51 protein-coding genes and 3 pseudogenes (1 of these 54 running past the window's edge) are annotated in these 57465 nt (G+C 55.7%); 21 read left to right on the top strand and 33 right to left on the bottom strand.

What is annotated here, in order from left to right:
* A protein-coding gene (locus ABUK12_RS16075) for a CocE/NonD family hydrolase (protein WP_410012798.1) crosses the window boundary here: on the top strand, positions 1-817 show its 3' end. It extends 1181 nt beyond the left edge of the window; the window shows 817 of its 1998 coding nt (coding positions 1182-1998); the start codon falls outside the window, past its left edge; it ends in the stop codon at positions 815-817.
* A 56-nt stretch (positions 818-873) separates the two neighbouring features.
* On the top strand, positions 874-1842 hold the full coding sequence (locus ABUK12_RS16070) for a GlxA family transcriptional regulator (RefSeq protein WP_410012797.1): 969 nt from the start codon (positions 874-876) through the stop codon (positions 1840-1842).
* A gap of 108 nt (positions 1843-1950) precedes the next feature.
* Here ABUK12_RS16070 and ABUK12_RS16065 read toward each other — a convergent pair whose 3' ends face one another.
* Entirely contained in the window at positions 1951-2721 is a 771-nt protein-coding gene (locus ABUK12_RS16065; RefSeq protein WP_410012796.1) for a nitrilase-related carbon-nitrogen hydrolase, read from the bottom strand.
* Positions 2718-4721: a CocE/NonD family hydrolase gene (locus ABUK12_RS16060; RefSeq protein WP_410012795.1), complete on the bottom strand. Its 2004-nt coding sequence runs from the start codon at positions 4719-4721 to the stop codon at positions 2718-2720. The genes ABUK12_RS16065 and ABUK12_RS16060 overlap by 4 nt, the downstream gene beginning before the upstream one ends.
* Positions 4722-5058: 337 nt before the next feature.
* On the opposite strand from ABUK12_RS16060, the gene ABUK12_RS16055 reads away from it, so the two are divergent.
* The gene (locus ABUK12_RS16055) at positions 5059-5517 is read left to right on the top strand and encodes a GNAT family N-acetyltransferase (protein ID WP_410012794.1); all 459 of its coding nucleotides are present in this window, start codon (positions 5059-5061) and stop codon (positions 5515-5517) included.
* Between the two features lie 99 nt (positions 5518-5616).
* Here ABUK12_RS16055 and ABUK12_RS16050 read toward each other — a convergent pair whose 3' ends face one another.
* From ABUK12_RS16050 to ABUK12_RS16030, 5 genes are all read right to left on the bottom strand, one after another.
* On the bottom strand, positions 5617-6660 hold the full coding sequence (locus ABUK12_RS16050) for a type III polyketide synthase (protein ID WP_410012793.1): 1044 nt from the start codon (positions 6658-6660) through the stop codon (positions 5617-5619).
* Positions 6661-7255: 595 nt separating this feature from the next.
* On the bottom strand, positions 7256-8290 hold the full coding sequence (locus tag ABUK12_RS16045) for a hypothetical protein (protein WP_410012792.1): 1035 nt from the start codon (positions 8288-8290) through the stop codon (positions 7256-7258).
* Positions 8291-8454: 164 nt separating this feature from the next.
* Positions 8455-9447, bottom strand: coding sequence for an iron-containing redox enzyme family protein (locus tag ABUK12_RS16040; protein WP_410012791.1), 993 nt, complete (start codon positions 9445-9447; stop codon positions 8455-8457).
* Between the two features lie 23 nt (positions 9448-9470).
* Entirely contained in the window at positions 9471-10445 is a 975-nt protein-coding gene (locus ABUK12_RS16035) for a hypothetical protein (RefSeq protein WP_410012790.1), read from the bottom strand.
* A gap of 731 nt (positions 10446-11176) precedes the next feature.
* Complete coding sequence (locus tag ABUK12_RS16030) at positions 11177-12322, bottom strand: winged helix-turn-helix domain-containing protein (protein ID WP_410012789.1); 1146 nt, start codon at positions 12320-12322, stop codon at positions 11177-11179.
* A gap of 423 nt (positions 12323-12745) precedes the next feature.
* On the opposite strand from ABUK12_RS16030, the gene ABUK12_RS16025 reads away from it, so the two are divergent.
* The 4 genes from ABUK12_RS16025 (at position 12746) to ABUK12_RS16010 (ending at position 15767) form a co-directional block, all read left to right on the top strand.
* A complete protein-coding gene (locus ABUK12_RS16025) occupies positions 12746-13441 on the top strand; it encodes an IclR family transcriptional regulator (protein ID WP_410012788.1) in 696 nt (231 codons plus the stop codon).
* Positions 13442-13476: 35 nt separating this feature from the next.
* Positions 13477-14229, top strand: a complete 753-nt coding sequence (locus ABUK12_RS16020; RefSeq protein WP_410012787.1) for a transporter substrate-binding domain-containing protein — start codon at positions 13477-13479, stop codon at positions 14227-14229.
* A 90-nt stretch (positions 14230-14319) separates the two neighbouring features.
* Complete coding sequence (locus ABUK12_RS16015) at positions 14320-14994, top strand: amino acid ABC transporter permease (RefSeq protein ID WP_410012786.1); 675 nt, start codon at positions 14320-14322, stop codon at positions 14992-14994.
* A 26-nt stretch (positions 14995-15020) separates the two neighbouring features.
* Positions 15021-15767, top strand: a complete 747-nt coding sequence (locus ABUK12_RS16010; RefSeq protein ID WP_410016665.1) for an amino acid ABC transporter ATP-binding protein — start codon at positions 15021-15023, stop codon at positions 15765-15767.
* A gap of 96 nt (positions 15768-15863) precedes the next feature.
* Here the strand turns inward: ABUK12_RS16010 and ABUK12_RS16005 are convergent, their stop codons facing one another.
* Complete coding sequence (locus ABUK12_RS16005; protein ID WP_410012785.1) at positions 15864-16886, bottom strand: zinc-dependent alcohol dehydrogenase family protein; 1023 nt, start codon at positions 16884-16886, stop codon at positions 15864-15866.
* Positions 16887-16990: 104 nt separating this feature from the next.
* Here ABUK12_RS16005 and ABUK12_RS16000 point away from each other — a divergent pair, with 104 nt between their 5' ends.
* Positions 16991-17896 carry a LysR substrate-binding domain-containing protein gene (locus tag ABUK12_RS16000; RefSeq protein ID WP_410012784.1) on the top strand — a complete coding sequence of 302 codons (906 nt, stop codon included), beginning with the start codon at positions 16991-16993 and terminating at the stop codon, positions 17894-17896.
* Positions 17897-18061: 165 nt separating this feature from the next.
* On the opposite strand, the gene ABUK12_RS15995 is transcribed toward ABUK12_RS16000, so the two are convergent.
* Complete coding sequence (locus tag ABUK12_RS15995) at positions 18062-18970, bottom strand: LysR family transcriptional regulator (protein WP_410012783.1); 909 nt, start codon at positions 18968-18970, stop codon at positions 18062-18064.
* A gap of 108 nt (positions 18971-19078) precedes the next feature.
* On the opposite strand from ABUK12_RS15995, the gene ABUK12_RS15990 reads away from it, so the two are divergent.
* Both ABUK12_RS15990 and ABUK12_RS15985 read left to right on the top strand, forming a co-directional pair.
* Complete coding sequence (locus ABUK12_RS15990) at positions 19079-20452, top strand: DHA2 family efflux MFS transporter permease subunit (protein ID WP_410012782.1); 1374 nt, start codon at positions 19079-19081, stop codon at positions 20450-20452.
* Positions 20453-20490: 38 nt separating this feature from the next.
* On the top strand, positions 20491-21177 hold the full coding sequence (locus ABUK12_RS15985) for a DUF2268 domain-containing putative Zn-dependent protease (protein WP_410012781.1): 687 nt from the start codon (positions 20491-20493) through the stop codon (positions 21175-21177).
* On the opposite strand, the gene ABUK12_RS15980 is transcribed toward ABUK12_RS15985, so the two are convergent.
* The 10 genes from ABUK12_RS15980 to argH all read right to left on the bottom strand — a co-directional run bounded on the left by ABUK12_RS15980 (position 21174) and on the right by argH (position 31475).
* Positions 21174-22331, bottom strand: a complete 1158-nt coding sequence (locus tag ABUK12_RS15980) for an MFS transporter (RefSeq protein WP_410012780.1) — start codon at positions 22329-22331, stop codon at positions 21174-21176. The genes ABUK12_RS15985 and ABUK12_RS15980 overlap by 4 nt on opposite strands.
* Positions 22328-22867 (bottom strand): TetR/AcrR family transcriptional regulator, encoded by a 540-nt coding sequence (locus ABUK12_RS15975; protein WP_410012779.1) that lies wholly within the window; start codon positions 22865-22867, stop codon positions 22328-22330. Before ABUK12_RS15975 ends, ABUK12_RS15980 begins: the two co-directional genes overlap by 4 nt.
* A 91-nt stretch (positions 22868-22958) precedes the next feature.
* Positions 22959-24062, bottom strand: coding sequence for an iron-containing alcohol dehydrogenase family protein (locus tag ABUK12_RS15970; protein ID WP_410016664.1), 1104 nt, complete (start codon positions 24060-24062; stop codon positions 22959-22961).
* A gap of 174 nt (positions 24063-24236) precedes the next feature.
* Positions 24237-25649: an MmgE/PrpD family protein gene (locus ABUK12_RS15965; RefSeq protein ID WP_410012778.1), complete on the bottom strand. Its 1413-nt coding sequence runs from the start codon at positions 25647-25649 to the stop codon at positions 24237-24239.
* Complete coding sequence (locus ABUK12_RS15960; RefSeq protein ID WP_410012777.1) at positions 25642-26616, bottom strand: polysaccharide deacetylase family protein; 975 nt, start codon at positions 26614-26616, stop codon at positions 25642-25644. Before ABUK12_RS15960 ends, ABUK12_RS15965 begins: the two co-directional genes overlap by 8 nt.
* Entirely contained in the window at positions 26609-27454 is an 846-nt protein-coding gene (locus ABUK12_RS15955; protein ID WP_410012776.1) for a polysaccharide deacetylase family protein, read from the bottom strand. The genes ABUK12_RS15960 and ABUK12_RS15955 overlap by 8 nt, the downstream gene beginning before the upstream one ends.
* A 68-nt stretch (positions 27455-27522) precedes the next feature.
* Positions 27523-28350: an ABC transporter substrate-binding protein gene (locus ABUK12_RS15950; RefSeq protein ID WP_410012775.1), complete on the bottom strand. Its 828-nt coding sequence runs from the start codon at positions 28348-28350 to the stop codon at positions 27523-27525.
* A gap of 27 nt (positions 28351-28377) precedes the next feature.
* Entirely contained in the window at positions 28378-29142 is a 765-nt protein-coding gene (locus tag ABUK12_RS15945; protein ID WP_410012774.1) for an amino acid ABC transporter ATP-binding protein, read from the bottom strand.
* Positions 29143-29153: 11 nt separating this feature from the next.
* A complete protein-coding gene (locus tag ABUK12_RS15940) occupies positions 29154-30020 on the bottom strand; it encodes an amino acid ABC transporter permease (protein ID WP_410012773.1) in 867 nt (288 codons plus the stop codon).
* A gap of 15 nt (positions 30021-30035) precedes the next feature.
* A complete protein-coding gene (gene argH / locus ABUK12_RS15935; RefSeq protein ID WP_410012772.1) occupies positions 30036-31475 on the bottom strand; it encodes an argininosuccinate lyase in 1440 nt (479 codons plus the stop codon).
* 166 nt (positions 31476-31641) lie between these two features.
* On the opposite strand from argH, the gene ABUK12_RS15930 reads away from it, so the two are divergent.
* Both ABUK12_RS15930 and fhuE read left to right on the top strand, forming a co-directional pair.
* On the top strand, positions 31642-32625 hold the full coding sequence (locus ABUK12_RS15930; RefSeq protein WP_410012771.1) for a LysR family transcriptional regulator: 984 nt from the start codon (positions 31642-31644) through the stop codon (positions 32623-32625).
* A gap of 306 nt (positions 32626-32931) precedes the next feature.
* Entirely contained in the window at positions 32932-35097 is a 2166-nt protein-coding gene (gene fhuE / locus ABUK12_RS15925) for a ferric-rhodotorulic acid/ferric-coprogen receptor FhuE (protein ID WP_410012770.1), read from the top strand.
* A 76-nt stretch (positions 35098-35173) separates the two neighbouring features.
* Here fhuE and idnR read toward each other — a convergent pair whose 3' ends face one another.
* From idnR to ABUK12_RS15900, 5 genes are all read right to left on the bottom strand, one after another.
* Positions 35174-36166 carry a DNA-binding transcriptional regulator IdnR gene (gene idnR, locus ABUK12_RS15920; RefSeq protein WP_410012769.1) on the bottom strand — a complete coding sequence of 331 codons (993 nt, stop codon included), beginning with the start codon at positions 36164-36166 and terminating at the stop codon, positions 35174-35176.
* A gap of 145 nt (positions 36167-36311) precedes the next feature.
* Entirely contained in the window at positions 36312-37631 is a 1320-nt protein-coding gene (locus ABUK12_RS15915; protein ID WP_410012768.1) for a gluconate:H+ symporter, read from the bottom strand.
* An 81-nt stretch (positions 37632-37712) separates the two neighbouring features.
* A complete protein-coding gene (gene idnO / locus ABUK12_RS15910) occupies positions 37713-38477 on the bottom strand; it encodes a gluconate 5-dehydrogenase (RefSeq protein WP_410012767.1) in 765 nt (254 codons plus the stop codon).
* Between the two features lie 15 nt (positions 38478-38492).
* A complete protein-coding gene (gene idnD / locus ABUK12_RS15905; protein WP_410012766.1) occupies positions 38493-39524 on the bottom strand; it encodes an L-idonate 5-dehydrogenase in 1032 nt (343 codons plus the stop codon).
* Between the two features lie 407 nt (positions 39525-39931).
* On the bottom strand, positions 39932-40651 hold the full coding sequence (locus tag ABUK12_RS15900; RefSeq protein ID WP_410016663.1) for a sulfite exporter TauE/SafE family protein: 720 nt from the start codon (positions 40649-40651) through the stop codon (positions 39932-39934).
* A gap of 107 nt (positions 40652-40758) precedes the next feature.
* On the opposite strand from ABUK12_RS15900, the gene ABUK12_RS15895 reads away from it, so the two are divergent.
* Complete coding sequence (locus ABUK12_RS15895) at positions 40759-41676, top strand: LysR substrate-binding domain-containing protein (RefSeq protein ID WP_410012765.1); 918 nt, start codon at positions 40759-40761, stop codon at positions 41674-41676.
* On the opposite strand, the gene ABUK12_RS15890 is transcribed toward ABUK12_RS15895, so the two are convergent.
* Positions 41635-41793 (bottom strand): AAA family ATPase, encoded by a 159-nt coding sequence (locus tag ABUK12_RS15890; RefSeq protein ID WP_410012764.1) that lies wholly within the window; start codon positions 41791-41793, stop codon positions 41635-41637. The two genes, ABUK12_RS15895 and ABUK12_RS15890, sit on opposite strands and share 42 nt — an antisense overlap.
* A gap of 1323 nt (positions 41794-43116) precedes the next feature.
* On the opposite strand from ABUK12_RS15890, the gene ABUK12_RS15885 reads away from it, so the two are divergent.
* The 6 genes from ABUK12_RS15885 to ABUK12_RS15860 all read left to right on the top strand — a co-directional run bounded on the left by ABUK12_RS15885 (position 43117) and on the right by ABUK12_RS15860 (position 48567).
* Positions 43117-44586, top strand: coding sequence for an MFS transporter (locus ABUK12_RS15885; protein ID WP_410012763.1), 1470 nt, complete (start codon positions 43117-43119; stop codon positions 44584-44586).
* Between the two features lie 2 nt (positions 44587-44588).
* A complete protein-coding gene (locus ABUK12_RS15880; RefSeq protein ID WP_410012762.1) occupies positions 44589-45692 on the top strand; it encodes a mandelate racemase/muconate lactonizing enzyme family protein in 1104 nt (367 codons plus the stop codon).
* A gap of 28 nt (positions 45693-45720) precedes the next feature.
* Complete coding sequence (locus ABUK12_RS15875; protein WP_410012761.1) at positions 45721-46548, top strand: SDR family oxidoreductase; 828 nt, start codon at positions 45721-45723, stop codon at positions 46546-46548.
* A complete protein-coding gene (locus tag ABUK12_RS15870; protein WP_410012760.1) occupies positions 46542-47453 on the top strand; it encodes a dihydrodipicolinate synthase family protein in 912 nt (303 codons plus the stop codon). The genes ABUK12_RS15875 and ABUK12_RS15870 overlap by 7 nt, the downstream gene beginning before the upstream one ends.
* Positions 47443-47877, top strand: coding sequence for a GlcG/HbpS family heme-binding protein (locus tag ABUK12_RS15865; protein WP_410012759.1), 435 nt, complete (start codon positions 47443-47445; stop codon positions 47875-47877). Before ABUK12_RS15870 ends, ABUK12_RS15865 begins: the two co-directional genes overlap by 11 nt.
* 351 nt (positions 47878-48228) lie before the next feature.
* A complete protein-coding gene (locus ABUK12_RS15860; RefSeq protein ID WP_410012758.1) occupies positions 48229-48567 on the top strand; it encodes a YebG family protein in 339 nt (112 codons plus the stop codon).
* A 237-nt stretch (positions 48568-48804) separates the two neighbouring features.
* On the opposite strand, the gene ABUK12_RS15855 is transcribed toward ABUK12_RS15860, so the two are convergent.
* The 5 genes and pseudogenes from ABUK12_RS15855 to ABUK12_RS15835 form a co-directional block, all read right to left on the bottom strand.
* The gene (locus tag ABUK12_RS15855; RefSeq protein ID WP_410012757.1) at positions 48805-49422 is read right to left on the bottom strand and encodes a LysE family translocator; all 618 of its coding nucleotides are present in this window, start codon (positions 49420-49422) and stop codon (positions 48805-48807) included.
* Between the two features lie 430 nt (positions 49423-49852).
* Entirely contained in the window at positions 49853-50935 is a 1083-nt protein-coding gene (locus tag ABUK12_RS15850; protein WP_410012756.1) for a mechanosensitive ion channel family protein, read from the bottom strand.
* 424 nt (positions 50936-51359) lie between these two features.
* A pseudogene (locus ABUK12_RS15845) lies at positions 51360-51963 on the bottom strand (site-specific integrase).
* 129 nt (positions 51964-52092) lie between these two features.
* The gene (locus tag ABUK12_RS15840; RefSeq protein WP_410012755.1) at positions 52093-52482 is read right to left on the bottom strand and encodes a hypothetical protein; all 390 of its coding nucleotides are present in this window, start codon (positions 52480-52482) and stop codon (positions 52093-52095) included.
* A 128-nt stretch (positions 52483-52610) separates the two neighbouring features.
* Positions 52611-52802 carry a hypothetical protein gene (locus ABUK12_RS15835; protein WP_410012754.1) on the bottom strand — a complete coding sequence of 64 codons (192 nt, stop codon included), beginning with the start codon at positions 52800-52802 and terminating at the stop codon, positions 52611-52613.
* 67 nt (positions 52803-52869) lie between these two features.
* Between ABUK12_RS15835 and ABUK12_RS15830 the strand changes: the two are divergent.
* Positions 52870-54053, top strand: a pseudogene (locus ABUK12_RS15830) (IS3 family transposase); the annotation flags it as partial.
* A gap of 12 nt (positions 54054-54065) precedes the next feature.
* Here ABUK12_RS15830 and ABUK12_RS15825 read toward each other — a convergent pair.
* Positions 54066-54392 (bottom strand): hypothetical protein, encoded by a 327-nt coding sequence (locus ABUK12_RS15825; protein WP_410012753.1) that lies wholly within the window; start codon positions 54390-54392, stop codon positions 54066-54068.
* 398 nt (positions 54393-54790) lie between these two features.
* Here ABUK12_RS15825 and ABUK12_RS15820 point away from each other — a divergent pair.
* Positions 54791-56028, top strand: a pseudogene (locus ABUK12_RS15820) (IS110 family transposase).
* Positions 56029-56072: 44 nt separating this feature from the next.
* Here the strand turns inward: ABUK12_RS15820 and ABUK12_RS15815 are convergent.
* Together ABUK12_RS15815 and ABUK12_RS15810 are read right to left on the bottom strand one after the other, a co-directional pair.
* On the bottom strand, positions 56073-56282 hold the full coding sequence (locus tag ABUK12_RS15815) for a DUF6434 domain-containing protein (RefSeq protein ID WP_410012752.1): 210 nt from the start codon (positions 56280-56282) through the stop codon (positions 56073-56075).
* 221 nt (positions 56283-56503) lie between these two features.
* Positions 56504-57367 carry a YicC/YloC family endoribonuclease gene (locus ABUK12_RS15810; RefSeq protein ID WP_410012751.1) on the bottom strand — a complete coding sequence of 288 codons (864 nt, stop codon included), beginning with the start codon at positions 57365-57367 and terminating at the stop codon, positions 56504-56506.
* Positions 57368-57465: the final 98 nt, after the last annotated feature.

The following is a 57465-nucleotide window of genomic DNA, read 5'->3' as shown; positions in this document are numbered from 1 at the left end:
GCGCCAGGACGACGGCCTGTCGGTCTGTTTTGATACGCCGGTCCTCGGCGAACCGCTGACCCTGTGCGGCAAAGCCGGGCTGGAGGTGGATATCGCCTTTGACAGCCCCTCCGCCATGCTGATATTGCGCCTTAACGAGGTGGCGGCCGACGGCCGCTCAGCCCGCATAACCTTTGGCATTCACCGGCTGGTGCGTCCCGATGTGCCGGCGGGGCAGGCTTTCCGCGTGGTTTTGCCGTTGAAAGGCGTGGCCTACCGTTTCTCCGCCGGTTGCCGGATACGTCTGGCGCTCTCCACCACCTATTGGCCGATGGCCTGGGCGGAACCGGGGCAGGGGCCGGTTACGCTGTGGCCGCACGGCGCGGTGTTGCGCCTGCCGTCCCGGCCTGCCGGCGTAGTGGATCGCGCGCGGCCGTTTGGCCCCGCCCGCTCGGCACCCGCGCTTGCGCATGAAGTGCTGGCCCCGGAAATCACGTCGCGCCAGGCGCTGTGGGACGCGGCCAGCGGCACGCACCGCCTGACCATGGATGCCCAGCGACAGCAAACCCGCATCGGCGAGCTGAGTTTTGACGGCGAGGGCCATGAGTCTTACGTCATTGGCGCCACCCCTGAAAGCGCCCGCTGGGAGGCGGTGCGGATGCAGCGTTACACCCGGCCCGGCTGGCATATCGCGCTACGCAGTGAAACCTCCCTGGCCTGGAAGGACGGCGGCCTGATCCTGACCTCGGCTTATGAGGCGCAGGAAAACGGGCAGGTGGTGTTCGAGCGGCGGTGGGAACAACACTTCGCCGCCAGAATTAGCGGCAAACGCGGCTGATTACGTTACTATGGTGAACATGACGGGCTTATTGGTGCGTAACCGGATTCAGTAATATGCAGTCAAACGACCCCATCGTGTTCACTTTCCTGCTGGGTCATGATTTTTCCATGATGAGCCTGGCATCGGCTATCGAGCCGCTGCGCTCCTATAACCGGCTCTACGAGGCGAAAACCTTCGCCTGGCACCTGGCCAGCCTGGCCGGGGAGCCGGTCGAGGCGGCCAACGGCATTCCCTTTCCTACCGTGCCGGTTAACGATGTGCTGCCGGTGTCCCACTATCTGTTTATCTGCGGCGGCGAACGCGTGGTGGCGCCCAGGTTCGAGCGCGGCTACCTTAAGGCGGTGCGGCAGGCGGCCCGGGCCGGACTGTTTATCGGCTCGCTGTCCACCGGCACCTTTCTGTTGGCCAAATGCGGCCTGCTGAAGGGATATCGCTGTACTATTCATTGGGAAAGCCGCACGGCGTTCGGGGAAAGTTATCCGGAGATTAACTGTACCCGCAAAATCTTCGAGATCGATCGCAACCGGCTGACCTGCTCCGGCGGAACGGCGGCGATGGATATGATGCTGACCCTGATTGCCGAGCGTTATGGCGACGATCGCGCCACCGCCGTCGCCAATCAGTTCCATCATGAACGCATCCGCAGCGCCGCCGACGATCAGCGGGGCGGCCGCCCCACCCAGGGACCGATCCCGGCGACGCTCGCATCGGCCATCGCCATTATGCAGACCCATATCGAAGACCCCCTACCGCTGCCGGATATCTCGGCACGGGTGGGTATCGGCAGCCGCCAGCTGGAACGGCTCTTCGCCCGCTATTTCGCCAGGACGCCGCAGCGTTATTATCTGGAGCTGCGCCTGGAGCAGGCGCGGGAAATGCTGATCTATTCCGACCTGTCGATTATCGATATCGCGGTATCCGTCGGCTTCAGTTCCACATCGCACTTCGCCGGCGGCTTCAGGCGCGCGTTCGGCGTCCTGCCGTCGGATATGCGGCGCGCCAGGCATGCCCGAAACCGCTGATGCCGCTCAATACCGCGGCGGACCTGCCGCTGTGGCGCCAGCCCGCATCCCGCGGCAACGCTTGGCCGGCGCTCGGCCGGTCATATCGAAAGTCAAATCCGAACGGATTTAATAAAGATCGGCCCTGCGGTCCGCCAGATAAGGATGGTCGCGCCGCCACGCTTTTAACGTTTCCAGGCTGATTTGCGCCGTGATAAACGCCGCTGCGCCGGAGGACGCCGTCGCGATAATGGCGCCGTCCGGGCCGGCTACGCGGCTTTGCCCGACGCAGGGGAACGCGCCGCTGTCATCGCCGCGATTGGCAAAGGCGACAAAACAGCCGTTTTCATAAGCGCGGGCGGGCACCGTATGGCGCGGCACCACGTCATAACCGGCGCTGGTGGCGCTGACGCACAGCAGGCAATCCATGCCGTTTGCCGCCAGAAAACGCGCCGCTTCGGGGAAATCCAGGTCGTAGCAGATCAGCAAACCAAAGTTCACTCCCTCAAGCACCACGTTGACCAGGCGTCCGCCGGGACGGAACAGCGTGGTTTCATAACCGGACCACAGATGGACCTTACGGTAATTCGCCAGCACCCGGCCATGGCGATCGATCAGGCGCAGCGCATTGTACAGCCCGTCGGCGCCCTGCTCGGCATAACCGAAGGCCAATGCCTGCCGTTTTTCCCGCGCCAGCTCCGCCAGCGCCCGCAGTATGGCGTCGCCCTGCGCCAACGCCATACTGCGGATGCGTCCGGGTTCGTCATAACCGCACAGGGCCAGCTCCGGCAGCATCACCAGATCGGCCTGCGGCAGGGCCTCCATCGCCGCGCGTACCCAGGCCACGATCTCCTCCCGCCCGCCGGGCGCGCCGGCGACCTGGGCGATACCGATGTTCATGGCGTCTCTCCGTCAGGAAGGGCGGCGGGGAAAAAGGGGAAATACTCATCCCAGCGGCGCGAAAAGAAGGGGCGGTCATGATCAAACGCGTCCAGGCTGGATTCGAGCCGCCATCCGTCGTTATCCGCGCTCAGGCGGTGGGTCACCTCCAGCCTGGCATGCCAGTCGCCGCGCTGGAAACCGGCGCTGCGCACCGCCTGCGAGGTGGCGGATAACGGGTCGAGGGCATTCACTTTATAGGTTTCCCGGCCCAGGGCATCCAGGCGCAGGCCGGTTTCTTCCAGCAGCAGCGCCCCCAGGTTGCGCACCACTTCCAGGGTAGTGTCGCCGTCATCCATATCCCGGATCAGGCGCAGGCGCCCCCGCTGCGGCGGCACCAGAACCCGTGCGGGCACGGCCGGCGGCGACCAGGGCGCGCCCAAATCCGGCGCGGCGCAGGGGGCCGTGGCCTCGCTGCGCAGCGGCAGGTCAATAGCGCCGCCGTGCAGCGTCAGGACCGCGCGCGCCGGGAGAGGCGCGGCCAGCGGCCAGTAGGCGGTTGAAACGGCCACGCGCAGGCGAAAGCCGGCGGGCAGCTCAAACGCGACGGCCTTAAGCGGCAGCCGGACGGTATAACGCTCGCCGGGCACCAGCGGCTCGCAGCGATCGTGGCCGTTACGCTGGGTCAGGTTGAGCAGACCGTAGGTGATACGGATAGAGACGCCGTCCGGGCCCACCGCGTTCAGGCGTACCGCAATCATGGCCTGCCGTCGATCGGCGGCCAACTGAATATTGATGACCGGCCGGCCCACGATTTGCAGCGCCGCCACCGTTGCCGGGCCGTCAAAACAGGCGGAGCCGGCATCATCCCCGCGCTGGTCGCCGGGCATATCCGGGCCCCACCCATAGGGGCACCATTCGCCCGAGGCGATACCGGTGGTGGCCGGCGAGCAGACGCTGACGGCAAACGGCTCCGGCGCGTCCTCGCGCAACCCCCCGGGAGAGAGGTGCAAGCGCCGCGGGACTGTAGCGCCGGCGGGCCATTGACGCTCGGCGGCCCACCGGCCACGCCGCACGGTATAACGGGCGCGGGGAGGTTCCGCCTCCTGCAGCCAGTAGGTCAGCATCGGTTCGTCCATGATGCCGGTCGGTTTATTGCCGAGCCAGTGATCGAACCAGCGGGTGACATAACCGATAAAATCAATTTGCGGCCCCGGCGTGGCGATATGGGGGAAGGCGTGTCCCCAGGGGCCGATCAGCCCTTTACGCGGTCCGGACAGGTTTTCCAGCAGGCGCAGTACGGTATTGGTATAGCCGTCCGCCCAGCCGCCGATCGCCAGTACCGGTATCTGGATAGCGGAATAGTCCTCGCACACCGATCCGCTGCGCCAATAGTCATCACGCACCGCATGTCGCATCCAGCGCGCGGCGGGCGGCGGGTCCATGGCCTGGAGCCGTTCCAGCCACATCTCCCGCCAGCGTTCACCGACGATGGCGGGATCGGGCGGTGTCGGCGTCCAGGTAAACAGCGTGGCGCCGTATTGCAGGTTATCGTTAAGCAGCACGCCGCCCATATAATGCATATCGTCGGCATAGCGGTCATCGGTCGAGCAGGCGGTGACAATTGCCTTCAGCGCAGGCGGGCGCAGGGCGGCGATTTGCAGCGCGTTAAAGCCGCTCCAGGAAATGCCTATCATACCCACCGCGCCCGCGCACCAAGGCTGCGCGGCAATCCAGGCAATCACTTCACAGGCATCCGCCCATTCCTGCGCCGTATATTCGTCGTTCATCAGGCCGTCGGAATCGCCCGCGCCGCGCATATCGACCCTGATCGCGGCATAACCGGCGCCGGCCAGCGCCGGATGCAGGATGGCATCGTCGCCGCGATGGCGATCCCGCCGCCGGTAGGGCAGGTATTCCAGTATCGCCGGCACCGGTTCCGGGCTGTCCGGCAGCCAGAGGCGCGCCGCCAGCCGGCAGCCGTCCGCCAGGGTAATCCATACCGTTTCCTCTATCCGCATGGGCATTTTTCCGCGCTGGTCGTCATGGTTCTATCTTTACACAGCGGCAGGCGCGGGCCATGATGAATACGACAAGATTTGCCATAAATACGACACATTTTCCAGCCGGGGCCGGGCCGGGGGGGAGGTCGTCCCTGCCGCGTGCGCGGCCTGGTAAGCATACCCTATTGTCCCGCGGGAAATTGACGTACTATATTCGGCGGGACGCATCGCGCCTTAGGGACGGCATGCCCTGCCAAGCGAGTGCGCGCCGGATTTGCGGCCATCTCAAACAGCGCCGGCGTTAATGACACCGCGCCGGCATCTCTTCAAGCCCGACCCTTGCTGTAGGAATCCGATGAACCTGGACTGGTATGACTGGCACCAAAGCGAACTGACGCCACAGAGACTGTATGACATCCTGGCCTTGCGTAACGCGGTGTTTATTATCGAGCAAAATTGCATTTACCAAGATGTGGACGGCCGGGATCTGGTGGGCGACAACCGCCATGTGGCGGGTTATCTGGACGGTGAGCTTAGCGCGTATGCCCGTATTCTGGATGAGGGTGACCAATTGGCCATCGGCCGCGTCATCGTGGCGGCCAAGGCCCGCGGCATGAACCTGGGCCTGCAGTTGATGGCGCGTGCGCTGTCGGCATGCGCGGCGCATTGGCCTGAACGGACCGTTCATCTGTCCGCCCAGGCGCATTTGCAGCCGTTTTATGCCCGGTTAGGTTTCCGCGCGGTAACGGAGGTGTATGACGAAGACGGCATACCCCATATCGGCATGGATAATTACCGGCCGCCGTCAGCGTAAGCAGGGTCCCGCTAAACCAGCAGCCCGCGGTGCAGGCTTCTCGATGACAGCCTTATCATCGTCGGGCCGCGCCGCCGGCCCGGGATAAATATATCGGCATTATTCCCATTGCGATAAGCTCATTTCAGCGACGATGCCCGGCCCGAAACCCGCGATTATTGCTTTTCCCCCTGCGCTGAATACGCTGGATTCATGCATTCGCCGGTAGGCTTCGAATACCACGGAACTGGCGATATTGCCGCAATTCACCAACGTGTCGCGGCTAAATGAAAATTGCTCCCTTTGTACGCCCAGATATTTACACAAATCATCCAGTATTCTTGGTCCGCCCGCATGGATAATATAATAATCAAGCTTGTCGATCTCCCAGCCATGCTTCTGGGCAAACTCCGTCATCACCGGCGCCAGGGGTTTCATCGTACCCGGCACGCGTTTATCCAGCCGGAAATGGAAGCCGGTATCTTTTACGGCGTAGCGGATCCATTCATCGGTCTGCGCAATGAGATAACTGCAGTTGCGCTGTAGCTCCAGCCCGTGGCCGGAATGGGAGGTGACCGCCGCCGCGGTTATCGCATCGCCAAACAGGCCGTCGGAAAGAAGACTGCCGATATCATCGTCGGTAGGCTGGTAGCTTAGCGAACAGAATTCGCAGCTGACGATCAACACATTGCTGCCGGGATGCGCGCTGATAAAATCAAGCGCCCGGTTTATCGCAGCGCCGCCCGCGGCACAGCCCATTTGTGATATAGGGATTTGCACGGTATCAAGCGGCATGCCCATTTTATTGATAAGCCATGCGGTCAAGGACGGCATCAAAAAGCCCGAGCAGGAAACATAAATTATCGCTGAAACATCCCTGGCGGAAATATCCGCATGGCTCAGGGCTTCTTCAATCACACCCGGAACAAGCCGTTTTGATTGATATTCAAAAATCGCATTCCTGTAACCAAAGCCAGGATGAAGGGATGCAAGCTCAATGGGTTGAATGATATGTCTTTTTTTAACTCCGGTGTGGGTGATGAGTTCGATTGCCTTGTCCAGGTTGGGACTGTCCTTGAATTCCCTTTTCGCTAATTCAATCGTATCTTCCAAGGTAATAACATATTCCGGAAGGTAAATGGCTGGTTTGTGCAGTGTAGGCATTTTTTGTATGGCTCCATAATATCTTTATAATAAGTTAATGCGCTGAATGACATCTCTAATTAATAAAAATTAACCGCTTTAAGATTGGTTGTCCGCAATCAGTTTGTCAATCCTGATAATCCATTGCAGATGGAAAAAATGTTATTTTAAAAATGGCACAATTTTTATTAAATGAGTTGTGTTGACCTGTTTTTTCAGGAGAGGGCTGATTAAGGATCGGGAATAAATATCGGCTTAACTCGTCAGAAATAATTCTTTGCACATAATATTTTCTTATGGAATATGCCTTATTTTTATATATCGGCATTATGTGTTAAATAAACTCATTAGCAATGATATTGGCAATAATAACAGAGGTTAACCAGTCGAATATACCATTGCCGATATGAAAAATAGGGTAAAATATAGGCTCTGTTAAGCGAGAAATGGCGTGCATGGTGTGGCGATATTATAAAAAATATATATTGATATTTTCATGATAAGTTAATTAATTATTAATATGTCATGGTGTGAAACCCGCTACCGTTGCCTGAAAAAGGGTGAAAACCACCACCGCCAACACGCCAACACGCCAACAAAGGCGGATGGCGGTGGCTTAATCGTTACCCAGGCGAAGCAGCGCGATCAGGCCCATCAGGACGATGGTAAACGTAATGGCCAGGCTGGCGTCGGCATTGCGGGTCAGCCAAAAAATAGCCTGAGTGCCGCCTTCACCCAGCGCGCCGGAAAATGATAATAATCCGAGGTAAAATGTCTTGCGCTGGGTAAATCGGGTCCGCATGGCCAGACCGTACAACTGCCCGAAGGCGAGATAGCCGCCGAAGGCCAAGACCGACAGCGCAAACAGCAGAATATAAAAATTATGCTGACACAGTACGAATAACAGCAATGCCGCCAGAATCGCCATCAAGCCGATACCGGCATTAAACGTCGTGTTATGCTGGAATAGATTGATATGTTTGAGCAGGAAGAACAGCGCCACAACGACGACGGCATCAAACGATAGCCAGATATTTACACCGTCCCGCCCCAGGAAATGTGCATCAAGCGAGGGCAAAATGATATAAACAACAGAACAGGCCGCCCATACGGAAAGCACCGCGACCCAAATAAGGAAAAACCTTTTATCAAAACTTGGCAGCTTATCGCATCCCATGATGCGATGCTCCTGTGAGCCAACCTGGCCGAGACGGAAAAAATTACCAATAAACATCATTAAAATTAATAGAATAACCGTCATCATGCCCTGGTAGAACCGGGTGGGAAAAAAAGCGAAAAATGGACTAATAAATGCCGACGCATTTATCAGCATTAAGTGAATATTGAAAATATCATGATTGACGCTATTCCCCGCCAGCATTTTGGCATCCCGATCGGCTGATTCAATCAAGCTCACCATCATCGTGGCGGCGGCCCCGCCGCCAATGCCCGCCAGCAGCGCGAAGCCATATGACCAATGCGGAACCTGGACGTAGGCCATAAACAGTAAGGATGCCGATTCAATTATTATCCCAGTGATAAAGATCAGTTCCCGCCGGATAAACCGGCTCAGGTAACTGAACAGTAGCGGCGTGCAGCGGTACATAAATAGGAGAAATGAGTAAAATAATCCCGTTTGTGCAATACTCATTTGTCCGGCGCCTGTCATTTTCAACGGTAAAACAATCGCGACGCCGAGAAAGAGCAGGCGTTCTAGAAAATGCGCGGATAGCAAATTAAACAAACGGTATCCCGCAAGCCTGATGGCCCTTTCATTTTTTCCGGCAACATTTCCTTTGTTTAATAAGTTTAACATCAGTAATTATACACTCTTCTCAGGTCGTTTTTTTGGCTATAAAAATCGACTATCTGCCTATCCTCCTCATTGAGCATTTCAATGAGGCTGCAAATATGTACTAATATCACATTCTGCTCTTCAGCGGAGATGACCGGGATCTCCTTCAGCAGGTTCAGCGTGATAAGGCCATGCTCTCCTTCTTCATTGATATCAGAATGTTTTATTATTGGCGTATAGAAATTTTCCGGAAGGCCATTTTTAATGCAAGCGTTAATGAATGCTTCATTAAAAATATGGCTTGGCGTTTCAAACAACAACAGCGCACAAATGAAGCTTAATAAATGCTGCCTGGCATAGACGCCAAGGCTGGCATTGGCCATAAAAGTAGCAGGTAACGGCTGGCGGGCTGATAAAACCGATTCATCAATGCCAACCGTATCAAGGCAGGCTATTAGCATTTTATCATGATCATATTCCTCGACAAACAGGTTTAACAGCCGGCTGCGGATAGGGTTATTGACGTTATGGCTTAAGGCGGGCGCAATAATCGCCGGGGACATGTGTACCAGATGATAGTACTCCATGGCAAAACCTATTATTTCATTATTGGTAATTTTACCAGAAAGCATTCTGCTATAAAATGGTGAATCACCAGCATTGTATTGCCACTTTCTGATGACGGGTATCAGGCGAGAGTAATAAAAATCATCCCCGCTGAGCGCTCCGGAGGGTTGTGTTTGCATACCGTCGTCTATCAGCCCCAGTTGGTCGAGGTGTTTGATAACGTCATTGCAGCTGAAACTTTCTTCTTCAGGGAATTTTTCTATCAATTGCAAGATATTGTATTTACCTTTGGCTAAGGTTTTCAGAAAGGCAAGCAGGCTGTTTTTGGCTTCCGTTCCTACGGTAATGTCGCAACCCTGCTCATGGTAGTGCAACGAAATCCCGCTATCAATAACCGTAATGGCGACCCCTTTCCTGAGCCGTGGTAAACAGAAAAAATTGTTCATAAGAGATATCCTCCCTTGCTGGGTTATATCGATCGCACAAGGCTGGTGGCATCAGAATAATGCTCCCAAATGGCACGATAATAGGCGTCGTATAATTCTACAAAAAGGTGGGTTTGCCTTTTCATCCTGATCAAATTTTCTCTAGATACTACGGGGATGGTTGATAGTAACTGTCGGCCAAAGCTGGCATGGTTATGTTCAATATTTATCAGCGAATGAGATTTTATTTTTTCGATAAATTGAGCATCCATCTTGCCGGATTTTTCCATGGCAATGACATAGCTGTCTACCGCGCAGTCTTTACCCTCCAGTACTTCCATGGTGCTAAAGAAGAACAGCGGATCGCTGGCCGACCAATAGGCGAGGGAATTGGCCAGACCCAGCGTTTCCGGCAGCGGGACCGACGCGATGATGTTGTTTTCGTCAATACCGAGTAACGCCAACGCTGAAAGGATAATCTCAGCATGGCCATGCTCGCTGCAAAAGACGGCGTTCATTGCCTGCCGGGTCTTCCTGCATCCGTGGAAATAAAGGGCATGGGCATCGAACGAGCTGCCACGGGCAAGCAAATGATAATTTTCAATCGCCATACCGATAAAGACATTTTCCGGCACGTCATCGGGTTCATTACATTTTTGCCAGAATATGTTGTTATATAATGATTTATCCATCAGACGATTTTGGAGATCTTCTATTTCGAGTATGGCCTGTTTTCCGGTGATAAACTCTGTTGGAATGTTTCTGGTGAGCAACCCAGATTCAGACAGGCATTCTATCAGCAAGGTGGCGTCTTCACAGGTCAGGTGGGTTTTGTTTTTCTTAATGATGTCAGGAATGGATGTTTTTCCATCTAATAATAACAAGAATTCATAGGCTTCGTTTGGCGTCACCGGTAATACGTTAATGGTGAACTCATCTTCATCAGTGATCGCCAATAAATGATTGTTAGACAATGAAAGCGTACAATTTAAATGGGGACAGTAGTTTAAGTCGCTCATGACAATGACTCCATGAAGAAAGGCATCTCATGGAGATGCCTTATTGGTTTGGGTTATCATAGGTGCGATGGCATCAGGACAGGACGGGTTTTTTTAGCCACAATGATAATTTTGCGTTTAGTCATATTCATGATTGCTTCTCCTTTGGGTTAAAATGCGTGCCGGCTATCAACACGCACGTGATATTTAATTTATATTGCAATGTAAAGTGGTAAAATATCTATTTAAATTATTATTATTGAAGTCAATATGCGCGTAAAAATACACAGTTATTTATAAAGATAATAATAAATAAGTAATAATGATAGTATTTATTTTATTGTAATAAACTTTGCTTTTGTAATGACTTATGATGGATAACCCTTAAATGTGGCCAATGACTTTACCCTAAATCATAGGAATGAAGATTGCAATATCAAAATTAAATTAACTGCTCTGATAGAGGAAGTGTTAATTTTTACCCTTTCTTCCGCGAGTATTCTAAAATCAAGTGAAACATAATTTATGTGATTATATAATTTGCTAATTGAATAGAGTGCTGTTGCAGGCCGGATTAATTTTCTTGCAGCGCGAGATGAATCATCTCATTATTCACTGTGTGGTACGCTTGTTACGCTGCCTGTAATTATGCACGATAAACAACCCATCAGCTGCTGCCATGGCCTTGTCGTGGGCACGCCGCGGGCGGCATTTCACCGTATGAAGGTTTTTGCGCGCCACCCGCCGGCTATCTACCCTTTTTGGAACAGTTCGAACCGGCCCAAGGCCTCGTCGATGGCAATGCGCAGATCCGGCCGCGGCTCCGTGAACCAGGTCCACTTTTGTACCATTAGCCTGCCCGCCGGACGATCCATCTTGAGATCGAGCGCGGCCACGATCTCATCCCCTACCAGCACCGGCAGCGCAAAATAACCCAGTACCCTTTTATCGGCGGGCACATAGGCCTCGAACCGATGTTCATACCCAAAAAACAGGTGTAGCCGCTTGCGCTGGATGATCAGGGGATCGAAGGGTGACAGAATGGCGGTACGGGGAGTCACTAACGGTTCAATGCTATTTTCCAGCGCCGCCGGAACGACCCAATGCTGGCTTTTCGCGTGGTTCTCGATATGGACCGGCACCAATTGCTTTTTCTTTACCGCCGCGTCAATCAGCGTACGCACCGCCGCCTTGGCCCCGGCATTGCCGAAACAAATGGAATCCAGGCTGACCATGCCCTGGGAACGCACGGCGCGCGCCAAAAGATAGTGGGCGAACTGCTGGGCGGTTGCCGGGCGGGGCCGGCGGGGCCAAGCGAAATGGCGGGCGGATAAATCATAGCTTTTTAGCATGCCGGTGCGTTTGCTCACCGTCAGGTCGCCGCTGAAAAAGCCATAACGCAGCGCGCGCCGTGACGGCTTGCGGCTGCCCCACGGATGCGTCTTCTCAACCAGCACGTCATCGTTGATATCCCGGATCGACAGCGCCCCGTCGTCACGGATGCGTTTTAGCAGCGCGGCGTAATGCTGTGCATCCATGTCGGCATACGACGCATGAGGCCTGGCGCGAAACTGATTCATGGCCGGCAGGTACATGCGGTAATCCGACGTCGGCACGTAGGCCAGGGCATGTGTCCAGTATTCAAAGACCGATTTAGCCTCCGACTGGGACTGCTCAAGGTCGACGCGTCGATAGGCGGGAATACGGGTATGGAGAATATGATGGTGGCTGCGCTCGATGACGTTGATGGTATCGATCTGCACATACCCGAGATGTTCAGTGGCTAAACGTACGGCGTCAGGCCCTTCGCCGAAAGGGGCGGGGATATCGAGCCGCTGCGCCCGCAGCCAGATCGCGCGGGCCTGCCGTGCGGTTACCGGGATAGAAGATAGGGTCATAATGTTAGCTTTTCACCATGATGGGAAAAATGCCGGGCATGGTTCACCTGAGCGTGATTGACGGGTTAAACAGGTTATGCGGGTCAGCATCAGGCGGTTTTATTTCGCCGACTGTATGACGGTATATTACTGGCCTATTTTACGCTTGTCTGCATCCTCCGCGCTTTTCCCCATAATGGTGCGTCCATCCCTTTTTAGTGCAAGCATTCCTTTTGTCGCGCGTTTTACATACGTTAATAACCGCAGGGTACCCCGATAAAAACCAGCATTCCCGTGTAATGGGATTCTGTTCCCATACTGTGGCATGGATCCTGCTTAACAAGGTTACGTCCTTTGCTTAATACGAAGCCGCCGATGTCCATTTACTCAGCATCCATGCCGGTCCAGGGTCGGGAAAATATTTCCTCCCATGAACGTGTTTTAATGATTTTAAAAGTGCTGGCGCAATTTGGCCGTCCGGTCAACGCGGCGGAGTTAATGAAGGCGACCGGCCTGGCCAAGAGTACGCTTTACCGCCAGTTGGTGATGTTGAAGCGTTGGGGGTTTGTTTTTGAATCAGGCAATTTATATGCCCCCGGCCCGGTCAGCCTGCAGCTCGCCCTGGGCTTTAACACCGTGTCGCTGCTGACGCACCATGGCCGGCCGGAAATGCAATGGCTCTCGGATCTTGCACGCGAAACGGTGGCCATCACGGTTGCCGTGGATGCCCAGGCGGTCTGCGTCGATATGATCGAGGCGCCCCAGTCTCTGCGCTGCTCTTTCGAAAAAGGACGCAGCCTGCCGTTAAGGGATGGCGCCACCGCTAAATGTCTGTTGGCCCACCTGCCTGACCTGCAACAGCAATCTATCCTGCAGGCGGAATTTCCCGATCCGGCCGAGAGAAACGACAGGCTGGCGCAATTACAGGACATCCGTACCCAAGGTTATGCCTGCAGCCAGGGTGAGGTTGACGACGGCGTCTGGGGGATTAGCGCGCCCTTGTTTGCCTCCGGCGCGTTTGTGCTGGGCGTGTTATCGCTGATGGCGCCTTGGCAACGGGCCGTTGACCGGCAGCCGCAATTGATAAGCCTCGCCATCGAGGCCGCGGGACGTATCAATAAGCGCCTGCGGGCAAGCTGATTTTTACTCTTTTATTCATTCAAAAGGAAAGAACCATGTCCATTATCCGTCCCGTATTAACCCGCCTGTTTGTCGCCGGCATGTTATGCCTGTCCGCAACGTCTTTTACCCAGGCCGCCGAACCGATTAAAGCGGTAACAGACGCCACTTTCCCGCCCATGGAATATATGGAAAACGGAAAGTTTGCCGGGTTTGATATCGAGCTGGTCGAGGCGATTGGCAAGGTACTTAACCGGCCCATCGCCTGGACCAATGTGGATTTTAAAGGACTGGTGCCCAGCGTGACCGCCAACCGGGCCGATATCGCCGTCTCCGCTATCTATATCACCCCGGCGCGCGCGGAAGTCGTCGACTTTACCCACGCTTACCTGAGCGGCGGCCTGGTGGCGATGGTCAAAGAGGACAACACGACGATCAAAACCCTGGATGACCTGAAAGGCAAAAAAATAAGCGTCCAGGTGGGGACCAAATCGGTGCAATGGCTGCACGACAATATTCCGTCGGCCCAATTGGTCGAGGTGGAGAAAAACCAGCAGATGTTCAGCCTGGTGGATATCGGACGTGTCGATGCCGCGGTCACCGGCAAACCGGCGGCGTTCCAATATGCGCGCACCAAAGGCGGCGTCCGGATATTGGCCGATCAGCTGACATCCGAAGAATATGGTATTGCCGTACAGAAGAACCAGCCAAAGCTTACGGCGGAGATCAACGGGGCGCTTGACCAGCTCAAGGCCAACGGTACTTATGCCGCCCTGGTGCAAAAATGGTTCCCTACCGCTGCCAAGTAAGCATGTCGCGATGAGGCATTGGCATCCTGTCTTCGGCTGTTACGCTTTGATGTAACTCTTTGTATCCGAGGCACAATCGACGGAAATACTATGACCCTAGACCTGAACTTTTCACCCGTCTTTGCCGGGGCCGGACTGTTGCTTCAAGGCACGATAGTGACCGTTGAAATCACGCTTTGCGCATTGCTGTTGAGTTGTACGCTTGGATTGCTGTTAGGCATCGGCCGTCTCAATCCCGAACGGCGCGTTATCTATGCCCTGTGCAGCGCCTACGTCGCGTTGATCAGGGGCACGCCGCTTCTGGTGCAGCTGTTTATTTGGTATTACGGCCTTCCCCGGCTTGGCCTGGTGCTGCCGTCGTTTTTCTGCGGTGTTATCGGCCTGGGATTGTATTCGAGCGCCTACGTGGCGGAAGTGGTGCGCGGCGCGATCCAGTCCATCGAAAAAGGGCAGAATGAAGCGGCGCGATCGTTGGGTATGTCCGGCGGCCAGGCAATGTACAAGATTATCCTGCCGCAGGCGGTTATCCGGATGATACCGCCGCTCGGCAATGAGTTTATCGCGTTAATCAAGAATTCGGCGCTGGTGTCGCTTATCACCATCCAGGATGTGATGCAGGCGGGCTCGACGATTATCAGTAACTCTTACCGGGATCTGGAAACCTATCTGGTGATTGCCGCCGTGTATTTTTTCCTGACCGGAATCTCAGTGCTGGCGTTGCGTTATTGTGAACAACGGCTCAAATCGAAGGGGGCGCTGCAATGACAGAATCACGCGCTATGGGCAATCCCATTATCAGGATCCGCCGTCTCGGCAAACGCTTTGGCGCCAACCGGGTGCTTAACGGTATCGATTTTGAGGTCTTCCCCGGCCAGGTGGTCGTGATTATCGGGCCCAGCGGGTCGGGCAAAAGCACTTTCCTGCGCTGCTGCAACGGGCTTGAGCAAGCGGAAGAAGGCGACATTGAGATTTGCGGCAGCACCCTGATAAAACAGGGGAAAATGTTGCCTGACGTTGAGCTTAACGAACTGCGCAAAAACGTCGGCATGGTTTTCCAGTCGTTTAATTTATTTCCTCATCTGAGCGTACTGGACAATATTTGCGTCGCTCCCCAGATGCTGCGTAACCTTAAAAAAACCGACGCCCGGGCGCAGGCGGTTAAACTGTTGGGCAAAGTCGGTTTGGCAGCCAAAGCGTATGCCATGCCCAACAGCCTGTCCGGCGGTCAAAAACAGCGGGTCGCCATTGCCCGCGCGCTGGCGATGGAGCCGCTGGTGATGCTGTTCGACGAGCCGACGTCCGCGTTGGATCCCGAACTGGTGGGCGAGGTGCTGCGGGTCATGAAAATGTTAGCCCAGGACGGCATGACCATGATTGTGGTGACGCATGAAATGGCCTTCGCCCAGGAAGTGGCCGATGTGGTGGTGGTCATGGACGACGGGGTGATAATCGAGGCGGGCCCGCCCGCCGCTATTTTCGGCGCGCCGAGGGAAGCGCGGACCAGGACCTTCCTGCAAAGCGTACTGTCCCGCGCATGACAGCCCCGGCGCCGCTGCGCCATCGGCCGGCGGTCTGCCATGAGCGCTCCCGACCTGATGTGCCGCCGCCTGCTTCCGCGCTGCGCAAGGGCGTATTCAGCACGTCAGCACTATTTTTCCGAACGGGCCGCGATCGAGATGATCCAAGGCATCGGGCAGTTGATCGAATCCGTATTGCCGGTCGATCACCGGCTTCAGGCCGATAGTATCCACGGCGCGCACCAGATCTTCCAGCGCGCGTCGGTGGCCGACGCCAATGCCCTGGATGACCGGCGATTTCAGCAGCAATGGGCCGCCGGGGCCGCTGATGTCAAATCCCTCAAACACGCCGATCACTGAAATAGTACCGTGGACGGCCACGGCGCGAATCGAATTCGCCAGGTTGGGGCCGCCGACGGTATCGATAATATGGTCGATGCCCCGGTCCTGCGTCAGGCTATAAACCGATTCCACCCAATCGCCGTTCAGGCGGTTGATGCCGTAATCGGCGCCCAGGGCCTTGGCGCGGGCCAGCTTTTCATCGCTGCCGGAGGTGACGTACACCGTTGCGCCGTGCGCTTTGGCAATCTGCAGGGCCAGCAGCGCCACGCCGCCGGTGCCCTGCACCAGCACCGAGTCCCCGGCGCGCAGGCGGCCGCGCTCCACCAGGGCGAACCAGGCGGTCAGACCGGCGCAAGGCAGGGTACTGGCCTGCGCGTCGTCAAGCGTGGCGGGGGAGGCGGATACCCAGTCTTCATGCAAAATCACATATTCCGCCAGTACGCCTTGCAGGGCGCCGCCCAGGGTAATATAGGGCGGCGTGCGGGCATTACCCCCTGGCTTCCCGTCGATCCAGCCGGGCGTAAAATTCGATATCACCCGATCGCCGGCCTTGAACCGGGTGGTGCCCGCGCCGGTGGCATCAATCACGCCGGCCATATCCGACGCCGGGGTAAACGGCAGCGGCAGATCCAGCCCCATGCCGGTTTCGATAGCCAGCTTATCGCGGTAATTGAGGGAAACGGCGTTCACTTTTACCCGGATTTCACGGGGTCCCGGCTGCGGGACGGCGATCTCGGTCAGCTTAAGATTTCCACGCCCAATAGCGTCCATCGTCCAGCGTTGCATGGTGTCGGCCATGATGTCCTCCTGATAATAAAATGTGTTACGTCAGGATAGCGTTGATATCACGTCGCCAGTGGCGATAATATTTCCAAATATTGTTTCCAAAAAGGCGACAACCTATGACGGATCGGCTGAAAGGTATTTCGGTGTTTGTCACCTCGGTCGAAGCGGGCAGTTTTGCCCTGGCGGCCAGCCGGCTGCATCTCTCCCGTTCGGCGGTGGGCAAGACCATAGCCCGGCTTGAGCAGCGCCTCGGCGTACGTTTGTTCCAGCGCACCACCCGCAGCCAAAGCCTGACCGCTGACGGCGCGTTATTTTACGAACGCTGCCAGCGGGCGCTGGAGGAGATCCACACCGCCGAAACCTTGCTGGAAACCGGTAAACAGCAGGTCAGCGGTCGCTTACGGGTATCAATGCCGGTGCTGTTCGGCCGTCTGTGCGCCGCGCCGCTGTTGATCGAGCTGACACGGGAGCATCCCGGGCTGGAGCTGGAGCTTTCGTTCAGCGATCGCATCGTGGATTTGATCGAGGACGGCTACGATTTGGCTATCCGCAACGGGCCTTTACCCGACAGCGCCCGGCTGGTGGCGCGCCGTATCGGCGATCACCGCATGACCTTCTGCGCCTCGCCCGGTTACCTGGCACGGGCCGGCACGCCGCATACCCTTGCGTCACTGGCCCGCCTTGAGACGGTGGCTTATTTGCGCGCGGGAATGTTACAGCATTGGCAGGTTAGTCTGCCCGACGGCACGGTGGAAGAAGTGGTGCCAAAAACGCGTCTGTTAATGGATGATTTACAGGCGATCGCGGATACCGCCGCCGCCGGCTTCGGTATTGCCTGGCTGCCCTGCTGGCTGGTACGGCAACGATTGCAGCAAGGTGAATTGGTCCAGGTACTGGCGGAATACGCGGGCGTTTTTTTTCAGTCCTATGCCGTATGGCCCAAGACCACTCACCTGCCGCTGAAGGTCCGGCTGGCGGTGGACCGTCTGGCGGAGAGATTGGCGACCAGTATGAGTTTGTAGGGGGTGATGATACTGATCTCTTGCAGTAGTCAGGAAACCTGATGGGCGCCAAGCAAAACCGATAATAGAAGATAAAAACCGGCCCGATCGGGTGGACATAGTCGAAGATGAGCTTAACGTATCATGACATTAACCAGCAGAAAAAACCGAGCTGCCGGAATGAAGTCATGGCTTATTGTCTCGACATACAGGCGTTTTAACCACCGGGGAGCAGGCAAACGCGTCATTAATCGCCGCTGTCACCACTCTCACTCGCCCAGAAGTCCAAACATCAGGATTGACCACCAGCCAAATATCGGCGGAGTCGATGCGCGACGGCATCACGTTAATCAGTTCCGGGCAGCATCGTTGCACTATTTCGCGCGCCATCATGCTGATACCCATCCCTTCCCTGACGGCATCCATCAGCAATAACTGCGAGGCGGTTTCCATCACGACAGTGCCGTTGGTCAGGGGCTCGCCACACAACTCCTGCCAGTACTGTGGCAACACCTCGCGGGGGAACATTACCAGATCATGCCCCGCAAAGGCGCTGCCGGCCAACGGCAGGCCATGCCGTGACACATAGTCCGCCGAGGCGTACAACCCCATATGGACAGTGGCCAGGCGACGTATGATTAAACTGCCGTCCGTCGGACGTGCACTGCGCACCGCCAGATCGGCCTCGCCTCGTTTGATGTCCAATAGCGCAGGAGCGGTGGAGAGCGTCACGGTAATATTGGGATGGGACCGGCGCAGTCCGCGCAGGGCCGGTAATAAAAAACAACGCGCCAGCGCTTCCGTCGAGGCGATATGTACCGTGCCGGCGAGCGAGCTATCCAAACCGACGGTTTTGCGCCGTATTGCCGCGGCCGCGGCTTCCATCATTTCCGCTTCCGGCACCAATAATTTTCCTGCCGCCGTCAGTCTATAGCCCTCGGGATGACGGGTAAACAGGCCGGTTATTAACTCCCGTTCCAGGGTACGCAGGCGGCGGGCGACGGTGGCCTGATCGACGCCGAGGCTGAGGGCTGCCGCGCGTAAACTGCCGGTACGGGCGATTGCCAAGAAATAACGCGTGTTATCCCAGTTCATGCTCTCCCCACGGCAATTTTGCCGCACCTGGTGTTATTCCTGCTGCATTTTAAGCCTTTAGATTTCCTTTTACACTCACTGCTTATGCATAAATAGAAGGAATTCATCATGCCTGAAACCAGGCTGGTAACGAGCGACGGTGCCATTTCCGGACACATAGGGCAATTTGCCGTGTTGCTGGTGCTCTGTGCCGGTATGTTCATGGCGATACTGGATGTGAATGTGATGAATATTGCCATCGTCAGCATACAGTCGGAATTCCGGACGACGGTTGCGGGTATGACCTGGGCGGTGGATGCCTACAATCTGGCGCTGACCGGCCTGATGCTGTCCGCCGGGGCGCTGGCCGATCGCCATGGCGCCCGTCGTATATGGATGCTGGGCCTGTTGTTGTTTACCGGCGCGTCATTGGGATGCGGTCTGAGCCATTCAATCGTTCAATTGATTGTGCTGCGGTTGGCCCAGGGTATGGGTGCGGCATTATTTATCCCCGCGTCGTTTGCGCTGATGCCGCTTATCTGGCCTATTAACGCGGCCAGGCAGCGCGCGATCGGCCTGTTTGGCGGCATCGTTTCCCTTGCTGCCGCGGCGGGACCGGTACTGGGCGGTTTCCTGGTCGGCTTTTTCAGCTGGCGCAGCGTCTTCTTGATAAACATCCCCATCGGCCTGTGCGGACTGCTGGCGGCGTTTCGTTTGTTACCGGTGGTAACCGGCGGTCACGGGCGTGGCTTTGATCCGGCGGGACAGGGTCTTGGTATCGCAACGTGCGCTGGGATAAGTTATCTACTGATTGAGCTGCCTACGCGGGGATGGACCAATGGCTTAATCCAACTTAGCGCGGGTGTTGCGCTGGCGGGTGCGGCGGGTTTTATCCTGGCTGAACGGCGCGCCGTCTCGCCGCTGATCCCGCAGTCCCTGTTTATGCAGCGCACGTTTAACATCGCCAATCTTACCGGCATGATAATTAACGTGTGCTATTTTGGTGGCATCTACGCGCTCAGCCTGGTCCTGCAGCAACATTTGCGTTTTTCCCCTTTGCGCACGGGGATAGCGCTGCTGCCGCTGGCGGTTTTCCTGATGATCGGCAATATACTCTCTGGCAGGCTCATGGCGCGTTGGGGAATAAAAAAGCAGATGATTATCGGACTAGTGCTAAGCGCCTGCGGTTATTTTGGCATGGCATGTTTACAGGATCATATTACCCCCCTGGTAATCGCCGCGATGGCGGTATTGGCCGGCGGCGCCGCTTTTGTGGTGCCGCCGATGACTGCCGCCGTGCTGCATAGCGCACCTTTATCCATGGCGGCCACCGCCTCGGCGGTGCACACTACGCTACGCCAACTAGGCTCGCTAATGGGCGTTGCGCTGGCTGGGCTGGCCTTTACGCTTATCTCCTCGCCTCTGGCTACGCTGATGCTGGTGTCGATGCTTAGCCATCTTTTTCTGGCACTGGTGGTCTGGCGGGGCTTGCCGCTAAAATGATATGTTTGTGATGTCGCCTGGCATCGGAGGAATGGCGTATGACGGATATTATCGGCGGCCTATGGCATCTGCACTGGCTTGCGGCGCGGGGCAGCCTGCAGGCTCACCAACATGCATTTGTACGGGAATGCCAGCGCGCCTTCGACGTGTTATCCGGGCAAATGTCCCCGCCGCCGCTGGATATTCTTTTTCACCGTTCAACCACACAGGTCATAGCGCAATTGGGTTTATGCGGACGGGCTTGGGAGCCGGCGCTGTTTTCTCTGTATGTCGATCCCGATAACCCCAACCTGGCCGTCAGCCTGGATAACGGCGCGTTTACACGTCAACTGCTGCACGAAATTCATCACTGTATGCGCATGGCCGGCCCCGGCTACGGTTATACGCTCGGTGAGGCGCTGGTCAGCGAGGGCCTGGCCGGGCAATTTGTCTCCTATCTGCTGGGCACGCCGCCGGAATTATGGGAAGCGGCATTGCCCGTGGCCTCCCTTGGCCGCTGGTTGCCGGACCAAACACAATTGGAAGCGACCGGCTATAACCATGCGGAATGGTTTTTCGGTACCGGCCGTTATCCGCTTTGGCTTGGTTATACCCTGGGTTATGAGCTTGCCGGACAATGGCTTGGCCGCACTGAACGACCGCCAATGGAGGCCAGGATCAACGCGCCGGCCAAAGATGTCTTGCGTGACGCCGGGTTTCCGTCGTGTGGACAAAGCGTTATTTAACGGGCCGGTATCTCGTTGTCAACGTACCTTTTCTGCGGGGTATAAAACGTCATCAGCACGGAGAGAACGGCAAACATCGTAAGGGCGAAGGCGGCTCCCGTTTCGGTATAGAGCATACCAAAGACGACCGACCCCGCGACCTGCCCCGCCGCCAGCATGAAAAACACCGCTCCTGCGCCTGAGGCCGGGGCGTCTTGCGCCGCTGAGGTCCCGCAGACCAGTAGTACGCCGGTCAGCGTGACATAGCCGGCGCCGCACAGCGCAACCGCCGGAAAGAACCACCACGAGAACCCGTGGCTGAACGCCAGCAGCAGAAGCGGCGCCGCCATAAACAGCTGTGAAATACGGTAAACCTGATTAAGACCGGCATACGCGGCCATGGGGCCGGTCATTGCGCCGAGTATGCCCGCGCCGCCGCTGACCAGCCAGAGCATACTCGCGGTATTTTCATCCACGCCGGAATGATGGCGCAGCACGTCCGGCCCAAAGCTCCACCAGGCCGCGCTGGCCATTCCGCTGGCGAATGCGATGAGGAGCAGCCGCGCTACCGGACGCCGGAGAAGCGTTTCGCGCCGGTTTTTTTTCCCCAGACGGATATTGAGGCCACCGCCGGGCAGGCAGCATATCACCGGCGCCAGGCTGGCCAGCGCCACGATGCCGAATACCGTGCAGGCTGCGCGCCATCCGCCCGGCAGATAGAGCAACACCGGCACGGACAGGATAATGCCCGCCCCGGAACCGGCGTTGATGACGGTATTCACCAGCGGCTGTTGTGTGACGGAAATAACCCGGCTGACCGCGGCGGCAAGGGATGGCGAGGCCAGGCCTGAACCCAGGCCGGCAATAAAAAGCCCGGCCGCGAGCATAACAGGAGAAAAAGCGAGGGCAAGCAGCATCAGGCCGGCGGCGGCGCAACAGGCCGCCGCCGCCGCCGGCAAGCGCGGGCCAAAACGTTCGGCCAGTACCGATGCGCATAGGGTGGACAGACAATAAGCCGCAAAGCTGCAGGCGGAAATGACGCCGGCCACCCGGGGGCTGAAGGGAATATCGTTCATGATGGCGGGCAGCATCAGTCCCCATGAGAACCTGGCCATGCCGTAGGTGACGGCGATCAGCGAGAAACCGGTGATTCCGAGCGCCACGGACGCTTTCATCGCCGTTCCCCGCCGGCGATAAGCAGCGCGGCTGCTTCCCCCGCGCGGGTCGCGGCTTCGGGACCGATAATCAGCGCCGACGTGATGGCGCCTTCAAACAGCATCCATATGGCGTCGGAAAAGGCGGCGCCGGCCGCGCAGGGCGAATTCCCGCTACAGGCCGCGATGTAGTCCCGCATCGCATAGCGATAGTCAAGAGCCTGCGCCGCCAGCCTGATATCCTGCTGCGCATATTCGCCCCAGGCCTTCAGGAAGAAACATCCCGATGTACCGTAGTCCCGCATCCACTGCCCGAGCACCGCGAAAAGCCTGCTGACCGCCTCCGGGTGCCGCGCAGGATACAGCGCCGAAAAAAACCGGTTTTTACGATCGTGCATCACCGCCGCCGTCAATGCCTCGCGTGAAGGAAAATAACGATACAGGGTGCGCGTTGATACGCCCGCCTCGCTGCAGATCCGGTCCGTACTGGTGGCGTGGAAACCGTTGGTATAAAACAGCCGCTCCGCGGCCTGGATGATGTCTTGTTTTTTGTGCATAACCGCAAAAGTAAACCGATCGTTTTACTTTTGCAATGATTACCGCAAACATTTACCGCGTTGGGCGATAAGCGGGTGTTTTCGGGATTGACTATAACCCTCCGGGCTGGCCAATCGTCTCCGCCATCGCCTCCACACGCCTGATGGCCGCGTACAGATCCGCCGCCGTAACCTTCCCCGGCATATTTGCCATATCCGGCGCGTGTACCGACGCCCGCACAATGCTGTCCAGCTCTTCAGCGGTCAATTCCGCTATCTCGTTTAACCGCAGCGGCACCGCGCAGGCTTGCGCCAGCGTGATGGCCGCGCGCAGTTCGTCGTCGCAACGGTTTTCCAACGCCAGCAGGCAAAGATTGCCGAACCCCACCAGCAGGCCGTGGCCGAAATCACGGGTTTTATGGCAGACGGTAAAGCCTTCGTAAATGGCGTGGGCGGCGGCGGCATGGGCACCGTTGCTCATCAGCGACGTCAGGCCCGCGAACATAAAAATGGCGTCCAGCACCTGATCCAGCTCCGTATTGGCCCGGCCGTCACGCACCGCCTGGCAAGCCGCCGGCCCGTAGGCGGCAATCAGGTCGTAACAAATTAAACTATTGGCCTGGGACGAGCGCTGGATCCCTATCAACCGGGTCTGTTGCGCGCTGATGGCGCGGAATTCGTACCATTTCGCCAGCGTATCGCCAAGGCCGGCCGCCAGCCAGCGCATCGGCGCGCGTGCCAGCAAATCACTGTCGATAATCACCGCTGCCGGCGCCTGCGGCAGCGGATAAAGATCCTGGAACCGGCCGTCATCAAAATAACGTATCGACAGCGGTGTAACCGCCGCGCAGGTGGCGGCGATAGTGGGGACGGCGACCACCGGCACGGCGGCGGCCACGCCCACCGCTTTACAGGTATCCAGCGCCTTGCCGCCGCCGGCGCCGATGATCAAATCGATACCCAGCTCAGTCACCCTTTGCGTTAACCGGTGGATGTGCGTTGCGCTGCATTCGCCGCCGAACCATGCGCTGTCGACCAGCGTCACCGGGCCGGCGGCCAGCTGTGTTTTAACGGCCGCGTCCACCGCCGCCAGCGCCTGGCGGCCACCTATGAGCAGCGCGCGCCGCCCGAGTTTGCCGCACACCTCACCCAGCCGGGACAGGGTGCCGGGACCGCGCAGGATCTGCGCCGGGAAAATAATGGATTGTGCCTGCATATGTCCTATCTCCGATGACATGTTGTTCTCAATAAAGGCTAATAAGTTAACCGGCATGTCATGCATAAGCCGGGTTGTCCGGCTGCTTGCGCCTGCGGCCGGCCCTGTGCGCGACCGAGGTGAAGCGCGTGATCCTGATATTCCCACGCTCTGCCCGGGGGTTCTTGGCGGCGCTCAGATAAAATCATGACTGGGGATCAGCAGTCTGGCCAGCGCGCCGATATCCGTTTCATGCTCCAGATCCATTCCCATGGCCCACAACGTCTGCGCCTGGGTGGCCGGCAACGCATGAGCCGCCAGGGATAAAAATTTATCCCGCAGCTGCCGGTCGCTGACGGGATTGGCCGGATTGCCGAGCGCGATGTCCACCCGCAGCGTCAGGCGATCGCCCTCGCGGGTATGCAGGGTAATTTCCGGTTCGCCGTCCGCGCTTAGCGCCGGATCCACCCGTAATTCGATGCGGGCCATCATGGCCAGCAGCCGGGGGTCCCGACGCTGCTGTTCCCCATAGGCGTCCAGGCCCGCGTGACCCAATACCAGCCGCGCCGCCACCGCATAGGGCAGGCTCATCTGCGCGGCCGCCAGCGTCTGCAGATGCATATTGCCGCACATATCGTTAAGAAACGGGCAGAGACGGACCTCGATTTTTTCAATTTCCTGATAGCCGGCATTAAGCCTGCCGAGCAACAGACCGGCGGCGTCAATCGCCGCATGGGTGCCGCGACAGGAGGCATAGGGTTTTATCGAGCAGCGCTCCAGCTTCCATATCCGCGCCAGCTCATGTGTTAGCGCCCCGGGAGCGGCGCCGGCGGCGGCGAAGGTGGACAGGAAACCGCCCCAGCGATCGTCAAACAGCGCCCCGGGACCGGTGATACCCCGGCGCGCGCTGAGCGCCGCCAGTACGCCGCCCTCGGCGGCGCGGCCGGCATGCAGTTTTTTACTTTGCGAGCCGTCGTGAATAAATCCCCACAGTCCGCCGCTGAAGCTGCCGGCAATACCCAGCGCGGAGCTGGCCTGCGCGGCGTCCAGTCGCAGCAGGCTGGCCGCCGCCGCCGCCGCGCCGAACACGCCGCAGGTGGCGGTGGAATGCCATCCGGCGCCGTTATGGGCGGCATAACCGCCGCAGGCTTCCAGTACCCGGCGGGCAATGTCATAGCCTATGACGGTCGCCAGAATCAAGGCCTTGCCGCTGACCGGCTGCGGGCACAACGGCAACACCGCCAGCAGGGCGGGGATTACCACCGCGCCGGAATGGTCGCAGCCGCCGGTATCGTCAAGCTCCAACGCATGGGCGGCCACGCCGTTGAGCAACGCCGCGTTGCGGGCCGAGGTTGCCAGTGAGGTGCCCCAGACTACCGCCTGCGGCGCGGCGCCTTCCTCCGCCAGCAGCCGGGTCATCTCCTGCGCCACCTGGCTGCCCGCGCCCGCCAGGCCCGCCCCCAGGGTATCAAGAATATGCCGTTTACAGCGCGCCACCAGCGCCGGCGGCAGCCGATCGAAGGAGGTATTAGCGATAAAATCCACCAGCGCCTGCTGGGGATTGGCCGCGACGGGTGCGCCGGTGTTCTGCAGTGGTGCGTCAGTCATGGGGCATCCTCTTCGGTAACTCCCCTGTGGGGAAGGGGCCGGCAGGGTTTTCCCGCCCGCGATGGCGCCGCCAGACTTCGGCCGGATGCGCGGGATCGTTATCCGGCTGGCTGCACCGCCACCAGTCGGCAACGTCGCCGGCGGTGGCGATCCAGACGTCGGAATGCGCGGCAATATAATCAAGCAGTTCGCCCAGTACGCCGATGCGGCCGGCGGTGCCGATCACCTCGGGATGCAAACGCAGGACATAGCACAGACCGAAGCGGTAAAATCCGTCGAAATCCATCTTCATATTGCCCAGGGTCTGGCTATAGGACGCGATGCGCGACTGCGCCGGCGGCACCGCCGGGCTGAGGTTAAAGGCAAAATAGGGTTCGTCTTCCAGCTCATAGTGCAGCGGCAGTTCCACCAGCCGGGGCGCGGGTACCGCATCCGCAGGCGAGTGTAAGGGAATAAAAAAAGGCAGATCGTCGCCGCGCCAGCCCGAGGTCCAGCATAGGCCTTCAGCCACCAGGGCATCGGGCAGGCCGTCGGCCCAATTGCCCGCCGGCAGGCGAAAACCCCGCGGCGCGGCGCCGGTTATATTGGCGATGGCGGCGTTGCCGCGCCGCACGCTTTTTATCTGCTCCGCCAGCGTCAGGGCGTCAAACGATTCAAACCGATAGCCGCGGCCGGCAAGCTCATGGCCGCCCTGCCGGATTTGCCTTATCCGGTCGGGATGTTCTTCCGCCACCACGCCCGGCACGCACCAACTGGCGGGGACGTTTTTTGCCGCCAGCAGCGCCAGTAAACGATCGATGCCGCGCAGGGTGCCGTAGCGCCATACCGACAGCGTTTTTTCCCGGCCGGCCACCGCCGGCACCTGGCTCAGGATGCCGTGGATATCATTAAAATCAACCGTCACCGCCACGGCGCAGCGTTTGCCGCCGGGCCAGCGGCCCGGGGATAAACCCGCGTCATTATTCATTGCCATGCTCCTGTAGCCACCAGCGCGCCACATCGCGGCAGCGGGCGAACCACACGTCGTCGCGCCGGCGCAAATGGTCAAAAAACCGGTCGAGCAGCATAATGCGGCCCGGTTTACCGGAAATCTTCGGATGGAATAATGTGGTCAGGCTCAGGCCTTCGTCCATCGCGCCGTCAAATTCGCGGCACCAGTTATCCAGCGTCAGCGCATAACCGGCGGTGCGATCCAGGCCCGAGGGAAAGTTCGGCTCGCGGGTATAGGCCAGGGAGGCATAATCGTCCATCTCCCAGCGTCCGGGGATTTCCACCAGCGGCCGCGGCTGTCCCGGCACCCGTATCAGATAAGGCCGGTCATCACCGCGCATGCTGCTGGAATAGGTTACGCCCGCGTTGAGCAGCATCGCCGGGGTTTCCTGGTGCCAGTCGCCGGACGGCGTACGAAAGCCCTCGGCGCGAACGCCCAATACCTGCTGGAAAATATCCCGGGATGTGTCCATCACCCAACGCTGCTGTTCAGGACTCAGGGCATAGAACGACTCATGCCGGTAGCCGTGGTAGGCCACCTCGTGACCCTGCTCCACAATGGCCCGGCACTGCGCCGGCCAGTTCTCCACGACCCAGGCCGGCACAAAAAACGTGGCGGGCAGCTGGTGCGCCTTGAGCAGATCGAGGATGCGCCCCAGCGCGCGGAAAGGACCGTAGCCGCCGAAGGTAAAATAATCCGCTTTGCGCCAAATGCTGCCGTTCAGCATGGCATCGCCGGTAGGGCCGTCGACATCGAACGCCAGCGCCATACAGCCCGTTTTACCCCCGGGCCAGCGGGTGGAAGTAGAAGACATGATTACGCGCTTTCTCCGCTAACAGGCCGCGCGGCCGCAAACCGTCCACGCGGTAAAACCACGACCGGTTATTTGCCGCCGTTGATGGTGACCTCGGTTACCGCGCCGTCCTGCATGCCCCATTTCGTCAGTATTTTCATGTAGGTGCCGTCGGCAATCATCGCGGTCAGGGCCGATTTCACGCCGTCGATAAGGGCGCTGTCGTCCTTGGCGATGCCCATGCCGGTGACCTGGTAGGCAAACGCCTTGCCCAGCGGTTTATAGGTATTTTTCTCCAGGTTCATGATATACGGCAGGGTTTCGCTGCCCTGCACCACGCCGTCGATGCGGCCCTGGCGCAGCTGGGTACGGGCATCGGCAGTGCCTTCCGCGCCCACCACCACGATGGCCGGTTTACCGGCGGCCTCGCAGTTGGCCTGGCTCCAGGCGGCAATTTCCGCTGGGAAGGTGGTGCGCCGGCTGGTGCCGACCTTCTTGCCGCACAGATCCAGCATCTGGTTTATTTCACTGTGGGCGACGGTGGTGTAGAACTGCGGCCCGCTGTGGTAATAATCCACGAAGGTCGCTATGGGCTGGCGGGCTTTGGTATCGGTCATGCCGGAGAGGATCATATCGATGCGCTTGGTCGCCACCGCATTGACCATTTGTTCAAAGCCGATTTCCTGCCAGTTGATTTTGCGGTTCAGGCGTTTGCCGATCTCCATGCCCAGATCGTAATCCATGCCGGTCAGCTCGCCGGTGGCGGGATCCTTGAATTCCAGCGGCGGATAGTTAGGCATCATGGCCACTTTGATTTCGTCTTTTTGCGTCAGTTCTGCGGCACCGGCAGTCGTGATGCCGGCCGCCGTATTGAGCAACACGCCGGCGGTTAACAAGGACAACAGCGTTTTTTTCATGATCAGGTTCTCATTATGTAATGATGTTTAAATCAGGACGGCAGAGATAAAATTCTGGGTCCGCGGATTCTGGGGATGGAGCAAAACATCTTCCGGATTACCACTCTCAATGATCCCGCCTTCATCCATAAAGACCACGCGGTTGGCTACTTCCCGGGCAAAACCCAACTCATGGGTGACCACGATCATCGTCATTCCCTCGGCGGCGAGGCCGCGCATCACCGCCAGCACCTCGCCCACCATCTCCGGATCCAGCGCGGAGGTGGGTTCGTCAAACAGCATCAGCTTGGGTTTCATGGCCAGCGCGCGGGCAATCGCCACCCGCTGCTGCTGTCCGCCGGACAGTTCCAGCGGATAGGCGTCGCGCTTGTGGGCCAGCCCCACCCTGTCCAGCAGCGCCATGGCTTCCTCGGTGGCTTCCTTTACCGGCCGCAGCAGCACCTGCGTCGGCCCCTCGATAATATTTTCCAGGGCGGTTTTATCGGGAAACAGGTTAAAGCGCTGGAATACCATGCCGGTCTTCAGGCGCTGGCGGGCCACCTGACGGTCATTGAGCGGATAAAGCTTTTTACCCACGATGCGGTAGCCCACCAGCTCGTCATCCACCCAGATGCCGCCGCTGTCGATGCGCTCCAGCTGATTGATACAGCGTAAAAACGTGCTTTTCCCCGAGCCGGAAGGGCCGATAACGCACATAACCTCGCCGTGGTCCACAGCTAGGTTAATGTTCTTAAGCGCCTGAAATTGATCGAAATACTTGTTCACATTGACGGCGTTGATGATGTTTTTCATCGGTCCTCCCGTTAGCGATCGCGGCGCCGGGTGCCACGGCCGAAATACCGTTCCAGACGCACCTGTCCAAGCGACAGCAGAGTCACCGCCACCAGATACCAAATGCCGGCGACAAACAGCAGTTCCATTACCCGGGCGTTGGCGAAATAGATGGTCTGGGCGTTATACAGCAGCTCGGAATACTGGATCATGCTGGCCAGGCTGGTGGTCTTCACCATGCTGATAAATTCGTTGCCGATGGGGGGGATAATCACCCGCATCGCCTGGGGTAAAATAATGCGCCGCAGGGCATGCAGGCGGGTCATGCCAATGGTTTTAGCGGCTTCATACTGGCCCTGGTCCACCGACAGCAGGCCGGCGCGCACCACTTCCGAGGTATAGGCGCCCTGATTGATGCTCAGGCCGAGCAGCGCGGCCATAAACGGCGTCATGATATCGACGGTGTGAACGCTGAACAGCCCGGGAATGCCCATGACCGGGAAGATCAGCGCCAGGTTGAACCACAGCAGTAATTGCAATATCAATGGGGTACCGCGGAAAATCCAGGTGTAGCCGATAGCGACGGCGCGCAGCACCGGGTTTTGCGACATGCGCATCACCGCGATAACGACGCCGAAGATGACGCCCAGCAGCATCGCCAGGACAGACATCACGATAGTATTGCCCAGGCCGAAAAGAATGGCTTTGGCGGTCAGGAACTGGCCGACGAAGCGCCACTCGATGTTGCCGTGGGCGAAGGCATTGATCAGCAACGCCAGCAGCGCCAGAATAATCACCGAGGAGAAAATCCGGCCATAATAGCGCTGCGGCACGTGCTGATATTCGCTGAGATCGATCCTGGCGGACGGGTCGCCGCCAGGATAGCGCTGTTCGTTCATAGCCACTCCCGCCGGTTATTCAACAGAGGTTAACGTCAGACCGGCATAGCTGGTCACCCAGGCGGCCTGGGCCGCCAGTTTCAGGCGTAGCCGGGCGATTTGTTCGGCTACGCGGACCGGCGCGGTTCCGCCCCAGGCGCAACGCGCGTTGATAGCCGCCTCCAGGGTCAGGCACTGGCGCACCTCGCCGGTCAGGCGGGCATCCACCCCGGCCAGCTGATCGTCGCTGAGCTGGTGCAACGCCAGTTGTTGCTGTTCGCACAGCTGTACCAGCCGGCCGGTGATTTCATGGGCTTCTTTAAACGGCACACCCCGGCGGGACAGCCAGTCCGCCACCTCGGTGGCCAGGGTAAAGCCTTCCGGCGCCTGCTGCAGAAGTCGTTCGCGGTCGACGACCAGGGTCTCGATCATGCCGGCCATGGCCGGCAGAACCAATAACAGCTGTTCAACCGTATCCATGGCATTGCGCTTGTCTTCGATCAGATCGCGGTTATAGGACAGCGGCAGGCTTTTCATGGTGGCCAGCATCGCCGTCACGTTGCCGATTAAGCGCCCGCTTTTGCCGCGGGTCAGCTCGGCGATATCGGGGTTTTTTTTCTGCGGCATAATGGAACTGCCGGTGGCGTACGCATCATGCAGCGATACCCAGCGGAACTGGCGCGAGGCCCACAGGCAGACCTCTTCGCACAGCCTGGAGAGATTGACGCCGAGCATGCCGCCGGCAAACAGAAATTCCGCCACATGATCGCGGCTGGCCACCGCGTCGATGGAATTTTCGCAGGGGCCGTCGTAACCCAGATCCCGCGCCGACAGCTCGGGGTGCATGGCAATCGCCGAACCGGCCATGGCGGCGGCGCCCAGGGGGGACAGCGCGCAACGTTTATCCCAGTCCTGCAAGCGCTCGACGTCGCGGGCAAACGATTGGGCATGGGCCAGGAGCTGATGACCGAACACGATGGGCTGGGCCTGCTGCAGGTGGGTAAAGCCGGGGGCGATGCTGTTGATATGCTGCTGCGCCTGCTGCACCAGCGCCGTTTGCAATCCCAGCAGGGCGAGGACGATTTTCCGCGCGTTATCGCGCAGGTAAAGGCGCAAATCGTTGGCGGTCTGGTCATTGCGGGACCGGCCGGCGCGCAGTTTACCGCCCAGTTCCCCCAGCCGCTCGGTCAGCATGCGCTCAATAAAGGTATGCACATCCTCATCATCAATACTGGGCTGGATACGGCCCTGGCGGTGGTCATCGGCCAATTGCCCGATGGCCGCCACCATCAGGTCGGTTTCCCGCGCGTCCAGCAGCCCGGCGCGCTGCAATTCGTAAGCATGGGCGCGGCAGCCTTCCAGGTCGTAGGCGGTGAGGGCAAAATAGGCGTCGGGGCTGCGCGACAGCGCGCTGAGCGCGGCGGCGGGGCCGCTTTTGAAGCGTGCTCCCCATAAACGTTCTACCGGTTGTGGCATGGCATGCTCCTTTCATGGCATGGATGTTGCAATCTTTGCTTTATCCGCGGTCGGTGATGAAGACCGGAAGAAAAGAGGACAAACATCCGCTGGCCATGGCGAAATGAGATAAAAGAGGCTGTTAAATTGATAATGGAGAACGAGGGCGTGGGGGTAAATAGTTATTATGGAAAGTCCACTTTCCAAATTTGGAAACACGTCGCCAGTCAAAAGTGATATTAATCAGCAGAACATTGGCGTTGCCGATTTAAAGCTTTTGCGGGTATTCAAAACGGTAGTTGAGGCCGGAGGATTTACCGCGGCCTGCAATGAATTAAATATCGGACTGGCGGCGATAAGTAAACAAATATCCGATCTTGAAATCCGTTTCGGCATGAAACTGTGCACCCGGGGACGTGAAGGGTTTTATCTTACCGAGCATGGCAAAGTGGCTTATCTGGCGTGCCTTGATTTGTTCTCATCGATAAATCAGTTCCGGGATACGTTAAACCATGCCCGCCATGAAATATTCGGTGAATTAAATATCGGCATTATCGATAATACCATCACCGACGCGCAGTCACCGGTGGTGGGGGCGCTAAGCGAGATACACCGCCAGGCGCCCAAGGTCAGCGTGCGTCTCCATGCCACCCAGCTTGAGGAAATCGAGCGCGGCGTTATCGACGGCCGTTTCACCTGTGGCATAATACCCGTCTACCAGGAAAAACCCGATTTTGATTATTTCTTCCTTTATCATGAAATAGCCTATCTTTGCTGTTCAAACCGGCATGAGCTGTTTTCTTTGGCGCCTAACGCATTAACCAATGAGCGTATTGCCAGCGCCAGTTTAATCAGGCATTTCTACACCAATCATGGCCATCAAAATCCCGGGCTTCATTTTTCCTCTTCCAACGCCGTGGCGGTACAGGTCGAAGCGGTTACCATGCTTATCCTTACCGGTAATTATGTCGGATTTTTGCCCGCACATTATATCAGCCGCTATGAGCGCGAAGGAAAAATCAAAGCGCTCAAACCGGAGAATATCTCGGTGACCACGCCGTTTAATCTGGTGGTAAAAAGAGGCGCGGCGTTAAATTCCGTGGTGAAGTTATTTCGTGATGCGCTTAAAAATGCCGCCATCGCCCCGGCGGATCATACCGGGGCAGAATAATGCACCGGCCCCGCGGCATTGCACCACCCCTGGGCAATCGCTTAAAAGATTTATCACCCACTTGGAAAATATCCCGCAGCGCCAGTCACCTTACCGATTCCGCCCGCCGAACTGACATTGGTTAAATTTATTTACATATGTAAAGCTAATGAGTAGTATTCTCATTATCTTCTTTGCGCGCCCTTCTATGCCAGACTCATCAGGCTGCGCGGGGGCGGGAAAGAATCATAAAAGTAGCGGTCAACTCATTGATTTAACAAAACAACGGTCTTGTGGAGAAAGAGAATGTCGGCAGTGCCAGGGGTAATGAAACGTAGCGCGGGGCAACGGGTAACTCATTCAGGCTGGACATGCTCTTTGTCCCTTATTGCCACGTTGATTTCATCCTTTGTCAATCCGGCATGGGCGGATGAGCCGGCCGGCGAAAAAGCGTCTTCTGATGAAACGATGGTGGTCAATGCCCAGGCAAGCGGCGCAACCGATGCCGCCCGGCAAGATTACAGTGTGCCGGTCACCCGCGCCGGAACAAAAATGCTGCTGGTGCCGCGTGATATTCCTCAGTCCGTCAGCATCATCAGCAAACAGCGCATGCAGGATCAAGACCTGCAAACCGTGGGCGAGGTACTGACCAATACCACGGGCATAACCGCCAATAATATCGACTCCGATCGTTCAACGTATTATTCCCGCGGTTTTTTCATCAACAATTTTCTTTATGATGATATTCCCACCACCCTGAGCGACGTTTGGAACTTCGGCGACGCCGGTTCGGATACCGCCATTTATGATCGTATCGAAGTGGTGCGCGGCGCAACGGGGCTCCTGACCGGATCGGGCAATCCCTCCGCCGCTATCAATATGGTGCGCAAACGTGCCGATAGCCGCGAATTCCAAGGCTCTGTTTCCGGCACTTACGGCACGTGGGATAAGCAACGGATGGTAGCCGATCTTTCCGCGCCGCTGACGGAATCAGGCAACGTGCGCGGCCGCGTTATTGCCGGCTACCAGGATAACGATACCTGGCTTGATCGCTATCATAACCGCAAAAAATTCATTTATGGCGTTATTGACGCCGACCTGACGGATTCCACCACGCTATCATTGGGTTATGATTATCAGGAAAGCGATACCAGCAATCCCACCTGGGGCGGGTTGCCGACCTGGTACAGCGACGGCAGCCGCACGCATTTTGACCGCAGTTTTAATCCGGCGCCGGACTGGAGCTACTCCAGCCATGAGTCGAAAAAAGTTTTTGCCGATCTGACCCAGCGCTTTGCCAACGGCTGGCAGCTGCGCGTCAACGGCACCCATGCCGAAACCGATTTCGACTCCAAGCTGATGTATGCCGACGGTTTCCCGGATAAGGACACCGGCGAGGGCGTTTCCGCCTACGGCGGCTGGAATAAAGGCAAACGTAAGCTGGATTCCGTCGATACCTACGCCACGGGACCCTTTGAGCTGCTGGGCCGACAGCATGAGCTGGTGGCCGGCGCCAGCTACAGCAAACAAAATAATCATTTTTTTAACTCCCAGGCCACCATCACCGAGTCCGATATCGGCAATTATAACAACTGGAACGGCCATATCGCCGATGCGGACTGGAGTCCATGGGTTGATTATTCCAACGACACCATCCGGCAAAAATCGGTCTATACCGCGGCCCGTTTTTCGCTGGCCGATCCGCTGCACCTGATCGTCGGCGCGCGCTACACCGACTGGCGCGCCAATGGTTCGACCGCCACCAGCGATAAAGACGACGTCACGCCCTACGCCGGCCTGATTTATGATATCAACGACACCTGGTCCGCTTATACCAGCTATACCGCTATCTTCCAGCCGCAGACCTACCGGGACGCCAGTAAAAACTATCTGGACCCGACGACGGGTAAAAACTATGAAGCCGGCCTGAAAGGCGACTGGTACAACAGCCGCCTGACCGCGTCTTTGGCGATTTTCCGTATCGAGCAGGATAATGTGGCGCAAAGCGAAGGCACCTATATTCCCGGTACGACGGAAATGGCCTATCGCGGCGTCGACGGCACCGTCAGCAAAGGCGTCGAGTTCGAACTTAACGGCGCGGTAACCGACAACTGGCAAGTCACTTTTGGCGGCGCGCGTTATGTGGCCGACGATCAGGACGGCAACGCCATCAACGCCGAACTGCCGCGCACCTCGCTGAAATTGTTTACCCGTTATCAACTGCCGATGCTGCGCGATCTGGCGGTGGGCGGTGGCGTAAACTGGCAGAACCATACCTGGCAGGATGCCGCCGGCCCGCAGGGTACCATGCGCGCCGACCAGGGCAGCTACGCGCTGGTCAGCCTGTTCAGCCGCTACCAGGTTACCCGCCAGCTTTCGGTGCAGGCCAATATCAACAACCTGTTCGACAAAGAGTACTATGACTACCTCGGTCCTTACGCGGTATATGGCGCGCCGCGCAATATGTCGGTAACGGTGGGTTACACCTTCTGATCATAGACAGGGCGGGAGATATCCCGCCTTGTCTTCTGGCATCCATACCCGTTAACCCGCGGTTTTAACTGCGGCGTCAAATCGTACCTCCTTTAAAAATCTGATAGCCTAAGTCAATAGAGTAATTGACATCTTCATGGCGGATTTTTTTCAGCACCATTTCCGCCGCGCATTTTCCCATGCCGATACGCGGGGTAATAACGCTTGCCAGGCGGGGGGTAATGGCCCGGCCGATATCCAGCCCATGGAAACCGGCGATGGCGATATCGCCGGGGACGGGGATATTTTGCCGCAGGCATTCCAGCAGCGCGCCCACGGCGATGTCGTCATTGGTGCAAAACAGACCGTCCAGATCGGGGAAGCGTTTTAGCGCCTGGTTAAAGATATCGGCGCCGAGGGAAAACGAGGAGATTTCATTGGCGGTGAGCATCAGCGGGGTTAAATCGTAAGACTTCATCGCCTGGGCATACCCCTGGTAGCGCTGGCGGTCGCGTAAATCATCCCGCGAACCAAGATAGACAACCCGGCGTTTGCCGCTGGCCAGCATGGTCGACATCATATCGAAAGCCGCTTCCTGGTTATCATAGCCCACCTGGATATCCATAAATTCCTCACGGGTATCCATCACTTCAACAACGGGGATTTTAGCGGCCAGCAGGCTTTTTATACTGCGCAGGGTATGTTCTTTTTCCATCAAAATAATGCCGTCGATGCTGTAGGAAAGCAGATTAACAATCTGCTGCTCTTCCGTTTCCTTGCTGTAATTATAATTGGCGATTAATGTCTGGTAATTATTAACCGAGGTTACGGACTCGATACCGGCCAGCACGTCGGAAAATACCTGATTATTAAACGACGGCACCAGGATGCCGATGGAGTGGCTGATGGAATTCAGCATCATCTCCGGCGCCCTGTTTGGAATATAATTCAACTCTTCGATAATACCGGCTATTTTGGTCCCGGTCGCCTTGGCAACTTTTTCCGGCGTGCGCAGATAACGGCTGACCGTGGTTTTGGTGACGCCGGCAAAGGTGGCGATGTCTTGCATGCTGACCCGGTATTTTTTCATTCCACCCTCTCTGATGATCCCGGTCCTGTTGCCATGGCCGGCAGACCGGGGATAGCCTTTCGCGCGACGTTCCAGGCGTTCTGTCGGACTGGGCGCGTCTGGTGCATATCCCCGGCCTCCCTATCAATTATTTTCAGTGCGCCAACTAATGGATAATCATATTGAGCAATAGTACACCGGCTAATCCGATAAACGAGATCAGTGTTTCCATGACCGTCCAGGTTTTTAAGGTTTCAGCCACGCTCAGGTTAAAATAACCCTTAAACAGCCAAAAGCCCGGGTCGTTGACATGGGATGCGATCACGCTGCCCGCGCCGGTCGCCAGCACCATAAGCGCCGGATCGGCATGGGTGACGGCGATAATCGGTAAAACAATGCCCGAGGTGGTGATCGCCGCCACGGTGGCCGACCCCAGCGCGATGCGCAATAACGCCGCGACGCACCAGCACATGACAAGCGGCGACAGCGACGTGCCGCGCATGATATTGGCGATAAAATCACCGACGCCGCTGTCCACCAATACCTGTTTGAAGGCGCCGCCGCCGGCGATAATAAAGATGATCATGGCGATGGCGGCAATGGAATCACCCAGGATATCCATCACCTGGCCGATCTGGCGCCCGCTGCGCAGGCCGAGAGTAAAAATACCCAGCACGATGGCGGCAAACAGCGCCACGGCGGGATTACCGATAAATTCCAGCAACAGACGCACGCCGTCGTCTTTCGCCATGGTCATGTCGGCGATGGCGGCCAATGCCATCAGAATGACCGGGATAATGGCCACGGTCACGCTGACGGCAAAACCGGGCATTTCCTGTTCGGTAAAAATTTTCGGGTTGAATAATCCCGCCGGCGGTTCTTTTTCAAATTTTTTCAGCAGTTTGGAAAAAAGGGGGCCGGCGATAATGACGGTCGGAATAGCGATGATCAGGCCATAAATCAGCGTGGTGCCCAGGTTGGCGTTAAAAATGATGGCGATAGCGGTAGGGCCGGGATGCGGCGGCAAAAAGCAATGGGTCACCGACAGGGCGGCGACCATCGGAATGCCCACATACAGCAAAGGCAGCCCCGAGGCGGCCACAATGGTAAATACCAACGGCAACAAGAGGACGAAACCGACTTCATAGAACATCGCCAGGCCGACCACCAGCCCGGTTATCACCAGCGCCCACTGGATGCGTTGTTTGCCAAAAAACTGTATCAGCGTCGTGGCGATGCGCTGGGCGGCGCCGGTATCGGAGATCAGGCGTCCGAGCATGGCGCCGAATCCCAGGATCATCGCCAAACCACCCAAGGTGCCGCCAATACCGTTTTGAATCGAGTGCATGACCGCCAGCGGTTTCATGCCCTCGGCGATACCCACCACCGCCGCCACAAACACCAGGGCGATAAAACCATTGACTTTAAATTTGATCATCAATATCAGGAGTAATATTACCCCTAATGCAATAATTATAATCGGCATATACAATCCCCATGCTAATGACGAAAAGTCGCCCGCGGGCGGCTCCCGTCATTTATTTATTATTCGTTATTTTTTTTACTTTCAGACTGCCGCTAACATACCGCCGTCAACAAAGATCAGGTGACCGTTGACAAAATCAGAGGCTTTCGCCGCCAGGAATACCGCGGCGCCGATGAGTTCCTGCGGGTCTCCCCAGCGGGCGGCCGGGGTGCGTTTGGTCAGCCAGGCGGTGAATTCCTGGTTATCGACCAGGGCTTTGGTCATTTCGGTATTAAAATAGCCGGGGGCGATGCCGTTAACCTGAATATTATAACGGGCCAGTTCCACACACATGCCGCGGGTCAGCATTTTAACCGCGCCCTTTGACGCCGCATAGGGGGTAATGGTGTCACGGCCGAGTTCGCTTTGCATGGAGCAAATATTGATGATTTTACCCCGGTTGCGTTTGATCATGTTACGGGCAACCGCTTGTGAAACCAAAAATACCGCCGTTTGATTTACCGCGATAATATCGTTCCAGTCTTTCTCAGGAAATTCGGTAAACGGATGGCGTCGCTGGATGCCGGCATTGTTAATCAAAATATCAATAGGGCCGATATCGGACTCAATTTGCTCAATAGCGCTATTAACGGCCTGGCTTTTCGTCACATCAAATGCGACGGAATAAGCGGTATACCCCTGGTCCCGTAACTGCTGCGCCGCTTTTTCCGCGCGGGCGGCGGTAATATCATTGATGATGATTTCCGCACCCGATTGCGCCAGTCCGTTGGCCAATAAAAAACCAATGCCTTGGGCGGAGCCGGTAATCAGCGCTTTTTTATTTTTTAATGAAAAAATATCGTTCATTTTGGATCCTTATTTTCAAAAAACCAACTGTACTTTTGACGCTAACGATTTGTCCGCCGCGAAGATCAACGCCTGTTCAAGTTCGGCCTGCGGATATTCACCGGATAACAACGGCAGCGGGTCAATGGTGCCGTTGCCCAGCCAGGCCACGGCGGTATTAAATTCGGTGGTGAAACGGAAACTCCCCACCAGCCTGATTTCCTTGGCTATGACCATCATCATGGGGAACTCCGGCGTCACGCCGCCCATGCCGACCTGGACTAAGGTACCCCTGGCCCGGGTTAATTCCAGGCAGCGCGTAATGGACTGGGGATGGCCCGAGGCTTCGAACGCGATATCGAAGTAGCCTTTTTGATCGGCATACGCGGAGAAATCACCGGCCGCCGCATGCAGGGTTTTGGTGGCGCCCATTTGGGCGGCGATATCCAGGCAACGCTGGCTCAGGTCGGCGCAGATGATTTCCCGCGCGCCCGAGGCCTGGGCGGCCGCCACCAGCAAGCTGCCGATAGGCCCGACGCCGGAGACAAAAACGGTTTTACCCTTAACGTCCCCGGCCTGATTCACGGCGTGAATGGCCACCGCCAGCGGTTCGGCAAAAGCCATAACGCGTTCATCGAGGGCATTGTCAAAGGGGATGCATTGTTCCGTATCCACGACTTTAAATTGCGTGAATCCGCCATCCACATGCGGGAAATACATGGCGCTGCCGAAAAAGCGCATATTAATACATTGATTTTCCTCACCGGACAGGCAATATTTACACTGTTTACAGGGCTTGCTGGGGTTAATGGCCACGCTCTGGTTAACGGATAACCCCGGGGCATCGCTTTTTACCACATGGCCGATAACTTCGTGCCCCAGAATCATGGGCTGGCGCACTTTGAAATTTCCGACCGCACCCTCCTGGTAATAATGCAGATCGGATCCGCAAATCCCGCCGCGGGATATTTTAACCAAGGTCCCCTGGCCGGAATATTCTACGTTTTGCGCCACCACGGCAACGGCTTTTTTTCCGGTAACCACGCAAGACTGGGTATCAACGTTCATTTTTATTTCCTCAACGGTAATGTCGTTGAGGTGCAGTTAAACGGCTATGGATGTGCAAAACTGTGATGGATGTCACTTAAAAATGATGTAACGAAAATGATGTAACGCATAACGTGATTGACTTAATAAAAAGCAACCTCCGTTCAAAATGAACAAGAAATAATGTGAATAACCCGGTATGGTAAATTGGCCGCTAAATAGATGCTAATTATGTTATTAGGTATTTGCTATCCCTCATTATTACGGATCGCGAGAGTACGCCTCTGATAAACAGGCGATAGTTACCGCCGCCGCCTGTCCAGGCATTGTCGGTTGCCGGTGCTGGCTTTATGTATGCTTGGCCATTGGGTTCTATTTTTTATTTTTATGGATTTTATAGCGCGTTATATTCCGCAGGGAATCATTTATCAATTAAGCGCGTCCCAAATCATTGAGGCGCCCGCCACCAGCATCATGGCGTCAATCAGGCGGTTAAAGGTTTTTTCAGCCATTTTCACCAAGAATATTTTACCGATGTACATGCCGGCAACCAGCGTACCGCCTACCATCAGGCCACTGATAACGACGGACCGCGGCAGGGCGCCGATGGCCCCGAACGCCGATGCCTTGGCAAGGTAGATAGCAAAGGAGGCGGCCGCTTCCGTCGACAGCAGCGCGCCTTTTGTCAGCCCATACCCGGCAAAAAGGGGGATGGTCAGCGGGCCCGTGGAGAAAACCACCCCGGTGAGGTAACCGACCAGTGCGCCCGCCAGCGCCAGTTGCATGGGGTTGAGCGTTATTGCCCGGGCATTGGCCCAGTGGCGCGCCGGGATCAGCAGGAAGAAAAACAGGCCGATGCAGAAGTTGGAGAGGGGCGCAGGCATCAGCCACAGCGTATTGGCGCCCAGGACGGCGGCGGGGATACCCGGCAGGGAATACCACAGAAAGGCCCTGATATTGATGTCCCTGCGCCACATAAGCACACGCGAAACATTACCCATAATGGCGGCGATGGCCATGATGGGAACCGCGGCCTTGGGACCAAAGGTATACGCCAGCGCCGGCAACAGCATGATGGAAGCGCCGGTACCCACCATGCCGCTGATGATGCCGGCCGCTATTCCAATAATGACAATGATCAGATACATCACGCCGGCACGTCCTTTTTCAGGGGGTAGTAACCATGATGATAGCGATCAGAAATGGAATGGCTCGTGATAAAATATCACGCAATAGTGATAAAAAAGGACTGGTTATGCATTCACTCCCACCCCTGGCGGCATTACGGGCATTTTTGGTTGCATGCCATGCCGGCAGCTATACCGCCGCCGCCAAAGAATTATGTATTACCCATGGGGCGGTCAGCCGCCATATGCAGGTGGTTGAAAAATGGTTCGGCGTTAATTTATTCAGCCGGGAAGGCCAGCGACGCGTGCCGACGCCTTACGCCCTGACGCTGGCCCGGGAGCTGGGGAGCGCGTTTGATAACCTGTCCGACATCGCCCTGCGCTACGGCAACGGTGGACGTAATAATGTCTTTAATGTCAGCGTGCCGACCACACTGTGCCTGAAATGGCTGCTGCCCCGCCTCGATGATTTTTATACGCGCTTTCCCCAGGCAAATTTGCAGATTTCCACGGCCAATACCGAGCAATTGCACATTATCGGGCACTATGACCTGTTGATCCGGCGTGATATTAGCGTAGCGGAGTATTCCGCGATCGCGTTTTTGCAAGACCAGCATTGCCTGATGGCCTCCCCCGCGCTGCTTAAGCGTTATCCGCTCCGCCTGCCTGAGGACGTCCTCGCCTGTCCCCGCATTGAAACCCTGACAAGGCCTGGACAGTGGAATCTGTGGCTGGCGGCGGCCGGCCTGCGAAAAACACCCGCGAGCTTATTTCGCCGTTACGACCATTTCCACGTTTCCCTGCAGGCGATGCTGGAAGGGATCGGGGTGGGATTGGGGCCGGTCAACACGCTGTCGGCGGAGATAATGCATGGCCGTCTTGTCCCGCTGTTTCCGCAATTTACCGTTGCCCCCTGTCAATACCAGGCCTTAACGCCGGTGAGCGTGCAAAAAACCGTATTGCACCAAGCGTTTGAGCAGTGGCTGGTGGTGCAGGGGAAAGCGCTAAATGCCGATGGCGATAACGACGTAAACACAACAGTCTGAGCGAATGCCGTGCCGGCCGGGTTCTTCGACAACGGTATAGCCGCGTCGCTTCAGCTCGGCGAGTAACGTGGATTTCCCACCACCGGAACAGCCGGAAATAACGATAAGTCGATTCATGTTTTTCTGTGCCTGCTGGATATGAATGCCACGATAGAATTATGCCAGGTTTGAACGTTGAGCCACCATGGGTAAAGGCCATCCTGGCCTGTTAACGTCTTTGATGATCCCCGCTATTGATGACCGGTATGGGCTTAGAAAGAGACGCGCGCGGGGGAAGGCTTGCCCACCCGCGGTCAGAAAGCATGGCATCGCCTTAACGGCCGGGATCCCCTTGCTTAAATTATCGGCACCCAGTCAATAGATGAGGGTATTGGAGCAAAAATGGATCCGGCAAGGTGTAAAAATCGCCGGGCCCGAAAGCCCGGCCAGCAACATTAGCCTACCAATGCAACCCGCCCATAGCTCACAGAACCAAAGCTTGAATGAGACTGTATAGTGGCAGAACGAATCTTAATGGTTCCCTAACTGTTCCTAATCTTGCCAAATCAGCGTAGTGAGGCCATGGGACAACGTCTCGCCCGGCATAGCGCGTTTGTCGCCGGCGCGCCTGCAAAAGCGGATTGAGGATCATTCGCCCCAATACAACGTGCACTTCACTTCCCTCAATGCGATCTCCTCACCCACCCTTATCCAGCCGCAATTCCGGGGCGGCCGCCAGGCATCCGAATCCCGCGCAGATATTTCGGCCGCCTTTGCGGGTGGCGGAAAACGTGAATATTTTTAATGACATAAAGCTACCCAGGCTAAAATATTTATTAATTATTTTTCAGTTTCTTAATCAAATTGTCGTGAACATTATCACAAATCTTACAGGGCATTATTGCCGGGGTAAAAATCTTCGGTAAAAATGCTAACTCGAATTAGCAAGAATATCTTTACCTGAAAAAACGTGCCGGCGGCAAAGCCTGTGCTCATTTTATACAGGCAAGCATGTTAACGCATTGTTTTGAAAATGCTTAATGATGTAACGGGACGGGTGAGGTTTCGTCTTCACCCGGCGGCGATGGCGGCGGACCCGTATTGACGGCCCATGGGGCGGGTTGTGAGGCAGAGCCGCCGGTGGGCGGATAACGCGCAATGCCGCGCCTGTGAGCTTAAGCATTGTTTCCCCTGTATTTTTTTGTCGTCAAAGCTAACTCGAAGCAGCCTGTTAAATGTCATTGGATACACGTCATGGCATTTGGCGCCCGGGCGCTGACGCAATATAGACGGGTCTTTATCGCCGGCGATGCGGTGAAACCTAGCAACGCGTGACCCTGTTGCCGGCCGCTGCGTCTGGCGCGGCCAACAGGAAGCGCCGGCATCAACGAAGGATGAGTAGGACAGACAGAACGGCGAAATACTCGTGTACCTCAATAAGCAAGGTAAATGGGAGTATATATGCACCAGAATATGAATATCGACAAGCTGATCCTGATGGCCAAGAAACGGCTGGATTTGCAGGAGGCTCCCGGATCCACCAAAGCAGGATGGCTGATGATCACCGCCCTGCTTATCGAGTCATGGGATATCTATTCGATGGCGTTTATTATCTACGCTCTCAAAGATATCTATCATCCGAGCAGCTGGCTGCTGGGATTCACCGCCGCCGGCACCCAGTTCGGCGCCATTATCGGCGCCATGTTGGGCGGCTGGCTAACGGACAAGGTGGGCAGGCGTAAAATCTTCCTCGGCTCAATGCTGATGTTTGCGCTGTTCGCCATACTGCAGGGGCTGGCGCCGAATATCTACTGGCTGGCGATTATCCGCTGCTTCGCCGGCATTCCGGTGGGCGCCGATGTCGCCAACGGCTTCACCTACATCATGGAGGTGATGCCGAAAGGCAAACGGGAGGTGATGGCCAACCGATGGCAGTTTATGTTCGCCCTCGGCATCCTCGCGGCGATTTCCCTGGTCACTCTGTTGGTCGCCCTTGGCGTGCATAGCGATCATGTTTGGCGCATCGTCCTGGCGGTACCCGCCATCCCCGCCTTTATACTGCTGATGCTGCGCCGTGAACTGCCCGAAACCCCCGCCTGGTTTGTGGAACGGGGCCGGTTTGTCGACGCCCGCAAGGCAGCGCGCCAGTACTATGGCGATCGCGATGGACAACTGCTGGACGATCTGCTGCCTGAACACGATGTCACTATCCAACAGCCGAGCATGGGCGAAGCGCTAAAAGATTTGTTCAGTCGCAAATTTTCGCGCCGCACCACGCTGTTCGGCTGGATTTCCTGCGCGGTCCAGTCGTTTGAAAACTACGCTTTTTCCTTTTACCTGCCCCTGATCCTGGTGACCATCGGCATTTCCGGCCAGATCCAGAACAACCTGGCGCTGCTGGCGGTGAACTGCGTGGCGGCGCTTTCGGCCTTTGTCGGACCGCTGTTGCTCAAACGGCTGGGACATCGCGGCTTAAGCCAGCTCGGCTTCCTGCTGGTGACTTTCGGCATATTGTTAGCCGCCTACGGTGTATTCAAACTGAATTATCTGATGATCACCGGCGGCGCCGCCCTGATGCTGTGGGGCCATTACTGGGATTCGGAAAGCGGCATGACCGTGGTATCGCTGGTGGCCAAACCGAAATACCGCGGCGTGGCATCCGGCATCGGCTATACCATCGTAAAAATCACCGCGTTCCTGACCACCCTGGTCTTCCCGCCGCTGTTTGACACCCTGGGCGTGCCGCTGGCCTCATCGCTTATCGCCATCGCGCCGTTCCTGGCTTTTCTGGCCGCGACATTCCTGCTGCCCGAAGTCTTCGGCCATGTCGCCGGCGACAATGAATATGAAAATGATGTGCAAGACACTTCCCACGGGATGTCGGGATTCACGCATCCGGAATTGTTGAACGGACTAAAGAAAGAGGACTGATCATGACTATCACCAAAATGCCGGTAATTGAAAATATCGAACTGATGACGGCGCGCGTACCGCTGCCGGAAGGACCCTGGGGCGACCAGATCCACCACGTCACCGATATTGAGGTGGCAATCGTCGATGTGCATGGCTCCAACGGACTGGTGGGCACCGGCTTCAGCCACACTTCCGGCTGGTGCGGCGCCACCATTTCGGCCTTGATCAAGGAAATCATCCCGGATGTTATCGGACAGCGCTTGTCGCCGCGCGCGCTCTGGGATCGCAGTTACAAATATATTCACGATGTCGGCGGCGCCGGCGTCACCACCCATGCGCTTTCCGCCCTGGATATCGCCTACTGGGATTTGCTGGGCAAAACGCTGAATGTGCCTCTCATCGACTTGCTCGGACGGGTGCGCGATCGCGTGCCGTTGTATGGCAGCGGCATCAACCTGCACATGTCGGTGGAGGAGGTGATCGAACAGGTGCGCCGCTGGAAATCGAAGGGGTACCTCGCGGCCAAGGTCAAGGTGGGTAAACCCGACCTGGAAGAGGATGTCGAGCGCTTAATCAAAATCCAGGAAGCCGTGCCGGGATTCCCTCTGGCGGTGGATGCCAATCAGGGATGGAATTTCCCCCAGGCCCTGCGGGCATTCAAGCTGTTTGATCCGTTGAACCTGCTGTGGATTGAGGAGCCGCTGCCGTCGGACAATATCGCCGGCCATAAACAGCTGCGCGAGAGGACCAGCACGCCGATTGCCCTGGGCGAGAATGTCTATAATCTCAGCCAGTTCAGCCAATATATCGACAACGGTTCCGTGGATTTTGTCCAGGCCGACCTGGGGCGCGTCGGCGGTATCACCGGATACCTGGATGTCGCGACGGTCGCCCGCGCGCATAACCTGCCGATGACGCCGCATTTCGTCCTGGAACTGAGCGCCAGCCTGCTGGCCGCGGTGCCCAATGTGTCCTATGCGGAAGTCACCGACGGCGGACGCTGGAAAGATCTGCGCATCGTATTATCCGCCGGCGAGGAGGTGGACGGGTACTACGTTCCCAGCGAGCGGGCCGGTCACGGCATCATTTTGGACAGAGACTATTTGCATGCCCACAAAATATAACGTCATCACTCGATAGCAGGAGATGCATATGGAAGATACCTTATTTTCCGTCAAAGATAAGATTATCGTCGTGACCGGCGGCCTGGGGCAACTGGGCGCCCAATATGTCAAGGAGCTGCATAAACGGCAGGCCAGGGTGGCGGTTTTCGCGCAGAACATCGCTGAAGAACGGCTGCTGAAGGTGTTCGGCGAGCAGCGGGAATCCCCGCGCCTGGCGTTTTATCAGGTTGATATCACCGACAGCGGCAGTATCAATCGTGCGCTGGATGATATCGAGCGGCAATGGGGCGTACCAGACGGGCTGGTGAATAATGCCGGCATCGATACCCAGCCCAGCGCGCCGCCGGAGGTCTCCGGCCCCTTTGAGCAGTTCCCCGTGGACGTCTTCCGTAAAGTGGTGGAGGTCAACCTGGTGGGCACATTTCTGGCGACCCAGCAGGTAGGCGCCAGGATGAAAGCGGCGGGGAAAAAGGGATCCATCATCAATGTCGGATCGATCTACGGCGTGGTATCGCCGGTGCAGGATATCTACAGCTACAAAAAAGAGGATACCGGCGTGCCCTTCATCAAGCCGGTCGCCTATTCCGCGGCCAAATCGGGACTGTACAATTTTACCCGTTATTGCGCCACCTACTGGGGCCGGGACGGTATCCGGGTCAATACGCTGACCATCTCCGGCGTGGCGCGGCCGGATCAGGATCCGCGGTTCCAGAAAAATTATATCGCCCGCATGCCCATCGGCCGCATGGCCAATGAAGATGAATATAACGGCACTATCGTGTTTCTCCTTTCCGACGCGTCAGTGTATATGACCGGCGCCAATGTGGTGGTGGACGGAGGATGGACGGCATGGTAAAGCGCGGCGGGTGGGATAAATACCGGGGGGTCATTTCAGCGCTGGTCACACCGATGCATGAGGATGAATCCGTCAATTACGATGCGCTGGCAAAGGTGGTGGAACATCAGCTCGAGCGCGGCGTGGAAGGATTTTACTGCTGCGGATCTTCCGGGGAGGGCCCGCTCCTGGGCATGGAGGAACGGGCACAGCTGCTGCGCGTCCTGGCGGCGCAGGTGAAAGGCCGGGTGCCGGTGATCTCCCATGTCGGTACGGTGAGGACCGCTGACGCGGTCTCTCTGGCCCGGCAGGCGGAACAGGATGGCGCCGACGCGGTATCGCTGGTGCCCCCTTATTATTACAAATTCTCCAAAAAAGAGATCATCGCGTATTACCGGCGGGTGCTTGCGGCCATATCGCTGCCGGTGATTGTCTATAATATCCCGCAATTCACTTCGGTTGAACTTGACGAGGAAACCGCCGACGCGTTATTAACCGATGAACAGGTGCTGGGAGTGAAGCATACCTCGCACAACCTCTATTCCCTGGAGCGCATGGCGGCAAAATATCCCGGCAAGGTTTTTTTCAACGGCTTTGATGAGATCTACCTGTCGGCGCTATCGGCCGGCGCGACCGCCACCATCGGCACCACGGTCAATCTGCAGCCAGAGCGATTTTTGGCCATTCGCGACTTATTCCGGCGGGGCGAGCTCAACCGGGCGCGGGAAATCCAGCTGCAGATTAACAATGCCGTCGAATTTATGGTGGCTCGGGGGATCTTTCAGTCGGCGAAGTATATGACGGGCCTTGGCCTGGAGGACCTCGGGCCGGTGCGGGAGCCGTTCGTTCCCTTGACGGACCGGCAAAAACACGAGCTGGGCGTGCTCAATGACACTATCCGGGAGGGTATCGCGCATGGCCAATGAACCTGCCGGCCTTGCCGCGCGTTATATCCTGCAGGATAAGGTGGCTATCGGTAAAGTCGCCGAAATCATCGCCTCGGCTTCGCTGGATCCCGCCACCACTGGGCTGGCGGTGGCCGTGGTGGGCGTTCACGGCGAATTGGCGGCCTTTGGCGCCCATCACTCCTGTCCGCCTTTGCCGCGGCTGTTGGCGCAACGTAAAGCCTATACTGCGCTGATGCTCAGGCGCAGTACCCGTCTGGTGTCGGAGGAGGTGAAAAACGGTTCCCTGGATATGCGCATGCTCAATGACGCCGCCTTACTGCCGATGCCCGGCGGCGTGCCGATCGTGATAAACGGCGCCCTGGTGGGCGCAATCGGCATAAGCGGCTTGCCGGCGGAAAAGGATATCGCGCTGGCGGACCACTGGGCGCGGCAGTTCGGTTGATACGGCGGGGATGTCAAGACAGCACGCAAGGCTATGTACCTGACCCAGCAAGACATCGCGCTCAAAACCGGGATAATAAAGCAGCACGTTTCCACCAGCGTTACGGTTTCGCCGTTTCACCTGCACGGGAGCAGCAGTTGCCGTTATTGCGCAAAGATGCGCGTTAGTTGCTGCTGGTTGAGTATTCCAGCGGCAGATAAATCGCATAGCGGCTTGCATGGCTCCCGGCATGAGACCATTAAGACTTGTTTAATGGGAATAGATTACAGCACATACTGCCGTTGAATGTGTGGTGGACGATGAGCGACACTTGCTGATATACTGGCTATAATTACAGTATTGGAGGCGGTTATGGCTATTGAAACAAAATATGTGGTCGTCAGAAAGGGTGAAGAGAAAATGACATTTGCCAGTAAGAAAGAAGCGGAGGCCTACGACAAGATGCTCGATATGGCTGAAGCGTTCAGCGACTGGTTGTTGACCAGCGGGATGCCGTTGGATGAACCGCAGGCTGAAAAGCTGGGTCTTTATTTGGCCGAGCATAAAGATGATGTCCAGCATATACTGCGTACCAGCAAATTGCCGGAAGCCATCGGCGCTCAGGCTCCCGCAGATGAATCGGACAGCATGGAAACCGATGACAATGCTGATGCCGGCACAAAAAAAATCAGAGCGGTAAAAGCAGCCTGATCCCCTGCGGGAAGTACCCAATACAGAACAGCGCCGTGAGTGATAACGCCTTGCGGTGTAGCGGGATTTTTTCATCGGCCTCACCTCCGTCAACGGCATGGATTTATCATGCCGGATTTCCAGTTCTGGGTGGAGCAGAATATTGGGGTAGGGCCATGCCCGGTGCCGCTCTGGTTAAAGATGCATTTTATAACGTTGCTTTACTGGTTAAGCTGCTGCAGGGATAATTTTGGCTGATTAATTAATAATCTGCCTGATCCCTAACAGTATGATCAACCCGCCGCAAAGCCTATCAATGACTTTTTTGGCCCGCTGATAGGCGGAAGAAATGCGAGGTTGAGAAAGGGTGATGGCAACCGCTCCGTACCAGAGTGATGCAATGATGCCGACAACGCTGAGCATGGCGATAAAGGTGCCCGCAGAAACATGCGCCGGAGCGGCAGTAGAGAATATGGCGGCGTAAAAAGCCATGGATTTCGGATTACCGATATTAGTCATCACGCCCTGAATAAAGGATTGGCGGAAATGACCTGGCAATACGGCATTTTCGTTCGCAACGGGTTGGCTTCCCGCATTGAGGATAAGGCGTAAGCCAAACCACAGCAGATATCCTGCCCCTAATATTTTCACAATCAGCGCAACCCAAGGGAATGCGGCAAATAGCAAACCGATTCCGCCGATAGCGCAACTTGCCCAGAATAGGTTGACCACCACAATGCCAGCAACCAGCGCAAGGGCGGCCGAGCGCGTGGAAGCGACCGCTTTATGCACCACGGCGACAAAGTTTGGCCCGGGTATCACCACGCCAGCGAGATAAATCAGCAGCACGGTAAGAACCGCATGTGTATCGATCATGTATTTTCCTTATAACTCGCTGACGTTAAATCAGTTTAAACTCACCAATAAATCATTGGCTTCCCATTATGCCGGGAGCAGGCCAGCAGTTCGATAACTTTGTATTAATCCATCAAACAAGCTGAGATCGGGCCGACTCCTGGCTATTTTCACCGCTTCGGGTAGCTCATTGTCTTCAGCGGCCATCCATATAGCTGCCCAGACACATGCGATTATCACTCTACAGCGAACGGCGAAAGATGTCCGGATATTGGCGCAGGCCGTTTAATGGGGCCTGCGGTTCGCCTCACATAGCCTGCAGGTCAGCCGCAAAGCCTCATTAAGCAGGGAATAAAGCGAAGTTGACCAGCTGTTTTTGTCCTGGTGCTCACGCAGCACGCTTAAAGTATCTGTACGTTCCACGGTATACAGAAAAAATGAAAACGATTAACTACTGATCTTTCGGACGATCAAACACCGAATCGGTCAGTGTAGCCCTCACGTGAGGAAGGCTCTGCGGATAATTTTGCTGAATAAACTCAATCATTTTTTCCCGCACGTGGCAGCGTAAATCCCAGGCGATGGGGGAATTCTGTGCAGTCATCAATAATCTGATGGTCATGGTTTTGTCAGTAGTTTCGGTTACCTGGAGCACCTGAGTCTGTTGATCCCAGAGTTTTGTTTCACTGAGGACTTTTTCAAAATGCTTACGGAGAGGATCTAATGGCATGGAATAATCGAGGTAAAGAAAAACAGAGCCTAATATCTGTGCGTTATTACGCGTCCAGTTCTGGAAAGGATTTTCTGTAAAGTATGTGATGGGCAGGACCAGTCGGCGCAGGTCCCAGATACGCACAACGACATAAGTCAGATTTATCTCCTCTATCCAGCCCCATTCATTTTCGACGACCACGGCATCATCAATTTTTATAGGTTGCGTAAAAGCTATCTGAATTCCGGCAAACAAGTTGACAAGCGACTTCTGAAGGGCAAACCCAATGATTATTCCGGCAACCCCCGCGCCGGCTAAGATTGTCGTGCCGAATTTTCGGAAACCGGGAAAACTGAGAAGTATCAGAGTAAGGCAGAATGACACGAGCAATACAATAGCGACTTTTTTTACATACATTATTTGAGTGCGAATTTTACGGGCACGAAGATTATTCGAAAGATTAATGTCATAGCGGATAAAAAGCATATCTTGCGCAACATTAACTAATCGAATTAAAATGGAGCAAAATGATAATATAATAAAGATATTAAGGGTGGATGTAATAAAATCAAGGGAGTTTGGCTGAATGTTAATATAATTAACCCCTACATTTATCAACAGTAAGGGAATGAAAAGAAACATTGATCCACGAAGATGTTTTTCAAGTGATTTGAAGAGCTTTCGGTCACGATTCTGCCAGTAGCGGATGAACCTGAGAAGTATAAATCGGGCCAGGAACCCCAGTGCGAGTGAGAGAATGACGAGCAATACCGCAGGCACCCAAATTGGAGCACCAGATAACTCATCGAATATCATTAGCATTCTTTTCCCTTATATCAAGTCAACAACCTCTGGTTGTCAGATCAGTAATAAAAATTCAGTAACCGTTGTCTTAACGGTTATCTGCGGAGTAAATGGTGAACGCACATGAGTTGATGAGAAATGTAGTTAACTGATTTTTTTAACATAAAAAAACCTCGAAAGGAAACCGATAATACAAGCGTAGCATAAATGCAACTCACTGAAATTAATGATGGCGTTTAATTTACTCAATCCGCTAGCAGGATGTCCGCGCTCAAACCGCTCTCGTGTCATCTGCCTGTACCCGCCCCTAGTGATGTGTTCATGCTAATAGCACAGGTTACAGATATCCATGCCGCACCTGAGTACGATCTTTTGCGCGTTGGTCGCCCAAAGCGCCAGGGTCAGCTTCTGGCACAAGGCTGCTGTAACAGCCCTGACGACCTCATACTTCAATCGACTCAGAGATCTCCAACGCATCATCGACTTCAATGCCCAGATAACGCACTGTGCTTTCCAGTTTCTTATGACCCAACAGAAGTTGGATCACCCGGAGATTCTTGGTTTTCTTGTATATCAGGTAAGGTTTTGTTCTTCTCATGGAATGTGTGCTGTACAGCGAAACTTCGAGACCAAGCTTTTCTACCCATCCATGAAAAATACGGTTGTATTGCCGAGTTGATATATGTTGGCAAGAACCGACGCGGGATTGGAACAAATAGTCTTTACTATGCAGCTTGCCAAGTTTTATCAACTCGGCGACAGATTCTCTCGTCCCCTTAGTTAACTCGAACTGTACAGGGCTACCGGTCTTCTGTTGCAACACCGTCGCTCTGCTTGAAACAGAATTACCATATGAAACATCTGACACTTTTAGTTTAACCAGATCACAGCCACGCAGTTTGCTGTCCAAAGCCATGTTGAACAGAGCCAGATCGCGTGTTCTACCCTCCAGTTCAAGCCTGATTCTAATCCCCCCAGATATGAGATATCTGAAGTGGTCTTTTCTGGCCGATGATACGGTCTTTGTTCCACGGTGATGTGTTCATACTCAAATCTCATGCAATGTGGGAGATTTGAGTATGGTTGTCCCTCAAGAGCGATGAGCGGAAGTTCGCAACTCCAACAACTACATGACTAACATTGAGGTGTCTTAATCAATGGAGAGCAGGTCATAGTCACTTTAGCTGCTTCAATGGATAAGAGTTAGTGGTACTGGAACCGTCACTGTAGAGCTCGGTAATAATAATTTTTTTACCATCAATAGCATATTTGACCGTACTGTCTGCAGGATCATCCCGCCAGCGACCGGTGCTGTCAGGATTGTCAGATGCCCACATAACTTGATCACCTATAAGTTTGCACTTGATTGCCCAACGGGTGCCATCGTTTTGTCGGATATAATGTACGTAGGCAATACCTGATTCGACTTTATCCAGTTGCATGATCTTATGGTCACGGCCAAACATCGCAGCAGAAGCAGCCTTGCAAACCTGACCTACCGTGACTTCAGAAGCCTGTACCGGCGCAGTAAACACCAGCGAAACAAGAAGTAAGAGTTTCTTCATACGGATCAATCCATTTTGTTTATTTTCAGGAATAACGCTAAATGCATATTTCGGCAACCTAAAGCATTTCTTGACGCTAATTTAGCGTTGCGATGACAGGACTGATTAACTTAGTCCCTAGCGTAATCTCAAACTCTGCCTGACTGTAAGCTTTGCTCCTGCTGTGCATCCTCAGCGTGGTAAGCAAACAAAATATCGGGCATGAGGCCAGTTTTCTCTATGGTTGTCAGCACGGACTGAGTAGATACTTCAGCGATAACCTTCATTGCCTCATCACGGATTTCAACATATGCAGGTGTATTAGCCCCCTGATGATCCATACACTTTGACCCGCCTAAAATAAGAGGTAGGCTTGGAACTATGTTCAAGACTGGTCAAAGCGAAATCATGGGTACTGTTCTTACTGAGCCAGAGCGACGCCGTCGTCGCACTCCGCAGGAGAAGATCGCCATCGTTCAGGAGACCTTCCAGCCAGGAAGCTCCGTTTCTCTTGTCGCTCGTCGTCATAATGTGAATGCTAATCAAGTCTTTAAATGGCGTAAGCAATACCAGGATGGCAGCCTGACGGCAGTCTCTGCCGGCGAAGAAGTTGTGCCGGCTTCTGAGTTAAACAGTGCCATGAAACAGATCCGTGAACTCCAGCGTCTCCTGGGTAAGAAAACCATGGAAAATGAGATCCTTAAGGAGGCGGTAGAATACGGCAAAGCAAAAAAATGGATTGCGCACGGACCCTTATTGCCCGGGGACGACGAGTAAAACCAGTGAGTGAAGCTCTGGGTGTGTCGCGTGCGCAGCTCTCGCTTTATCGTTATCGGCAGGCGGACTGGCAGGACGGTCGCATGCAGCGGCATCAGGATGACGCCGAATTACTGGAACACATCCGTGCCGAAGTTGCCGACCTTCCGAGTTATGGCTATCGACGCATCTGGGCTAATCTGCGCCGCCGTTCGGAGCAGGAAGGTCTGCCGAGGGTGAACGCAAAACGGGTATGGCGCGTGATGCGTGACAACGGCTTGTTGTTAGAGTCGAAACCCCGTCCCACACCGGATACCCGTCGTCACACAGGCCGGGTGGCGGTGGCCGAAAGCAATCGGCGCTGGAGTTCGGATGGCTTCGAGTTCCGCTGCGATAACGGCGAAAAGCTGCGGGTCACCTTCGCCATCGACTGTGGCGACAGGGAAGCCTTGGACTGGGCGGCCAGCACCGGCGGTTATGACAGCGATACGGTACAGGACGTTATGCTACGCTCAGTTGAACGCCGGTTCGGGCAAAACCTGCCGACAGCGCCCCTCGAATGGCTGACGGATAACGGTTCGGCCTATCGTGCCGATGAAACCCGGAGCTTCGCTAAAATGCTGGGCCTGGAGCCCCGAACGACCGCGATCAGAAGTCCACAAAGTAATGGTGTAGCAGAAAGCTTCGTTAAGACGATGAAGCGTGATTATATCGGTATGATGCCAAAACCGGACAGCCAGACGGCAGTGTTAAACCTGTCGTTAGCGTTCGAACATTACAACGAATATCACCCGCACAGCGCTTTAGGATATCGCTCACCAAGAGAATATCGGCGCAGGGGGAAACCATCAACCTAAGCGGGAATAGGTGCATGGATATATGGGGTCAAAACCAGCAGGGTTATCTCGGGGCACAAATGGCTCAAGGAGGTGGGCAATCGCTTTACCGTTAACAGAGAGGCTGAATGTGCCAGCGGCACGATCCACATTCCAGATATAAATGAGAGGACCTAGCCCAATATCCTCGCAATCATCTTCGTTACGGATCCCCGGAAGATAGACGGGCATAGACAGCTTTTCATCACTCAGCGTCAGCGCAATAAACTGTTTTGCCGTGATTGAGGAACCTTGCCCGGGCTCAGTTTCAGGTCTTTTCTTTCTAAAGAATCCGAACATGCCTTTTCCTTGTTAGTGGTGAATCAGAAAGATAATTAGCAATCCTACAGTGCTAAATGATCAGGTCAATGGAATGACCCGTTCCCTGTTGAACAACACAGATTGTTGTTAGCCACTTCCACACCTGGACACAGAAGGAATTCATGCTCGGCAAGGTCCGTAGTGAGCGAGGTATAGACTTTCATACCCTGAAAATTACGCTATTAGGTGATCCAGGGTATGCGCTTACTGGTTACGAATATTGAGCGAGAATCATGCGATGCTCACCGCTTTTCTTTCGAGCCAGTAAGTGCTCCACGTTCGTTAACGAATACTCAGGGCATGCAGACAAACTGCTGACTATATTTCTTTCGAAGAGCGTGGAATGCATACCAATCCCCGGTGAAAAGGAGTTGGTTATGAATTCGATAGATCAGTTTGCTGTTCATATTGGCCTCGACTGGGCGGATAAAAAGCACGATGTCTGTATCCAGTTTAACAATGGTGAACGTGTCTTTCATGTCATTGAACATACGCCGGAAGCACTTGATACCTGGCTGAAAGCGTTGCACAAAAAAGTGAAAGGTAAGATTGCAGTCGCTGTTGAACTCAAAAAAGGCCCAGTGGTGTTCGCACTACAAAAATACCCGTTTATCACTGTTTTCCTGGTCATGCGTTATCGCTTGCTCGCTACAGGCAGACCTTCTGGCCCAGTGGGGCAAAAGACGACCCGCAGGATGCAGAACTGGCGTTGGAGCTGATGTTACGTTATCCCAAAAAGATCAAAGCCATTGAACCCGACAATGCGGATATTCGATTACTTCAACAGCTGGTTGAACAGCGTCGACAACTGATTGAAGACAAACGCCGTTTTGTGAACAGGTTAATCAACACCCTTAAACAATATTATCCCCAACTTCTGGAATGGTTCTCACACCGGGGTAGCTTACCGTTGTGTGAACTGCTTATACGATGGCCCAGTCTGCAACAACTGAAACGCGCGAGGCGCGACACTATTCGCAACTTCCTTAATGCCAAAGGTGGTCGCGCAACGGTCCTTACCGATCAACGTGTTACGAGTATTGATAATGCGATCCCATTGACGACAGACCCGAGTGTTATAGAGGCTAATGCCTTGATGGCAACAGCACTGGCGACACAAATTAAAGTTTTGAGTGAAATCATCAAAACCTATGATGAACGAATCGAAACGCTGTTTGACACATTGCCAGATGCAGGGCTGTTTAAATCACTTCCGGGTATGGGGCCGTGCATGGGCCCGCGTATGCTTGCTGCACTTGGCGATAACCGTGACCGTTTTAATAGCGCAGAAGAAATTCAAAACTACGCAGGTATAGCACCGGTAACAGAACGAAGTGGTCAGAAATCCTGGGTTCACTGGCGATGGCAATGCGCTAAGTTCGTCAGGCAGACTTTTGTTGAATGGGCTGCCAAGACGGTTAACTCATCATACTGGGCCAGACTTTATTACCAGGACCATCGAAAAAAAGGGAAATCGCATCAATCAGCCATCCGGGCTCTGGCGTTTAAATGGATAAGGATCATTTACCGCTGCTGGAAGACCAGAACCCGCTACGACGAAGCGAAATATTTGCTGGCACTCGAAGCACGGCACTCACCCTTACTTAGGCCATAAAAGGCTTGTCGAATGTCTCAGGGCGTGAAGCGGACCTCGGCTTATTAGAACGAATGTCTGCGCTTCCACTCATTTACAACATCACCCAAAGTTTTTGGATCATCATTACGTATCCACATCATAAATTCACGATCGAATCGAAAATCTTCGCCACACTCCTTAATCATGAAACGACGAACGTTTTGTGTATTTTTGTAGTTTTTATCAATGATAGTGGCACTGGTCAGTAATGAGCTATGCCAATCAATTTTCAATTTACTCACTCCTATGATGAAGAGGTTGATTAGTAATTAGGATACTAACTAGCATCAAATGCCGAAATTTTGCAACGTCCGCTTCTGGCACATAGCCGACCATCCGTTCAGATGAGATTGTCCAGGATCCGGGGCGCGGATCAAAAGCGAAATAGGCGTCAGTGGCAATAAAAATGCCCTGAGAACAGGGCATTGCGGCATTCAAAAAATGTCAGCAGAAATTATTCGATGTTCTGTATCTGCTCCCGCATCTGTTCAATCAGCACCTTCAGTTCAATCGCCGACGTCGTCACGCTGGCATTAATCGACTTCGAGCCCAGCGTATTCGACTCGCGGTTAAATTCCTGCATCATAAAGTCCAGGCGGCGGCCGACGGCTTCTTGCTTGGTCAGGATATTATAGGTTTCCTTGACATGGGCATCCAGGCGGTCCAGCTCCTCGGAGACGTCCACCCGCTGGGCCAGCAGCACCAGCTCCTGCTCCAGGCGGTTGTTTTCCAGCTGTACCTGCGCGTCTTCCATTTTGGCCAGCAGGCGCTCGCGCTGCCATACCAGGATATCGGGCATCTGCTGGCGCACTTTGGCCACTTCGGCGCTGACGCCGGCCAGGCGCTGCTCAATCATGATTTTAATCGCCGCGCCTTCGGATTCGCGGGCGAGGATAAAGTCATCCAGGGCGGTATCCAGGGCGGCCAGCAGCTCCGCGCCGATGGCGTCCAGATCCTGCTCTTCGGCCGCCATCACGCCGGGCCAGCGCAGGATTTCCATCGGGTCGATTTCACCCTCGTCGCTTTGCATCTTGACCCATTGGGCCGCTTCCACCAGCTGCTTGGCCAGCGGCTGGTTTAAAATCAGCGCGCTTTGCGTATTGGGATTGACCTCAAAACGCAGGTTGCATTCAATCTTGCCGCGGGTGAGGCGGGTGCGGGTGCGTTCCCTGATGGCAGGCTCCAGGCCGCGAAACTGCTCCGGTAAACGAATATAGGTTTCCAGATAGCGTTGATTAACGGAGCGCAGCTCCCAGGCGGCGTTGCCCCAATCACCTTTAACTTCGCGCCGTGCGAATGCGGTCATACTGCGGATCATATGCGTACCCGTCTCGATAAAAAAGTTGGGGGGATTATACCGTCGCATGGCCGGGCATGATAGGCATATGGTCCCGAAGACCGTATAATGCGCAGCCA

This window comes from Sodalis sp. C49, assembly GCF_046352915.1.
Classification (GTDB): domain Bacteria; phylum Pseudomonadota; class Gammaproteobacteria; order Enterobacterales; family Enterobacteriaceae; genus Acerihabitans.
This window is presented reverse-complemented; position numbering and strand designations above follow the sequence as displayed.

Excerpts from the sequence above, each read along its gene's own strand:
- ABUK12_RS15855 (WP_410012757.1), bottom strand. The coding sequence starts at position 49,422 with ATGATCGATACACATGCGGTTCTTACCGTGCTGCTGATTTATCTCGCT.
- ABUK12_RS15860 (WP_410012758.1), top strand. The coding sequence starts at position 48,229 with ATGGCTATTGAAACAAAATATGTGGTCGTCAGAAAGGGTGAAGAGAAA.
- ABUK12_RS16025 (WP_410012788.1), top strand. The coding sequence starts at position 12,746 with ATGATTTTAAAAGTGCTGGCGCAATTTGGCCGTCCGGTCAACGCGGCG.
- ABUK12_RS16030 (WP_410012789.1), bottom strand. The coding sequence starts at position 12,322 with ATGACCCTATCTTCTATCCCGGTAACCGCACGGCAGGCCCGCGCGATC.
- ABUK12_RS16050 (WP_410012793.1), bottom strand. The coding sequence starts at position 6,660 with ATGCCTACACTGCACAAACCAGCCATTTACCTTCCGGAATATGTTATT.
- ABUK12_RS16065 (WP_410012796.1), bottom strand. The coding sequence starts at position 2,721 with ATGAACATCGGTATCGCCCAGGTCGCCGGCGCGCCCGGCGGGCGGGAG.
- ABUK12_RS15955 (WP_410012776.1), bottom strand. The coding sequence starts at position 27,454 with ATGTCTTCTACTTCCACCCGCTGGCCCGGGGGTAAAACGGGCTGTATG.
- ABUK12_RS15975 (WP_410012779.1), bottom strand. The coding sequence starts at position 22,867 with ATGCACAAAAAACAAGACATCATCCAGGCCGCGGAGCGGCTGTTTTAT.
- ABUK12_RS15890 (WP_410012764.1), bottom strand. The coding sequence starts at position 41,793 with ATGAATCGACTTATCGTTATTTCCGGCTGTTCCGGTGGTGGGAAATCC.
- idnR (WP_410012769.1), bottom strand. The coding sequence starts at position 36,166 with ATGAAAAAATACCGGGTCAGCATGCAAGACATCGCCACCTTTGCCGGC.
- ABUK12_RS15965 (WP_410012778.1), bottom strand. The coding sequence starts at position 25,649 with ATGACTGACGCACCACTGCAGAACACCGGCGCACCCGTCGCGGCCAAT.
- idnO (WP_410012767.1), bottom strand. The coding sequence starts at position 38,477 with ATGAACGATATTTTTTCATTAAAAAATAAAAAAGCGCTGATTACCGGC.
- ABUK12_RS15950 (WP_410012775.1), bottom strand. The coding sequence starts at position 28,350 with ATGAAAAAAACGCTGTTGTCCTTGTTAACCGCCGGCGTGTTGCTCAAT.
- ABUK12_RS16040 (WP_410012791.1), bottom strand. The coding sequence starts at position 9,447 with ATGAACAATTTTTTCTGTTTACCACGGCTCAGGAAAGGGGTCGCCATT.
- ABUK12_RS15825 (WP_410012753.1), bottom strand. The coding sequence starts at position 54,392 with ATGTTCGGATTCTTTAGAAAGAAAAGACCTGAAACTGAGCCCGGGCAA.
- ABUK12_RS16020 (WP_410012787.1), top strand. The coding sequence starts at position 13,477 with ATGTCCATTATCCGTCCCGTATTAACCCGCCTGTTTGTCGCCGGCATG.
- argH (WP_410012772.1), bottom strand. The coding sequence starts at position 31,475 with ATGCCACAACCGGTAGAACGTTTATGGGGAGCACGCTTCAAAAGCGGC.
- ABUK12_RS16000 (WP_410012784.1), top strand. The coding sequence starts at position 16,991 with ATGACGGATCGGCTGAAAGGTATTTCGGTGTTTGTCACCTCGGTCGAA.
- ABUK12_RS15840 (WP_410012755.1), bottom strand. The coding sequence starts at position 52,482 with ATGAAGAAACTCTTACTTCTTGTTTCGCTGGTGTTTACTGCGCCGGTA.
- ABUK12_RS15945 (WP_410012774.1), bottom strand. The coding sequence starts at position 29,142 with ATGAAAAACATCATCAACGCCGTCAATGTGAACAAGTATTTCGATCAA.
- ABUK12_RS15865 (WP_410012759.1), top strand. The coding sequence starts at position 47,443 with ATGGCCAATGAACCTGCCGGCCTTGCCGCGCGTTATATCCTGCAGGAT.
- ABUK12_RS16060 (WP_410012795.1), bottom strand. The coding sequence starts at position 4,721 with ATGCGGATAGAGGAAACGGTATGGATTACCCTGGCGGACGGCTGCCGG.
- idnD (WP_410012766.1), bottom strand. The coding sequence starts at position 39,524 with ATGAACGTTGATACCCAGTCTTGCGTGGTTACCGGAAAAAAAGCCGTT.
- ABUK12_RS15970 (WP_410016664.1), bottom strand. The coding sequence starts at position 24,062 with ATGCAGGCACAATCCATTATTTTCCCGGCGCAGATCCTGCGCGGTCCC.
- ABUK12_RS15880 (WP_410012762.1), top strand. The coding sequence starts at position 44,589 with ATGACTATCACCAAAATGCCGGTAATTGAAAATATCGAACTGATGACG.
- fhuE (WP_410012770.1), top strand. The coding sequence starts at position 32,932 with ATGAAACGTAGCGCGGGGCAACGGGTAACTCATTCAGGCTGGACATGC.
- ABUK12_RS15850 (WP_410012756.1), bottom strand. The coding sequence starts at position 50,935 with ATGCTAATGATATTCGATGAGTTATCTGGTGCTCCAATTTGGGTGCCT.
- ABUK12_RS15875 (WP_410012761.1), top strand. The coding sequence starts at position 45,721 with ATGGAAGATACCTTATTTTCCGTCAAAGATAAGATTATCGTCGTGACC.
- ABUK12_RS15915 (WP_410012768.1), bottom strand. The coding sequence starts at position 37,631 with ATGCCGATTATAATTATTGCATTAGGGGTAATATTACTCCTGATATTG.
- ABUK12_RS15960 (WP_410012777.1), bottom strand. The coding sequence starts at position 26,616 with ATGAATAATGACGCGGGTTTATCCCCGGGCCGCTGGCCCGGCGGCAAA.
- ABUK12_RS16005 (WP_410012785.1), bottom strand. The coding sequence starts at position 16,886 with ATGGCCGACACCATGCAACGCTGGACGATGGACGCTATTGGGCGTGGA.
- ABUK12_RS15885 (WP_410012763.1), top strand. The coding sequence starts at position 43,117 with ATGCACCAGAATATGAATATCGACAAGCTGATCCTGATGGCCAAGAAA.
- ABUK12_RS16035 (WP_410012790.1), bottom strand. The coding sequence starts at position 10,445 with ATGAGCGACTTAAACTACTGTCCCCATTTAAATTGTACGCTTTCATTG.
- ABUK12_RS15985 (WP_410012781.1), top strand. The coding sequence starts at position 20,491 with ATGACGGATATTATCGGCGGCCTATGGCATCTGCACTGGCTTGCGGCG.
- ABUK12_RS15995 (WP_410012783.1), bottom strand. The coding sequence starts at position 18,970 with ATGAACTGGGATAACACGCGTTATTTCTTGGCAATCGCCCGTACCGGC.
- ABUK12_RS15835 (WP_410012754.1), bottom strand. The coding sequence starts at position 52,802 with ATGGATCATCAGGGGGCTAATACACCTGCATATGTTGAAATCCGTGAT.
- ABUK12_RS15870 (WP_410012760.1), top strand. The coding sequence starts at position 46,542 with ATGGTAAAGCGCGGCGGGTGGGATAAATACCGGGGGGTCATTTCAGCG.
- ABUK12_RS16045 (WP_410012792.1), bottom strand. The coding sequence starts at position 8,290 with ATGAGTATTGCACAAACGGGATTATTTTACTCATTTCTCCTATTTATG.
- ABUK12_RS15895 (WP_410012765.1), top strand. The coding sequence starts at position 40,759 with ATGCATTCACTCCCACCCCTGGCGGCATTACGGGCATTTTTGGTTGCA.
- ABUK12_RS15990 (WP_410012782.1), top strand. The coding sequence starts at position 19,079 with ATGCCTGAAACCAGGCTGGTAACGAGCGACGGTGCCATTTCCGGACAC.
- ABUK12_RS16015 (WP_410012786.1), top strand. The coding sequence starts at position 14,320 with ATGACCCTAGACCTGAACTTTTCACCCGTCTTTGCCGGGGCCGGACTG.
- ABUK12_RS15810 (WP_410012751.1), bottom strand. The coding sequence starts at position 57,367 with ATGATCCGCAGTATGACCGCATTCGCACGGCGCGAAGTTAAAGGTGAT.
- ABUK12_RS15930 (WP_410012771.1), top strand. The coding sequence starts at position 31,642 with ATGGAAAGTCCACTTTCCAAATTTGGAAACACGTCGCCAGTCAAAAGT.
- ABUK12_RS16055 (WP_410012794.1), top strand. The coding sequence starts at position 5,059 with ATGAACCTGGACTGGTATGACTGGCACCAAAGCGAACTGACGCCACAG.
- ABUK12_RS15980 (WP_410012780.1), bottom strand. The coding sequence starts at position 22,331 with ATGAAAGCGTCCGTGGCGCTCGGAATCACCGGTTTCTCGCTGATCGCC.
- ABUK12_RS15940 (WP_410012773.1), bottom strand. The coding sequence starts at position 30,020 with ATGAACGAACAGCGCTATCCTGGCGGCGACCCGTCCGCCAGGATCGAT.
- ABUK12_RS16070 (WP_410012797.1), top strand. The coding sequence starts at position 874 with ATGCAGTCAAACGACCCCATCGTGTTCACTTTCCTGCTGGGTCATGAT.
- ABUK12_RS15900 (WP_410016663.1), bottom strand. The coding sequence starts at position 40,651 with ATGTATCTGATCATTGTCATTATTGGAATAGCGGCCGGCATCATCAGC.